This window comes from Jiella mangrovi, assembly GCF_017815135.1.
GTDB lineage: Bacteria > Pseudomonadota > Alphaproteobacteria > Rhizobiales > Rhizobiaceae > Jiella > Jiella mangrovi.
Genome location: NZ_JAGJCF010000010.1, coordinates 112,722 through 170,392 on the forward strand (window position 1 = coordinate 112,722; position 57,671 = coordinate 170,392).

The 57,671-nt window shown below is 64.8% G+C and carries 46 protein-coding genes, 2 tRNA genes and 1 pseudogene (1 of these 49 only partly in view); 23 read left to right on the forward strand and 26 right to left on the reverse strand.

The annotated features are described in order from the left end of the window. Window positions 1-245: 245 nt before the first annotated feature. Window positions 246-1,532, reverse strand: a complete 1,287-nt coding sequence (locus tag J6595_RS14405) for an NAD(P)/FAD-dependent oxidoreductase (protein ID WP_209595265.1) — start codon at window positions 1,530-1,532, stop codon at window positions 246-248. Between the two features lies 1 nt (window position 1,533). After that, window positions 1,534-2,964, reverse strand: coding sequence for a glutamine synthetase family protein (locus tag J6595_RS14410; RefSeq protein WP_209595323.1), 1,431 nt, complete (start codon window positions 2,962-2,964; stop codon window positions 1,534-1,536). Window positions 2,965-3,405: 441 nt separating this feature from the next. Between J6595_RS14410 and J6595_RS22555 the strand changes: the two genes are divergently transcribed. Continuing rightward, the gene (locus J6595_RS22555; RefSeq protein WP_342453207.1) at window positions 3,406-3,522 is read left to right on the forward strand and encodes a BrnT family toxin; all 117 of its coding nucleotides are present in this window, start codon (window positions 3,406-3,408) and stop codon (window positions 3,520-3,522) included. Between the two features lie 25 nt (window positions 3,523-3,547). Then, window positions 3,548-3,769 (forward strand): helix-turn-helix domain-containing protein, encoded by a 222-nt coding sequence (locus J6595_RS22560; RefSeq protein ID WP_342453208.1) that lies wholly within the window; start codon window positions 3,548-3,550, stop codon window positions 3,767-3,769. 25 nt (window positions 3,770-3,794) lie between these two features. On the opposite strand, the gene J6595_RS14425 is transcribed toward J6595_RS22560, so the two are convergent. Further along, the gene (locus J6595_RS14425; RefSeq protein WP_209595267.1) at window positions 3,795-4,844 is read right to left on the reverse strand and encodes a threonine aldolase family protein; all 1,050 of its coding nucleotides are present in this window, start codon (window positions 4,842-4,844) and stop codon (window positions 3,795-3,797) included. A gap of 259 nt (window positions 4,845-5,103) precedes the next feature. Between J6595_RS14425 and J6595_RS14430 the strand changes: the two genes are divergently transcribed. From J6595_RS14430 to fhuB, 7 genes are all read left to right on the forward strand, one after another. Continuing rightward, window positions 5,104-5,493, forward strand: a complete 390-nt coding sequence (locus tag J6595_RS14430) for a BA14K family protein (RefSeq protein ID WP_209595268.1) — start codon at window positions 5,104-5,106, stop codon at window positions 5,491-5,493. 676 nt (window positions 5,494-6,169) lie between these two features. Continuing rightward, complete coding sequence (gltB, locus tag J6595_RS14435) at window positions 6,170-10,882, forward strand: glutamate synthase large subunit (RefSeq protein WP_209595269.1); 4,713 nt, start codon at window positions 6,170-6,172, stop codon at window positions 10,880-10,882. A 363-nt stretch (window positions 10,883-11,245) separates the two neighbouring features. Then, a tRNA-Ser gene (locus tag J6595_RS14440) sits at window positions 11,246-11,335 on the forward strand. Window positions 11,336-11,770: 435 nt separating this feature from the next. After that, a complete protein-coding gene (locus J6595_RS14445) occupies window positions 11,771-13,981 on the forward strand; it encodes a TonB-dependent siderophore receptor (protein WP_209595270.1) in 2,211 nt (736 codons plus the stop codon). A 5-nt stretch (window positions 13,982-13,986) separates the two neighbouring features. Then, on the forward strand, window positions 13,987-14,802 hold the full coding sequence (locus J6595_RS14450; RefSeq protein ID WP_209595271.1) for an ABC transporter ATP-binding protein: 816 nt from the start codon (window positions 13,987-13,989) through the stop codon (window positions 14,800-14,802). Continuing rightward, window positions 14,799-15,698 (forward strand): ABC transporter substrate-binding protein, encoded by a 900-nt coding sequence (locus J6595_RS14455; protein ID WP_209595272.1) that lies wholly within the window; start codon window positions 14,799-14,801, stop codon window positions 15,696-15,698. The genes J6595_RS14450 and J6595_RS14455 overlap by 4 nt, the downstream gene beginning before the upstream one ends. After that, window positions 15,695-17,668 carry a Fe(3+)-hydroxamate ABC transporter permease FhuB gene (fhuB, locus tag J6595_RS14460; protein ID WP_209595273.1) on the forward strand — a complete coding sequence of 658 codons (1,974 nt, stop codon included), beginning with the start codon at window positions 15,695-15,697 and terminating at the stop codon, window positions 17,666-17,668. The genes J6595_RS14455 and fhuB overlap by 4 nt, the downstream gene beginning before the upstream one ends. 236 nt (window positions 17,669-17,904) lie before the next feature. Here fhuB and J6595_RS14465 read toward each other — a convergent pair whose 3' ends face one another. From J6595_RS14465 to J6595_RS14480, 4 genes are all read right to left on the reverse strand, one after another. Then, entirely contained in the window at window positions 17,905-19,179 is a 1,275-nt protein-coding gene (locus J6595_RS14465; RefSeq protein WP_209595274.1) for an NAD(P)/FAD-dependent oxidoreductase, read from the reverse strand. A gap of 116 nt (window positions 19,180-19,295) precedes the next feature. Further along, window positions 19,296-20,228: a 4-hydroxyproline epimerase gene (locus tag J6595_RS14470; protein ID WP_209595275.1), complete on the reverse strand. Its 933-nt coding sequence runs from the start codon at window positions 20,226-20,228 to the stop codon at window positions 19,296-19,298. A gap of 35 nt (window positions 20,229-20,263) precedes the next feature. Then, window positions 20,264-21,196: a dihydrodipicolinate synthase family protein gene (locus J6595_RS14475; protein ID WP_209595276.1), complete on the reverse strand. Its 933-nt coding sequence runs from the start codon at window positions 21,194-21,196 to the stop codon at window positions 20,264-20,266. Window positions 21,197-21,438: 242 nt separating this feature from the next. Continuing rightward, entirely contained in the window at window positions 21,439-22,161 is a 723-nt protein-coding gene (locus J6595_RS14480) for a GntR family transcriptional regulator (RefSeq protein ID WP_209595277.1), read from the reverse strand. Between the two features lie 218 nt (window positions 22,162-22,379). On the opposite strand from J6595_RS14480, the gene J6595_RS14485 reads away from it, so the two are divergent. The 9 genes from J6595_RS14485 to J6595_RS22850 all read left to right on the forward strand — a co-directional run bounded on the left by J6595_RS14485 (window position 22,380) and on the right by J6595_RS22850 (window position 33,556). Further along, complete coding sequence (locus J6595_RS14485; RefSeq protein ID WP_209595278.1) at window positions 22,380-23,612, forward strand: metal-dependent hydrolase family protein; 1,233 nt, start codon at window positions 22,380-22,382, stop codon at window positions 23,610-23,612. Beyond that, entirely contained in the window at window positions 23,609-24,169 is a 561-nt protein-coding gene (locus J6595_RS14490; protein WP_209595279.1) for a hypothetical protein, read from the forward strand. The genes J6595_RS14485 and J6595_RS14490 overlap by 4 nt, the downstream gene beginning before the upstream one ends. A gap of 32 nt (window positions 24,170-24,201) precedes the next feature. Then, window positions 24,202-25,188, forward strand: a complete 987-nt coding sequence (locus tag J6595_RS14495) for a sugar ABC transporter substrate-binding protein (RefSeq protein WP_209595280.1) — start codon at window positions 24,202-24,204, stop codon at window positions 25,186-25,188. A gap of 93 nt (window positions 25,189-25,281) precedes the next feature. Beyond that, on the forward strand, window positions 25,282-26,820 hold the full coding sequence (locus tag J6595_RS14500) for a sugar ABC transporter ATP-binding protein (protein ID WP_209595281.1): 1,539 nt from the start codon (window positions 25,282-25,284) through the stop codon (window positions 26,818-26,820). Then, window positions 26,817-27,794: an ABC transporter permease gene (locus J6595_RS14505; protein ID WP_209595282.1), complete on the forward strand. Its 978-nt coding sequence runs from the start codon at window positions 26,817-26,819 to the stop codon at window positions 27,792-27,794. The genes J6595_RS14500 and J6595_RS14505 overlap by 4 nt, the downstream gene beginning before the upstream one ends. Window positions 27,795-27,817: 23 nt before the next feature. Continuing rightward, the gene (locus J6595_RS14510; protein WP_209595283.1) at window positions 27,818-29,899 is read left to right on the forward strand and encodes a hydantoinase/oxoprolinase family protein; all 2,082 of its coding nucleotides are present in this window, start codon (window positions 27,818-27,820) and stop codon (window positions 29,897-29,899) included. Between the two features lie 3 nt (window positions 29,900-29,902). Further along, window positions 29,903-31,561 carry a hydantoinase B/oxoprolinase family protein gene (locus J6595_RS14515; protein ID WP_209595284.1) on the forward strand — a complete coding sequence of 553 codons (1,659 nt, stop codon included), beginning with the start codon at window positions 29,903-29,905 and terminating at the stop codon, window positions 31,559-31,561. Window positions 31,562-31,646: 85 nt separating this feature from the next. Beyond that, window positions 31,647-33,173, forward strand: a complete 1,527-nt coding sequence (locus tag J6595_RS14520) for an aldehyde dehydrogenase (NADP(+)) (protein WP_209595285.1) — start codon at window positions 31,647-31,649, stop codon at window positions 33,171-33,173. Next, entirely contained in the window at window positions 33,170-33,556 is a 387-nt protein-coding gene (locus tag J6595_RS22850; RefSeq protein ID WP_342453206.1) for a hypothetical protein, read from the forward strand. Before J6595_RS14520 ends, J6595_RS22850 begins: the two co-directional genes overlap by 4 nt. Window positions 33,557-33,675: 119 nt before the next feature. Here J6595_RS22850 and J6595_RS14530 read toward each other — a convergent pair whose 3' ends face one another. Next, window positions 33,676-33,894 (reverse strand): hypothetical protein, encoded by a 219-nt coding sequence (locus J6595_RS14530; protein ID WP_209595286.1) that lies wholly within the window; start codon window positions 33,892-33,894, stop codon window positions 33,676-33,678. Window positions 33,895-33,967: 73 nt separating this feature from the next. Here J6595_RS14530 and J6595_RS14535 point away from each other — a divergent pair. After that, window positions 33,968-34,078, forward strand: a pseudogene (locus J6595_RS14535) (IS3 family transposase); the annotation flags it as partial. Here the strand turns inward: J6595_RS14535 and J6595_RS14540 are convergent. The 9 genes from J6595_RS14540 to J6595_RS14580 all read right to left on the reverse strand — a co-directional run bounded on the left by J6595_RS14540 (window position 34,075) and on the right by J6595_RS14580 (window position 43,942). Beyond that, window positions 34,075-34,917: a response regulator gene (locus J6595_RS14540; protein ID WP_209595287.1), complete on the reverse strand. Its 843-nt coding sequence runs from the start codon at window positions 34,915-34,917 to the stop codon at window positions 34,075-34,077. The pseudogene J6595_RS14535 and the gene J6595_RS14540 overlap by 4 nt on opposite strands. Beyond that, entirely contained in the window at window positions 34,914-35,369 is a 456-nt protein-coding gene (locus J6595_RS14545; protein ID WP_209595288.1) for a response regulator, read from the reverse strand. Before J6595_RS14545 ends, J6595_RS14540 begins: the two co-directional genes overlap by 4 nt. After that, window positions 35,366-37,225, reverse strand: coding sequence for a sensor histidine kinase (locus J6595_RS14550; protein ID WP_209595289.1), 1,860 nt, complete (start codon window positions 37,223-37,225; stop codon window positions 35,366-35,368). Before J6595_RS14550 ends, J6595_RS14545 begins: the two co-directional genes overlap by 4 nt. Before the next feature lie 10 nt (window positions 37,226-37,235). Further along, window positions 37,236-38,168, reverse strand: coding sequence for a response regulator (locus J6595_RS14555; protein ID WP_209595290.1), 933 nt, complete (start codon window positions 38,166-38,168; stop codon window positions 37,236-37,238). 74 nt (window positions 38,169-38,242) lie between these two features. Further along, window positions 38,243-38,959 (reverse strand): histidine kinase, encoded by a 717-nt coding sequence (locus J6595_RS14560; protein ID WP_209595291.1) that lies wholly within the window; start codon window positions 38,957-38,959, stop codon window positions 38,243-38,245. Then, entirely contained in the window at window positions 38,956-39,363 is a 408-nt protein-coding gene (locus tag J6595_RS14565; RefSeq protein WP_209595292.1) for a response regulator, read from the reverse strand. The genes J6595_RS14560 and J6595_RS14565 overlap by 4 nt, the downstream gene beginning before the upstream one ends. A 64-nt stretch (window positions 39,364-39,427) precedes the next feature. Then, entirely contained in the window at window positions 39,428-41,086 is a 1,659-nt protein-coding gene (locus J6595_RS14570; protein WP_209595293.1) for an ATP-binding protein, read from the reverse strand. A 790-nt stretch (window positions 41,087-41,876) separates the two neighbouring features. After that, the gene (locus J6595_RS14575; protein WP_209595294.1) at window positions 41,877-42,581 is read right to left on the reverse strand and encodes a histidine utilization transcriptional repressor HutC; all 705 of its coding nucleotides are present in this window, start codon (window positions 42,579-42,581) and stop codon (window positions 41,877-41,879) included. Next, a complete protein-coding gene (locus J6595_RS14580) occupies window positions 42,578-43,942 on the reverse strand; it encodes a formimidoylglutamate deiminase (protein ID WP_209595295.1) in 1,365 nt (454 codons plus the stop codon). Before J6595_RS14580 ends, J6595_RS14575 begins: the two co-directional genes overlap by 4 nt. An 81-nt stretch (window positions 43,943-44,023) precedes the next feature. Here J6595_RS14580 and hutI point away from each other — a divergent pair, with 81 nt between their 5' ends. The 4 genes from hutI to J6595_RS14600 are packed head-to-tail and all read left to right on the forward strand — an operon-like array spanning window position 44,024 to window position 49,096. Next, entirely contained in the window at window positions 44,024-45,238 is a 1,215-nt protein-coding gene (hutI, locus tag J6595_RS14585; protein WP_209595296.1) for an imidazolonepropionase, read from the forward strand. Continuing rightward, the gene (gene hutH, locus J6595_RS14590; RefSeq protein ID WP_209595297.1) at window positions 45,235-46,764 is read left to right on the forward strand and encodes a histidine ammonia-lyase; all 1,530 of its coding nucleotides are present in this window, start codon (window positions 45,235-45,237) and stop codon (window positions 46,762-46,764) included. Before hutI ends, hutH begins: the two co-directional genes overlap by 4 nt. A 56-nt stretch (window positions 46,765-46,820) precedes the next feature. Beyond that, window positions 46,821-48,494: a urocanate hydratase gene (hutU, locus tag J6595_RS14595; RefSeq protein WP_209595298.1), complete on the forward strand. Its 1,674-nt coding sequence runs from the start codon at window positions 46,821-46,823 to the stop codon at window positions 48,492-48,494. Window positions 48,495-48,538: 44 nt separating this feature from the next. Beyond that, the gene (locus J6595_RS14600; RefSeq protein WP_425342156.1) at window positions 48,539-49,096 is read left to right on the forward strand and encodes a HutD/Ves family protein; all 558 of its coding nucleotides are present in this window, start codon (window positions 48,539-48,541) and stop codon (window positions 49,094-49,096) included. Window positions 49,097-49,436: 340 nt separating this feature from the next. Here J6595_RS14600 and J6595_RS14605 read toward each other — a convergent pair. The 9 genes from J6595_RS14605 to J6595_RS14645 all read right to left on the reverse strand — a co-directional run. After that, window positions 49,437-49,512: transfer RNA gene (locus tag J6595_RS14605), tRNA-Lys, on the reverse strand. Window positions 49,513-49,712: 200 nt separating this feature from the next. Further along, the gene (locus J6595_RS14610) at window positions 49,713-50,159 is read right to left on the reverse strand and encodes a PilZ domain-containing protein (RefSeq protein ID WP_280891062.1); all 447 of its coding nucleotides are present in this window, start codon (window positions 50,157-50,159) and stop codon (window positions 49,713-49,715) included. Between the two features lie 698 nt (window positions 50,160-50,857). Then, window positions 50,858-51,877, reverse strand: coding sequence for a ketol-acid reductoisomerase (gene ilvC, locus J6595_RS14615; RefSeq protein ID WP_245198427.1), 1,020 nt, complete (start codon window positions 51,875-51,877; stop codon window positions 50,858-50,860). Window positions 51,878-51,879: 2 nt separating this feature from the next. Then, window positions 51,880-52,581, reverse strand: a complete 702-nt coding sequence (locus tag J6595_RS14620; RefSeq protein ID WP_209595302.1) for a TetR/AcrR family transcriptional regulator C-terminal domain-containing protein — start codon at window positions 52,579-52,581, stop codon at window positions 51,880-51,882. Window positions 52,582-52,658: 77 nt separating this feature from the next. Next, on the reverse strand, window positions 52,659-53,375 hold the full coding sequence (locus J6595_RS14625; RefSeq protein WP_209595303.1) for a DNA helicase: 717 nt from the start codon (window positions 53,373-53,375) through the stop codon (window positions 52,659-52,661). A gap of 240 nt (window positions 53,376-53,615) precedes the next feature. After that, a complete protein-coding gene (locus tag J6595_RS14630; RefSeq protein WP_209595304.1) occupies window positions 53,616-53,792 on the reverse strand; it encodes a hypothetical protein in 177 nt (58 codons plus the stop codon). A gap of 31 nt (window positions 53,793-53,823) precedes the next feature. Further along, a complete protein-coding gene (locus J6595_RS14635) occupies window positions 53,824-55,194 on the reverse strand; it encodes an ammonium transporter (protein WP_209595305.1) in 1,371 nt (456 codons plus the stop codon). A gap of 678 nt (window positions 55,195-55,872) precedes the next feature. Next, window positions 55,873-57,180 carry a type III glutamate--ammonia ligase gene (gene glnT, locus J6595_RS14640; protein WP_209595306.1) on the reverse strand — a complete coding sequence of 436 codons (1,308 nt, stop codon included), beginning with the start codon at window positions 57,178-57,180 and terminating at the stop codon, window positions 55,873-55,875. Window positions 57,181-57,280: 100 nt separating this feature from the next. Continuing rightward, window positions 57,281-57,671, reverse strand: the 3' portion of a protein-coding gene (locus J6595_RS14645; protein WP_209595307.1) for an FMN-binding glutamate synthase family protein. It continues 938 nt past the right edge of the window; 391 of the gene's 1,329 nt are visible here — the last part of the coding sequence; its start codon lies beyond the right edge, outside the window; it ends in the stop codon at window positions 57,281-57,283.

Genomic DNA, 57,671 nt, shown 5'->3' on the forward strand with positions numbered 1-57,671 from the left:
ACCTTTGCGAGGGATCAATTTTATTTTTGGCCGTAGTCTCGACGAAGGTGTAGCACTGGCGCCGGAAAATTCCGAACGGCGACGATCAAAAGGTAGTCCGTAAACCGGATTCGGTAAGTCGTGTGAGCACAAAATCGGCGATCTCAAGCACAAATGATCCTTAGCCGGCAAATTTTGAGGGTTCATCGCGCCCTGTCCGGCCATCTTTAGCGTGTATCGTCAAAAATCTGAAACCATTACTGGCACTATAATCTATCCCGTAAAGAAAACCAGGTCATGGCTAGGAACAGAAGCGGCGCCCGCAGCCGTCGTCCGCCGGGAAAGGCGGGAATATCGAGCGCCTCGAATTCCGACAGCCGATCGCGATTGCCGGCGACGCGCTCGGCGTAGAGCCTGCCGGCAAAGTTCGCCAGCATCACGCCATGGCCGGAAAACCCGCCGATCGTCGTCACGCCCGGCGACAGCGTGCGCACGAAGGGCAGCCGTTGCATGGTGATGCCGACGGAGCCGCCCCAGGCATGGGTAATGCGAACGCTCTTGAGATGCGGGTAAACGTCGGCGATCTGCTTGCGGATGTGGCGGGTAATGTCTCCCGCCTCGGATGTGTAGGCTTCGCGGCCGCCGAAGAGGAGGCGGTTGTCGATGCTCTTGCGAAAGTAACGCACGACGAAGCGCGAATCGTCGCAAGCCTCGTTCCCCGGCAGGACGCCGTCGGCTTCCGACAGGGGCTCGGTCGCGCCGATGAAGGAGTTGATCGGCATGACATGGGCGTCGATCGTCCTGTCGAGCTTGGGACCATAGGCGTTGACGGCATAGAGCACGCGCTCGGCCGATATCTCGCCCGCTCCCGTCACCGCGACGATCCGCCCGTCGACGCGCCGGGTCGAGAGGATCCTGGTGTCTTCGAAAAGCGTCGCGCCGCTCGCCGCGGCCACCCTGGCCAGGCCGACGATGAGCTTCAGCGGATTGACATGGCCGGTGCCGGTGTCGCGGATGCCGCCGAAATAGCGCGTCGAGCCGAGCCGTTCGGCCGTCTCGTCGGCGTCCATGTAGCTGACGCTGTCATAGTCGTAGCGGCTTTTGAGGACGTCGACCTGACCGTGATAGTCCGGCAGATACTTGCGCTTGTGGGCGACGGAGAGCTGACCCATCCTGAGATCGGCGTCGATGTCGTTGGCGGCGATGAATTCGAAGAGATGGGCTTTCGCCTCCTCGGCGAGATCGAACAGCGCCTTGGAGCGCTCGAAGCCGTAGAGTGCCTCGACCTCGCCCGGCCAGATACGCTGGCCGGTGCCCATCTGGCCGCCATTCCTGCCCGAGGCACCGTCGCCGAAGCGGTGCGCCTCGACCAGCGTCACGTCGACGCCGCTGCGCGCCAGATGGATCGCCGCCGAAAGCCCGGTAAAGCCGCCGCCGACGACGAGGACGTCGGTCTTGATGGAGCCTTCGAGGCTCTGAAAGCGCGGTCTTTCGACCGTATCCTGATAGTAGGACCGGCCGGCTGCGATCGGCGAAAGGTAAGTGTCGCTCATGTCAGACCTGTAAGAGCAGGAATTCGCGCTCCCAGGGGCTGATCACCTGCATGAAGGTCTCGTGCTCGCCGCGCTTGACGCCGGCATAGGTGCCGACGAATTCGCGGCTGAAAACCTCCTTGAAATGCTCCTCCGCCTCGAAGGCGGCGACCGCCTCGAGAAGGCCCCGCGGCAGTTCGATCTCGCCGTCCTCGTTCACCGTGCGATCGGTCGGATCGTCGGGCGCGACATGGCCGACCATGCCGAGATAGCCGGCGGCGAGCGAGGCCGCAATGGCGAGATAGGGGTTGGCGTCGGAGGAGGGCAGGCGGTTCTCGACGCGCCGGCCGGCGGGATCGGAATTGGGCACGCGAAATGCCGTGGTGCGATTGTCGAAGCCCCAGGCGGTGTTGGTCGGCGCGCCCATGCCATAGGTCAGGCGGCGATAGGAATTGACGTAGGGCGCCATCATCAAAATGGCTTTCGGCACGTAGTTCTGCATGCCGCCGAGGAAGTGATAGAACTGTTCGGAGGCCGTGCCGTCCTCGTTGGAAAAGACGTTCCTGCCCGTTCTCGCATCGACCACCGATTGATGGATGTGCATGGCCGAGCCCGGCTGGCCCTGGATGGGCTTGGCCATGAAGGTCGCGTAGATGTCCTGGCCGAGCGCCGCCTCGCGGATCGTGCGCTTGAACATGAAGACCTGATCGGCGAGCTCCAGCGGATTGCCGTGGCGCAGGTTGATCTCGAGCTGGGCCGCGCCCTCCTCGTGGATCAGCGTGTCGATCTCCAGCCCCTGCGCGTCGGAAAAGTCGTAGATGTCGTCGATCAGCTCGTCGAACTCGTTGACCCCGCCGATCGAATAGGACTGGCCGGACTGGATCTGCCGGCCGGAGCGGCCGATCGGCGGCACCAGCGGATAGTCCGGATCGACGTTCTTGGAGACGAGATAGAACTCGATCTCCGGCGCGACGACCGGCTTCCAGCCCCTGTTCTCGTAAAGGTCGAGGACCCGCTTGAGGACGTTGCGCGGCGTGTAGCCGACGGCCGCGCCCGACTGATCGACGAGATCGCAGATCACCTGCGCCGTCGGATCGTTCTCCCAGGGGACCAGCGACAGGGTCGACAGGTCCGGCACGAGCTTCAGATCGCCGTCATTGGGCGAATAGCGGAAGTCGCCGCTCTCTTCCGGGTATTCGCCCGAGATGGTGTGCATGAAGAGGGCCGAGGGCAGCGCCAGCGAGGTGTTGCCGGTGAACTTCTTGGCCGGCATCATCTTGCCGCGGGCAACGCCCGCGAGATCGGGGGTGATGCATTCGAGGTCGTCGATGCCCCTCAGCTGCAGCCATTCGCGCGCTTCTTCCATTGAGCGCACGCCGCGCCTCGATTCCAGAAAGGCGCGGGTCTCTTCGGGCGATAGCTTCAGATGCGCGAGGTCTCGCTTGACCGGCATCGGCGCGCCCTTGATGGGGCTCGCCTCGTTGCCGCCGGATCGGCGCCGCGAATCGATACGCTCCGGCGTCTTCGGGCGCGAGGAGGTCGGATTTTTCGGTGTGGACATGAATGCCTGTCTGGAGAGCCTGTTGCGGGCTTGGCGCCAAGGATACAGGCTCGGCAGGGGCGAGGGAAGGGCGGGGCAGCGTACCTTCGTCGCATGACGCCTCAACGGGGACGCCAGCTCGTGAAACGCGCCGATTGATGTCAGTCGCAGCGACGAAAATTCGGTCTATACGTCTGCCATGACGGAGCGCTACGATCCGACGAAGGATGCCACCAACCGGTTGCGGCACGGCGTTCCTTTGTTGTTCGGCGATCGGGTTTTCGACGATGCCTTTCACCTTGTGATCCCTCCATTCGCCCGATCGATGGAGAAGAGCGCTTCAAGGCGATCGGGATTGTCGATGCAAAGTGCTATACGGCGGTCTTCACCTGGCGTGGCGAGACGAGGCGCTACATTTCAGTTCGAAGGAGCAACAAAGGTGAAGAAAGATCCTATCGCGCTGAAGCATGATCCGAGCGACGCGGAAGACTTCGACGTGTCGGCGGAGGGGCTCGAAAGGGCGCAGCGCTCCCGATTGATCAGGACGGCTCGCACGGCCCTTGGCATCTCTCAGGCGGAATTCGCCGAGAGGTTCCACGTTCCGCTGGGCACATTGCAAGATTGGGAGCATGCGAGGGTCACCGCTCCAGACTACGCAGTGGCTTACGTGAGGGTCATTATCCGGGATCCGGATTTCGTGGCCGCAACGGTCGCCTGAGAGAAAGGCTTGCGCCCCGCCCGCATCAGCGCAGGAAGCTGGCGAAACGCTCGACGTCGGCTTCTTCGGTCGACCAGCTGGTGACGAGGCGCACCAGCGTCTCGTCCTCGGACGTCAGGTCCGGCATCGAATGGGGCGGGTTCCACTCGTAGAACACCGCGCCCTCAGCCCGCAGCCGGGTATCGAGATCCCTCGGCAGGATGGCGAAAACCTCGTTGCTGTGGGTCGGCCAGGCCTCCCGCGCTGAATTCGAGGCGGCGAGCGCCTCGCGCAGCCGGTTTGCCATGCGGTTGGAATGGCCGGCCATGTCGAGCCACAGCCCGCCCTCGAAATAGGCCATGAACTGGGCGGCGACGAAGCGCGTCTTGGAGAAGAGCTGGGCGCCGCGCTTGCGGATATAGGGGAACTGCGAGGCCTTGTCCGGGTCGAAGACGACGATCGCCTCGGCGCACCAGCAGCCGTTCTTGGTGGCGCCGAAGGAGAGGATGTCGACGCCGCGCTTCCAGGTCATTTCGGCCGGCGAAAGCCCGCTCGCCATCAGGCCGTTGGCGAAGCGCGCGCCGTCCATGTGCAGCGTCAGGCCGCGGTCATGGGCGATCGTCGCGATCGTCTCGATCTCGTCGGCGGTATAGAGCGTGCCGGCCTCGCCCGGCTGCGAGATCGAGACCGCCATGGGCTGGCCGGCATGGACGAAGTCCGGCTTGAAGCGCGCGATCTCGCGCTTCAGGTTCGCCGCGTCGATCAGCCCGTTCGGCCCGTCGACGGGCGCCATGCGCGCGCCATGGGTGAAGAATTCCGGCGCGCCGCATTCGTCCTCGACGATATGCGCCTCGCGGTGGCAAAGGACGACGCCGCCCGGCCGGTTGACCGAGGCAAGCGCGAGGGAATTCGCCGCCGTGCCGGTGCCGACGAAGAAGACGGCGACCTCGCGCTCGAAGATCTCGTCGAAGCGCTTCTCGACCGCCTTGTCGAGATCGCTGGAACCATAGGCGCTCGCCATGCCCTCGCTGTGGCGGGCAAGGGCGGCGTTGACGGCGGGATGGGCGCCGGACCAGTTGTCGGAAGCAAAGATCATGGGCGGTTGCCTATACCGCAGTGCGGCTGGAGGCAAGCCGGCCGTTCGGTGCGGCCGACGCGCCCGCGCCTGTCCATGCGACGACACTTGCGGCGAAGGCGCGCTTTCCCGTGGCAGGGCAGGGCTCGGCACGGCTGAATGTGGACGCGAATTAATTCTGCCGACAGCAACCGGCCGATCGGGATGCTCGTTTTCTTGAAACGACTTGCAGACGTATTGGCATGGTCCGGTGTCGCAGTCGTGTCGATAGGAGGTTCGCATGAAAAAGTTGCTTATCGCAGTGTCTGCCGCGGCGATTGCTTTCGGCGCGGCGGGTATCGGAACAGCGGAAGCGGCGCCGATGCCGATCTGGCACCATCACGGGGACCGGCATCCCCACGGCCCGCCACCTCCCCATGGCTGGCACCACCATCATGGAGGCTACGCCATAGGCGCAGGGGTGGCGGGGCTAGCAGCCGGTGCCATCATCGGCTCGGAACTGGCCAGCGCTCCGCGATACTATCCCGCGCCCGTCTATCCGGCTCCCGTCTACCCAGTGGCCTATGACTGGCACAGGCATGTCGCCTATTGCGAGGCCCATCATCGCTACTACGACCCGCGATCCAACACCTATATCGGCGTCGATGGCCGGACATATGTGTGCCGGTGATCGCAGCCAAAGATGCTCTCGCGACGAAGGCAGCCGGCAGGCACCCGGCCGCCTCTGATTCAAGGCCCGATGCAGGCTTGAGTTACAGAACGGCCGTCGATCCTCAGACAAGTGGTCGGCGGCCACGCTCGCACCGTCCTGCGCGATCATTCCAGCCTTGCCGTCCTTCATCGTCCCGTGATCCATCGGCGCGGGCCGTCGTCTGTTCGTCGGCTTGGCGCGCAGCCATGACGTGTACGTGAAGACGCTGCGAGGCAGCCGAATAAGATGACGTCTGCGCTCGGCGGTTCGTCTCCCCTCGCTGCTGCGAGCGACAGGCAACGCAGACGAATTGGCGCGGCTGCGATCGCGTCGCGGCACTTCGCGTACCGAAAGACCATCTGTCACCGGTGACAAGGCCCGCCTTGTCGCGGCCGCCGACTTCTGCCATATTGCCTCGGATAGGACAGGGGTGCTGCCATAAATGCGGCCCTGCACGTAAGAAAGCTCGAGGCTCAGCGCGCTCCGGCGCGACGTGGTTCTATCCTGACAGAGCCGGGCATGGCAAAAGGCCAACCCGTAGACAATTTTGATCCGGCATTTCCGGCTCGCGGCGAAATCGCCAAGAGGCGGGGATCGCGGCGGGTCCATTTCGCGCGGCCGCATCAAGGCCCCGCACCGATGGGGAGACGAAACGATGACGCATGCGAAGCTTCAGCTGACGCCATCTGACGCCAAAGCCGTGGCCGAAACCGCCACGCCTCACCGGATCGGCCTGCCGAAAAAGATCGGGCTCTATGATCCGCGCAACGAGCACGATGCCTGCGGCGTCGGCTTCATCGCGCATATGAAGAACGTCAAGTCCCACTCGATCGTCGAGAAGGGCATCGAGATCGTCCAGAACCTCACCCATCGCGGCGCCGTCGGCGCCGATCCGCTGATGGGCGACGGCGCGGGCATGCTCGTCCAGATTCCGCACCGGTTCTTTGCCGAGGAGATGGAAGCGCAGGGTGTGACCCTGCCAGAGCCCGGCCATTACGGCGTCGGCCACATCTTCATGCCGCAGGATGCCGGCCAGCGCGCCGAGATCGAGGCCGTGTTCGAAGAGGTGGTGCGTCAGGAGGGGCAGACCGTTCTGGGCTGGCGCGACGTGCCGGTGTCGAATGAATCGCTCTCCAAGGCTCCTGAGATCGTCGCGACCGAGCCTGTTCACCGGCAGATCTTCATCGGCCGTTCGCCCTCGATCGCCAGCGACGACGACTTCGAGCGCCGGCTCTATATCCTGCGCAAGGTGGTCTCGAATCGCATTCAGGGCCAGACCGGCGGCGACGATGTCGGCTTTTACGTCGTGTCGCTGTCCTCGCGTACCATCGTCTACAAGGGCATGTTCCTGTCCTACCAGCTCGGCGCCTATTACAAGGATCTGGCCGACGAGCGGTTCGAATCGGCGCTCGCCCTCGTCCATCAGCGGTTTTCGACCAACACCTTCCCGTCCTGGAAGCTCGCCCATCCCTACCGGATGGTCGCCCATAACGGCGAAATCAACACGCTGAGAGGCAACGTCAACTGGATGGCGGCCCGTCAGGCCTCGGTCGATTCCGAGCTCTTGGGCAACGACATCTCCAAGCTCTGGCCGATCTCCTACGAAGGCCAGTCGGACACCGCCTGCTTCGACAATGCGCTCGAATTCCTCGTCGAGGGCGGCTATTCGCTGACCCATGCGATGATGATGCTGATCCCTGAGGCCTGGGCCGGCAACAAGCAGATGGGCCGAGAGACCCAGGCCTTCTACGAATATCACGCCGCGCTGATGGAGCCCTGGGACGGGCCGGCCGCCGTCGCCTTCACCGATGGCCGCCAGATCGGCGCGACGCTCGATCGCAACGGCCTTCGCCCGGCCCGCTACGTGGTCACCGACGACGATCTCGTCATCATGGCGTCGGAGGCGGGAACGCTGGCCATCGACGAGGCAAAGATCGTCAAGAAGTGGCGGCTGCAGCCCGGCCGCATGCTCCTGATCGACCTCGAAAAGGGCCGCATCATCGACGACGAGGAGATCAAGCACGAGATCGCCGGGGCCAATCCCTATCGCGACTGGCTGAAGAACACCCAGATCATCCTGGAAGATTTGAAGCCCGTGGCACCCAGAGCCTCGCGCTCGGACGTCTCCTTGCTCGATCGCCAGCAGGCCTTCGGCTACACGATCGAGGACACCCGCACGCTGATGGCGCCGATGGCGACCACCGGCCAGGAAGCCATCGGCTCGATGGGCACCGACACGCCGATCTCGGCGATGTCGATGCAGTCGAAGCTGCTCTACACCTATTTCAAGCAGAACTTCGCCCAGGTCACCAACCCGCCCATCGACCCGATCCGCGAGGAGCTGGTGATGAGCCTCGTCTCCTTCATCGGACCGCGCCCGAACATCTTCGATCTCGAGGGCTCGTCGCGCAAGAAGCGGCTCGAGGTGCGCCAGCCGATCCTGACCAATGGCGATCTCGAAAAGATCCGCAATATCGGCCACACCGAGGATCGCTTCGACACCAAGACCATCGACATGACCTATCCGGCCGAGCAGGGCGCGGAGGGCATGTCGGGTGCGCTCGACCGACTGTGCGAGCGGGCGGAAGCGGCCGTCGTCGGCGGCTACAACATCATCATTCTCTCCGACCGGCAGGTGGGCGCCGACCGCCTGCCGATCCCGGCGCTTCTCGCCTGCGCCGCCGTCCACCACCATCTGATCCGCAAGGGGCTGAGGACGGCGGCCGGTCTCGTGATCGAGAGCGGCGAGCCGCGCGAGGTGCATCACTTCGCCTGTCTCGCCGGCTACGGCGCCGAGGCGATCAATCCCTATCTCGCCTTCGACACGCTTCTTGAGATGCACCGCAAGGGCGAGTTCCCGCCGGAGGTCGATCCGACCGAGGTGGTGACGCGCTACATCAAGTCGATCGGCAAGGGCATCCTGAAGGTCATGTCCAAGATGGGCATCTCGACCTACCAGTCCTATTGCGGGGCCCAGATCTTCGACATCGTCGGTCTGAAGAGCGAATTCGTGAACCGCTTCTTCACCGGCACGGCGACGACGATCGAGGGCGTGGGTCTTGAGGAAATCGCCCGTGAAAGCGCCGAGCGCCATCTCCTCGCCTTTTCCGAGGACCCGGTGCTGAAGCGCTCGCTCGCCGTCGGCGGCGAGTATGTCTACCGCATGCGCGGCGAGAGCCACATGTGGTCGCCGGATGCCGTCGCGACGCTGCAGCATGCCGTGCGCACCGGCTCCTTCGACAAGTATGAGGACTACGCCCGCCAGGTGAACGAGGCGGCGGTCGAGACCTCGACCATTCGCGGCCTGTTCCGCATCAAGTCGGCCGAAGAGGCGGGCCGCAAGCCCGTCCCGCTGGACGAGGTCGAGCCGGCCAAGGAGATCGTCAAGCGCTTCTGCACCGGTGCGATGAGCTTCGGCTCGATCTCCCGCGAGGCACACACGACGCTCGCCAAGGCGATGAACCAGATCGGCGGCAAGTCGAACACCGGCGAGGGCGGGGAGGAGTCGGATCGCTTCCTGCCGCTGCGCGACGGCTCGGCCAATCCCGAGCGCTCGGCGATCAAGCAGATCGCGTCGGGCCGCTTCGGCGTGACGACGGAATATCTCGTCAATGCCGACATGCTGCAGATCAAGGTGGCGCAGGGCGCAAAGCCCGGCGAGGGCGGCCAGCTGCCCGGCCACAAGGTGGATGCGACCATCGCCAAGACGCGACATTCGACGCCGGGCGTCGGACTGATCTCGCCGCCGCCGCACCACGACATCTATTCGATCGAGGATCTGGCGCAGCTGATCTACGATCTGAAGAACGTCAATTCGGCGGCCGATATCTCGGTCAAGCTCGTCTCCGAGGTCGGTGTTGGCACGGTCGCGGCGGGCGTCGCCAAGGCGCGCGCCGACCACATCATCGTCGCCGGCTATGACGGCGGCACCGGCGCCTCGCCGCTGACCTCGATCAAGCACGCCGGCTCCCCCTGGGAAATGGGCCTTGCCGAGACCCAGCAGACGCTGGTGCTCAACGGCCTGAGATCGCGCGTTTGCCTGCAGGTCGACGGGGGGCTGAAAACCGGCCGCGACGTCATCATCGGCGCGCTGCTCGGGGCCGACGAGTTCGGCTTCTCGACCGCGCCCTTGATCGCGGCCGGCTGCATCATGATGAGGAAGTGCCATCTCAACACCTGTCCGGTCGGCGTCGCCACCCAGGATCCGGTGCTGCGCAAGCGCTTCAAGGGCACGCCCGAGCACGTCATCAACTTCTTCTTCTACGTCGCTGAGGAAGTGCGCCAGATCATGGCGACCCTCGGCGTGAGGCATCTCTCCGAGCTGATCGGCGAGACGCAGCTTCTCGACAAGAAGGATCTGATCGAGCACTGGAAGGCCAAGGGGCTCGACTTCTCGGGCATCTTCTTCAAGCCCGACGGCGTGCCCGAGACGCTGCGCTGGACCGAGCGCCAGAAGCACCCGATCGACGACATCCTCGATCGCAAGCTGATCGCCGAGGCCGAGGCGGCGCTGACCGCCCGCCAGAAGGTCGAGATCGAGACGAAGATCATCAATGTCGACCGCTCGACCGGGGCGATGCTGTCGGGCGAAGTCGCCAAGCGCTTCGGCCTGAAGGGCCTTCGCGACGACACGATCACCGTGAAACTCGAAGGCACCGCCGGCCAGAGCTTCGGCGCGTTCCTTGCCCGCGGCATTACCTTCGAGCTCACCGGCGAGGCCAACGACTATGTCGGCAAGGGGCTGTCCGGCGGCAAGCTGATCGTCAGGCCGAAGCCCGAATCGCGCATCGTGCCGGAAGAATCGATCATCGTCGGCAACACCGTCCTTTACGGCGCGATCTCCGGCGAGTGCTATTTCCGCGGCGTTGCCGGCGAGCGCTTCGCGGTCCGCAACTCCGGTGCCGTCGCCGTCGTCGAGGGCGCCGGCGATCATGGCTGCGAATACATGACCGGCGGTGTCGTGGTCATTCTCGGCAAGACCGGCCGCAACTTCGCCGCCGGCATGTCGGGCGGCGTCGCCTATGTCTATGACGAACTCGGCGATTTTGCCGAGCGCTGCAACATGGCGATGGTCGATCTGGAACCCGTCCCGGAAGAGGACGATCTTCTGGAAAAGCTTCACCACCATGGCGGCGATCTCCAGCACAAGGGGCGGGTGGACGTCTCCTCCGACATGACCCGCCACGACGACGAGCGGCTGTTCCAGTTGATCTCCAACCATTTCCACTACACCGGCTCGGGCCGGGCGAAGGCGATGCTCGACGATTGGGAGAGTTTTCGCCCGCGTTTCGTCAAGGTGATGCCGGTCGAATATCGCCGGGCGCTGCGCGAGATGGAAAAGATGCGCATGGGCGTCGCGGCCGAGTGATGGAGAACCGGCGCTCGGGCCGGTTCCTTCCCGAGGCCAAAGGGCCCAAGAGCCAACGGGCCTCGAGTGGCCGGTGACGGGCGGGCGGGCCGACCGCCCGGCCCGTCAGGCTCTTGCGCGATCCGTTGCGGTCATCCCCCGCAAATGGTCCGGCCTTCACGAAAAGCGCCCGGCGAGGATAAAACCACCGCCCGGCTCCGCTTTTGGCTTGTCACGGGAAAGGTCCCTTTGATAAGAGACCGCTGCGTCGGCAACACGACCGCGTTCCGGCGCAGTGGTTCGTATGGCTTTTTCAGCCTTGCGGACGGCTCTCTCGACGACGCGTCCGCCCGGCTTCGGCGGCGCCCCCGTCGTGCCCCTTCAGGAGAGGTGGCAGAGTGGTCGAATGCACCGCACTCGAAATGCGGCATACGTGCAAGCGTATCGGGGGTTCGAATCCCCCCCTCTCCGCCATCTGCCTTTAACAACCGGTTTTGAGCACATCATCGCGTCTGTGCCCGTAAATTAGTTTAAATGGTTTTGGTGCATGTCCAATATTGTGGCGGACCTTTTTGACGCATTATCGCCGGGTTGGCGCGTCCGATGGCACGCCATTGCGCTTGCGTCTCGACCTTCGTCGAAAAGACGGACAACCAGCCGGGCGAGATCCGTGCGGCTGGGTGCGAGGCGATGGTCCGGCGGCGGAAGGATTTGAGCGTCGCCGGCTAGTGGACCCTCGATGGTCGGAATGATCCCGCCGCGCAAATGCGCTGCCGCCGCCGAGGGCCAGGGTCGCACGCATGCAACAGTCATCCGATACGCTGCATGTCGCGGTAAAATATGACTCGTCTTATCATGATTAAATCGCTAGCAGATGGCCGTCATGTGTCTTTGCGTTGCAGGTCTTCGATGAACCCCTTTTCCGCCGCACCTTGCCCGTTTCGCTTCCGCCGACGTCTGGCTCTCACGAGCGCATTCGTCACCGCCGGGCTGCTCGGCCTCTTGCCTGCACAGCCGGCACGCGCGCAGAGCGTCGTGACGCTCGACGAGGTGGTGATCGGCAATGCGGCGGATACCGGCGTCCGGCAGGACGGATCTCCCGGCAGCGCAAGCGGTCTTCAGCCGGTCGATGGCTACGTCGCGAGCGAAGCGACGGCGGGCGCGAAGCTCGCAACGCCGCTTGCAGAAATTCCGCAGTCGGTTTCGGTGGTGTCACGCAAGGAGCTCGACGACCGCGGCGTCCAGAAGGTTGACGAGGCGCTGCGTTACACGCCTGGTGTCTATTCCCAGCCCTTCGGTGCCGATTCCGATACGGACTGGATCTACATTCGCGGCTTTGACGCCACCCAGTCCGGTATGTTCCTCGACGGCCTGCAGCTTTATTCCTACGCCTTTGCCGGCATTACCGTCGATCCCTTCCTGCTCGAGCGGATCGAGGTGCTCCGCGGCCCCGCTTCCGTCCTTTACGGCGGCTCGAATGCAGGCGGCATCGTCAACGAGGTTTCCAAACACGCCGACGGCGCCCATCACGGCACCGTCGAAGCCGGCATCACCGACGATCCCAACGGCTATGTGGGTTTCGATGTTGGCGACCCGTTCGGCGAGGCAAGCCCCTGGAGCTACCGGGTCGTCGGTCGCATCAAGGGTGGCGACACCCAGACCGACTATGCCGACAATTTTCGCGGCGCGATCGCGCCGAGCCTTCTCTTCGAACCCGATGCCGACACGCGGCTGAAGGTCTATGCCAGCTACCAGTATGACGAACAGCGCCATGGCGGCGGGTTCTGGCCCTATGTCGGCACGGTCACCGAAGCGCCTTACGGCACGATTCCGCGCGATCTGTTCTACAGCGAGCCCGACCTCGATTCGTTCAGGTCCAAGCAGGCGAGCGTCGGCGCCGACCTGACCCAGGCGTTGACCGACCAGATCACGCTGCGCTCGAACACCCGGCTGTTCCATGTGGAGCGCAGCGAATACGGTCCGTACCCCTACGACTTCGATACCACCGACGACACATTGTACCGGCTGAACTTCGCCCACGACACGAAGGCCGACATCTTCGAAAGCGATAACCAGCTCATCTTCGAGGAGCAGATCGGCGCGGTTCACCATCAGCTTCTCGCTGGCGTGGACTACAAGTACTACCGTATCGACCAGTGGCAGGCGACCGGCCCCGCAGCCGAGCTCGACCCGATCGACCCGAACTATACCAACGATCTCGGATCGCTCTACGACCCCTATACCGACGAAATCGTCGATATGAACCAACTCGGCTTCTACGTTCAGGAGCAGGCGAAGTTCGGCGACGGCTGGATCCTCACCCTGAACGGGCGTTACGACAATGTGTGGATCGATCGCGACGATCGCACTGCGGCAGACAACGACTACGACCGCGAGGACGGTGCCGCCAGCGGCCGGGCTGGCCTCGCCTATGAGTTCCAGAACGGGCTGACGCCCTATGTCAGCATCTCGCGCTTCTTCCAGCCACAGATCGGCACCGATACCGCAGGTCAGCCCGTCGGACCGCAGACCGGCGAGCAATACGAGGTCGGCCTGAAATACGCCCCGACCTTCCTCGATGCGAGCTTCACCGCCTCGCTGTTCGATCTGACCCGGCGCAACACGCTCCAGAACCGGACGGTCAACGGCGCCTACATCACCGAGGCGCTCGGCGAGGTCCGCTCGCGGGGCGTGGAACTGGAAGCCAGCGTCAATCTGGACGACGCCTGGAACATCACCGGTGCCTTCACCGCCTATGATCTGGAAATCACCGAGGACGCGGACGCGGCGATCGTCGGCAAGCGGCCCTGGCTGGTGCCGGAGGTCCTGGCTTCGGCCTGGGTGAACTACACCGTCCCGTCCGGTCAGTTGCGGGGTCTGTCGGCGGGCGCCGGCGTGCGCTATCAGGGCGACAGCTACGCAGACAACGAAAACACGCTCAAGGTGCCCGATGCGACGGTCTTCGACGCCAGAATTGGCTATGAGCGAGACAATTGGGGTGTTTCGCTCAACGTCAACAACGTCTTCGACAAGAAATATGTCTCCGGCTGCCAGAGCGCGGCGAGCTGTGGCTATGGCGAAGGCCGCTCGGCTCTCTTGAAGACCCATTTCAACTTCTGATGACGATGCCCGACAAACCGGGGGGCTTTGAGAGCGGCGCCGGCGAGGCGCCGCTCTTTCGGGTGGAGGGGGCCGGCTTCGCGCTCGCCGGGCGCGTGATCCTCGAGCCTATGGACCTCAGCCTTGAGGCCGGCTGTGTGCATGGGCTGATCGGCCCGAACGGCTCCGGCAAGTCGACGCTGGTGAAGCTTCTCGCCCGACAGGCAAGCCCCCATTGCGGGCGGATCGCCTTCGCCGGCAAGCCCATCGCTGACTATGGCGATCGCGATTTTGCCCGGCGCCTGGGCTATCTGCCGCAGACGCCGCCGCCGACCGACGGGATGACCGCGCGCGAGCTCATCACGCTCGGCCGCTATCCCCATCACGGAGCGCTCGGTCGGCTGTCCCGGAACGACCGGTCATCGATCGCGCAAGCCATGGCGAAGACCGCGACCGAAGCCTTCGCGGATCGGCCGGTGGATGCGATGTCGGGCGGCGAACGTCAGCGGGTCTGGCTCGCCATGATGCTGGCTCAGGGCGCCGACTGCCTCGTTCTCGACGAGCCGACCTCGGCCCTCGATGTCGCCCATCAAGCCGAGATGCTGAAGATCCTGCGCAAGCTGTGCGACGATCACCGCCATTCCGTCGTCGTCGTCCTCCACGACATCAACATGGCAGCGCGGATCTGCGACAGGCTGATTGCGCTGAAAGGCGGGCGCATCGTCGCCGATGGCGCTCCGGCCGCGATCATGCGGGCGGAAACGCTGCGGGAGATCTATGACGTGGCCATGGGCGTCTTCGCAAGGCCGGGCGACGGCGCTCCCGTCAGCTATGTGGCATGAACGCCCCTCGTGCTGCCCTCACACGCCGGCGATTTCTTGCCGGGCTCGCAGCCGGCGGGTTCTTTCTCACGTCGGCACGGGCGTCAGCGGCGCGGCGCTTTGCAGTCGTCGACTGGGCCCTCCTGGAAACGACGCTCTTCCTCGGCCTCGTCCCCGTGGCGGCGCCGGAGCTGATCCTGTTTCGCCGTCTTGCGGTCGAACCGGACGTGCCGCGGAGCGTCGCCGATCTTGGCCTTCGCGGTGCGCTGAGCTTCGAACGGCTGGCAATGCTGAAACCCGACATCGTCTATGGCAGCAACTACAGCGCCTGGACCGCTCCGCAGGTCGAGACGGTCGCGCCCCTGAAGATCTTCGATCTCTTTCAGCCCGGCGAACCGCCGCTTGCCAAAATAGAAGCGATGACGCTGGCCTTGGCCGAAGATCTCGGCATCGCGCAAGAGGCCCGCACCGTCATCGCCAGGGCCCGCGCCGAACTGTCCGCCCACCGAGGGCGCTTGAGCGCCACGAAGCAGCGCGGCGTTCTTCTCGTCGATGTCGGAGATGCCAATCACGTCCGTGTCTATGGCCGCGATTCCCTCTTCGGCGACACGATGACGCGGCTTGGCCTTGAAAACGTCTGGCGCGATGGCACACGCTACAGCGCCAGCGCACCCGTCGGCATGGAGGCGCTGGCCGCTTACCCGGACGCATTCCTGATCATCGTCGGGCCCGTGCCGCCCGATGCAAGAGCCGCGATCTTGCATGGAGCTCTCTGGCAGGCGCTGCCTTCGATCGCCGCTGGACGCTTTGCGATCATCGAGCCTTGCAACGCCTTCGGCGGCCTGCCGGCCTCGCTCCGCTTCGCCCGGTTCGTCACCGCCGCCTTGCTGGCGGAAAAAGACGGCGCTCCGACATGACGGACCTCCAGCCGTCGCTCGCCTTCAGCTTGACCGTCAAGTCTCGCCCGTTTGTCGGCTGGTTCCTCCTCTTTGCCGTGGCGATGACGCTCTTCACTGAGGCGTCACGCCTGGCGCTCGACGGACTGGCACCGGGCTTTGCCGCCCGATACCTCATCGATGGTCTGGCGCCCCGCGGGGTTTTCGCGCTCCTTGGCGGGGCGGGGCTCGGGCTTGCCGGCGCGCTTCTCCAGCGCGCGCTTCGCAACCCGGCGGCCGACCCCTCGACGCTTGGCATCGGCGCGGGCGCGCAGCTTGCGCTCAGCGCCGCAACGCTCTTTGCTCCCGCACTCATCACCGAGGCGCGCAGCCTCGTGGCCTTTGCCGGAGGCGCCGTTGCTCTGACGGTGGTGCTGCTTCTGTCGCGCGCCCGGCAGTACGATCCGGTGACGATGATCCTGTGCGGCATCGTCGTCTCGCTCGTCTGCGGGGCACTGTCGGCGTCGCTGATCCTCGCCGGCGGCGACTACATGCTGTCCCTCTATCTTTGGGGCGGCGGCGCGCTGGCGCAAGACGGCTGGCGCGACGCCATCGTCCTTGGCGCTCTCGTCTCGGGCGCCATCATCGCCGCATTCCTGCTTCGCCGACCACTCGCCCTTCTCGGACTTTCCGATGAAACGGCCCGCGGTCTCGGCGTTTCGAGCGGCGCAATCCGGCTTTCCGCCATCATTGTCGCGACGCTCCTGGCAACCACCATCACTGCCTTTGTCGGCATCATCGGCTTTGTCGGGCTGATGGCCGCCACCCTTGCAAGACTGTCCGGTGCGCGCACGGCTAAAGCCCAATTCCTGGCGGCTCCGGTGATCGGGGCCATCCTGTTGTTTGCCACCGACTCGCTGGTTCTCCTGATCGACGCCGTGTTCGAGACCAGCACGGCAACCGGGGCCGTCACGGCGCTGGTCGGCGGGCCGCTGCTTTTATGGCTGCTGCCAGGCCTGCCCCAGCGCCCGGCTGCTGCAGTCGCGGTCGCATTTCGGCGCCTTGCACGACCGCTCGCGTGCCTTGCCGGGCTTGTCGCGCTGATCGTCCTTGCCGCCGTCATCGCCCTGCTTCTTGAACCGGATGGAGCCGGCTTTCTTCTTGATATCCAGGCGGTAGCGGCACTGTTTCCGCTGCGTTGGCCGCGTCTTCTTGCCGGGCTTTGCGCCGGCGCGATGCTCGCCGTCTCCGGCGTCATCCTGCAACGCTTCACGGCCAACCCGATCGCCAGCCCCGAAGTCTTGGGAATCAGCTCCGGCGCGGGCCTCGGACTTGCCGCGCTGCTGGTCGTGTCGCCCTATGCCGGCACCGGCGCGGAACTCGCAGCAACGGTTGCGGGCGCCCTGACAGCGCTCGCCGCCATCCTCGCCTTCGCTCGCGCGGCACGGCTTTCACCCGACCGGCTGCTTCTCGGTGGCATCGCGGTCGCTTCGCTGGCAGGAGCGGGCGTCACACTCGTCATGGCACGCGGCGGGCCGGAATCCACGCGTCTCCTCGACTGGATGAGCGGCTCGACGCTGCGGGTTTCGGCAGGCCTCGCTCTCGGCGAGGCAGCGCTTGCCATCACTCTCGTGCCGCTGGCCCTTGTCGCCCATCGCTGGCTCGCCATTCTCGCACTGGGGCCAACCGCGACGCGTGGTCTCGGTCTCTCGCCGCGAAAGGCCGGGACGCTGATGGTGACGCTTGCCGCCGTCCTGACGGCCGCCGCGACACTTGCCGTCGGGCCTCTGTCCTTCGTCGGGCTGATGGCACCACATCTGGCGCGCACGATCGGCTTTGCCCGTCCGCGAAGTCAGATCGCCGGCGCAGCGCTCATCGGTGCCCTGCTGATGGCGGTGACGGATACGGCCGCGCGCAGCCTCGCCTTTCCCTACCAGCTTCCGACAGGCCTCTTCGCGGCGCTCGTCGGCGGGCCTTATCTCGTCGTCATGGTGCTGCGAAAACCGCGCTAAGCGTCCCGAAGCATAGGCCCGAAAATCGGGATCGATTTTCGCAGGCCCTGTCGCAAGCGCAGGGGGATGCCTGAAATCCGATGCCTCATCGATCCTGTCCAAGAGATGGCAGCAGCTCATCTCAGACATCACCCGATTTGCGCGTCAGAGCCTGTCGTGACGACCAGGTGAGACTGTCCTGCGGTCCTCAGCTGATTTGCAAGATGGGGCCGTTCAGTCCGAGTTGTCACTGCCGGTCAGGGCCGGCCACCGAAACGGAGGGGGGCGTAGGGCGCGAGATCAAGTGCGGGAGACCGTCGCGCGACGATATCGGCCACGAGCTCGGCGGTGCCGGCAGACTGGGTCAGGCCCAAATGACCGTGACCGAAGGCATAGATCACCCGATCAGCGCGGGGCGATCGGCCGATGGCAGGCAGGCTGTCGGGCATGGAGGGGCGGAAGCCCATCCACTGGGTTCCGCCGGTTCCGTCGAAGCCCGGCAGGAATTGCACGGCCTTCTGCACGAGAACCTCGGAGCGCCTGTAGCTCGGAGGCAGCTCTAGCCCGCCGAGCTCGACCGCGCCACCGACACGCAGCCCGTCGCCGATCTTGGACACGACGAAGCCGTGGCTGTTGAAGGTGACATGGGTGCGCAGATCGAAGCTGCGGGTCGGGAAGGTGGTGTTGTACCCACGCTCAGTTTCCAGAGGGATACGATCTCCCAGAGTTCGGGCGAGACGGTGCGACCAGGCGCCGGCGGCCACCACGACCTGATCTGCCTGGAGAACGCCGGCGGGGGTTTGAAGGACGACCGCATCGCTCTGCTGCGCCATCGACACGACGTCGCTGGTGTCGATCACGCCGCCAGCGGCGCGGAAACAGGCCGCGAGGTGCTCGGTCCATAGCTTCGGGTCGACGGTGTTCATCCAGTCGGGGGTGAAGCCCGCATGGGTGAAGCGCGGCGCGAGGCCGGGCTGGATTTCGGCGATGGCCCCGGGGCTTTCGATGAGGTCGAAGGCAATGCCATGCTGACGGCGCAGCTCCCAGGCCGGCAGGCTGGCGCGATACTCCGTAGCGCCTTCATAAACCTGAAGCTGTCCCTCGCGGCGCATCAGCGGCTCCCCGTCGACACGGGCGATCAGCCGTTCGAGCGCGGCGCGCGACAGCTTCATCAGCTGTGCTTGGGCCGAGATCGAGGCCTTGTAGCGGCGCGGCCTGCTGGCCGCGTAGAAATGCCGGGCCCAGGGCAGCATCTTCAGAGCATAGGCAGGACGCAGCGACAGCGGCCCGAGCGGGTCGAGCAGCCACTTCGGCGCCTTGAAAAGGATGCCCGGAGAGGCCAGCGGCTCGACATCCGTAAAGGCGAAGGCCCCGGCATTGCCGCGAGAGGTCTCGTTTGCCACGCCGCGCCGGTCGAGCAGGGTCACCGCGTGCCCCTGCTGCTGCAGCGCAAGCGCGGCGCTGACACCGATGACGCCCGCGCCGATGACGATGACGGAGCTGCCTCCAGCCTGGTTGGAACTCTCGGACATGTCGGCCCCTCTTCTGCGCTCGTCATTCTGACGGTTGGCCGTGCCTTTGCTGACGAGTTCTCGCCGTCTTTAAAAATGCCGGACGGACCGGGTGGCCCGCCCGGCAGTGGGGGAGTTCAGGGGGCGATGCCGTTCCGGAAGGGATCGTCGGGATCGAAGATCAGCGTGCTCTCGGCCATGACATGGGCCTTGCCGGTGATCGAGGGGATCACCCCGCCCGTGGGGCCTGCCTCCCAGGAGAGGCGATAGGCAGAGCCGATGATCGAGTGCTGGATGATCTCCTCGCCCTCGGCCAGCCTTCCGGAGGCGGCAAGACAGGCCAGCCGCGCCGAGCTGCCGGTGCCGCAGGGCGAGCGGTCGTAGGCGTCATCGGGGCAGAGCACGAAATTGCGGCTGTGCACCGCCGGGTCGCCCGAGGGCCCGTAGAAGATGATGTGGTCGATCACGCCGCCGTTCTCTCCGGCGATGCCGGCAGCATGCAGCGCCTCGCGGGTGGCGACGGCGACATCGGTGAGCGCGCGGATATTGTCGGGCTCCACGGGCAGTGGGCTGGGATCGACAAGGAAGAACCAGTTGCCGCCATAGGCGACATCGCCGGTGACGGCGCCGAGGCCCGGCACCTCGACGGTGACGTCGGTCATGGTGCGGCGGCTCTCGATATTGGTGACGGTGACGGTGTGGGCATCGGTGACCAGCACCGTGACGACGCCTGCGGGCGTCTCGATGCGGTGGCTGCCGGTGCCGATGCGTCCCAAGTGGAAGAGCGTGATGGCCAGGCCGATGGTGCCATGGCCGCACATGCCGAGCACCGCCTCGACATCGAAGTAGATCACCCCGGTGACGCAGCTGGGGTCGTTGGGCGGCACGAGCAGGGCGCCCACCATGGCTACTTGGCCACGCGGTTCGAGCACCACGGCGCGGTAGGCATCGCGGAACTCGGTGGCGAGGCGGGCGGCACGCTGTGGCAGCGGGCCGTCGCCGAGGTCGGGGAAACCGTCGAGGATGACCCGGGTGGGTTCGCCGCCGGTGTGGCTGTCGATCACATGCATGTCGGTCCCCTTGGTTCCCCGTCTCAGATGGGCCTTCAGGCGGCCCAGTCTGCGTACCAGGCCTTGAACTGGGCGTACTGGGTTTCGACGAAGGCCTGCTGTGCAGAGGTCAGCGCATCGGTTTCGTTGAAGTGCAGCGTGTATTCCGCGTCGCCATTCAGGACCATGAGGTACTTGTAGAAGAGTACGAGGTCGACGCCCTCGTCGAACTTCGACAGCACCATCAGCGCCTCTTCCAGCTCACGTGCCTTGACGCGGGCGGCGGCATCGCCGGTGGCAGCCTTCTCACAGAGCTCGACGAGGTGCAGGACCTCCTTGGGCAGGGCATTGCCGATGCCGGTGATGGCGCCGGTCGCACCGCATTTGACGAAGCCGTGGAAGACCTGGGTGTCGACACCGACCATCAGGGTCAGGTCGTCATCGCCGGAGGTGATGGTCTCGGCCGCGTAGGACATGTCGGCGGCGCCGCCGAATTCCTTGAAGCCGATCAGGTTGGAGTAGCTGGCGCGCAGGTCGAAGAAGAGATCGGCGCGGGTGGCGAAGCCGTAATAGGGGCTGTTGTAGATCACCGCCGGCAGGCCGCTGGCGGCCTCGAGGATGGCGGTGAAATGGGCCTTCTGCGCCGCAACCGAGGTGCCGCGGGACAGGACGCGCGGGATGATCATCAGGCCAGCGGCGCCGACGCGGGCGGCATGGGCGGTGATTGCCACGGCCGATTTCGTGTTGATGGCCCCGGTGCCGACGATCACCGGCACGCCAGCATTCACGAGCGCCTCGACGCCGACCATGCGCTCTTCGTCGCTGAGCAGCGGCCAGTCCCCCATGGAGCCGCAGTAGACCACGGCCGACATGCCCGCTGCGATCAGCTCCTTGCCCTTGCGCGCGAGGGCGTTGAAGTCGGGGGTGCGGTCCTCCTTGCAGGGGGTCATGAGGGCCGGAATGCAGCCTGTGAAGATACTGTCGCTCATGTGGGGGGCATCCTTTCGAAATTAGGGCCAGTCAGGGTAAGACGATGCCTGCCGGGAAGGGGTGTCGTGCCGAAGCGGGCCCCGATCCGGGGCCGGGCAGTCGGAGGGCGCCCATTGCTGAGACAGCAGCTAGCATGAAGTAGACTTCATGTCGACAAACAAAATGCAACAATGCGAAGGCTGAATTAGCTTCGCAGCCGGGGGGCCACGAGGAGCTGTGCGACAGGGCGCCTTGCCCTGTTTCAGAGGGTCAGCGACGAGGCGCTGCGTGAATCGGCCGAGATGTAGGAGCGGATCTGGCGCACGATCTGATCGGCATGGGCCACCGCAAGGCGGTCCGATTCCTCGACATCGCGGGCGATGAGCGCGGCGATCATGTCCTCGTGCTCGACCACGTACTGGCGCGGCAGGTTATCGTCGTAGGAGTGGTAGTAGAGGCGAAGGATGCGGCGCCCCTCGTCCAGCAGGCGACGGAACAGGTCGGTGTAGTACTTGTTGCGGCCAGCGACGGCGACGGCGATGTGGAAGTCGCGATTGGTCGCGATCATTGCGAGCACGTCGCGTTCATCAACGGCGCGGGAAAAATTGGCTTGGTGCGCGCGGATCGCAGCCACGTCGGCTTCAGAGTGGTTCCCTGCCGCAAGGCGCGCGGTCACCCGGTACATCAGCGTCAGTGCATCAAAAAATGAGCCGAGCTGCAGGAAGTCGATGTTGGACACGATGGTCGTGCGGTTGGTCAGGGTGGAGATCAGTCCCTCGGCGGCAAGGCGCACCAGCGCCTCGCGGATCGGCGTACGCGACATCGAGAAGCGCTGCGACAGGTCTGTTTCGTCGATAGGGCTGCCAGGGGCGAGTTTCAGCTCGATGATCTCGTTGCGCAGGATCTCGTAGACGTAGGCTACGCCTTCCCCGCGTTTGACCTGGGGCGGATTGCCCTCAACCGCTGTAACCGAAGCCTCTGACATTCTCTTGATGACTCCTGAGTTTTCCGCAGTCTGCACAATCCGGTGGATTTACACCACTCACCTTTTAATATTTTTATTGTCGACAAGGACGCGATTTCGCAGCTAGTGTCCTCTCTGACCGCGCCGGCGCAAGACTGCCACGCCCCACCCGGGTGCAGGCCATCCAGCGGCGTCGCTGCCCTCACGGTAGCTAGGACTGAACAGAACCGGGACTGATCATGACGACTTCCGCCTACACCAATGCCTGCCTGTTGGACTTGCATGCGGAGCGTCTGTCCCGCCCCACCACCGTTGTCGTGGAAGGCGACCGCATCGCGTCGATCGGCGGCGAAGCCCCGGCGGGTGCAGAGGTGATCGACCTCGGCGGCCGGACCTTGATGCCCGGCCTGATCGACAGCCACTTCCACGTCGTAGCCCATTCGCTCGACCTGTGGGCCAATGCCGTCGCCACGGATTCGCTGGCCGCGCTTCGCGCCGCAAAGATCATGGAAGAGCTGCTCGACTGCGGCTTCACGACCGTACGTGACCTCGGCGGCGCAGACCTCGGCCTGGTGCAGGCGGTAGACGACGGACTGATCGACGGCCCCGACCTGGTGATCTGCGGCAAGGGCCTGTCGACCACCGGCGGACACACCGACCTACGTGCGCGCACCGACATCCGCCCCGATGCCCTGTCTTGGCGCCTGGGCAACATGGGTGTGCTGGTCGATGGCGTGGACAACGTGCGCTACACCTGCCGCAAGATGCTGAAGGAAGGCGCCAAGTTCATCAAGGTCATGGCCAATGGCGGCGTCTCCTCTCCCAATGATCCGATCGACTCGATCCAGTATTCTCGCGACGAGATCCTGGCGATGGTGGAAGAGGCGGAGAATGCCAACACCTACGTCTCGGCCCACGTCTATCATGACAAAGCGATCCGCCGCTGTGTGGAGTTGGGCGTAAAATCGCTCGAACACTGCAATCTGATCAGTGCCGAGACCGCAAAGCTGGCTGCCGAGAAAGGCTGCTTCGCGGTGCCAACGCTGGTGGCCTATGAGGGGCTCAAACTGGAAGGTGCGGCGCTGGGTCTGGGGCGGGCAGAGCAAGCCAAGATCGACATCGTGCGCGACAAGGGCTTGGAATCGCTTGCGATCATGCGCGACGCCGGGTTGCCCATGGCCTTTGGCACCGACCTTTTGGGCCAGTTGCGCAAATATGGCGGGATGGAGTTCGACCTGCTGGCCAAAGTGCTGAGCCCCACGGAAATCCTGCGCTCCGTGACCGAGATCGGCGCGATGGCCTGCCGCAAATCGGGCGAGATCGGCGTGATTGCCGAAGGCGCGCGGGCCGATTTCATCGTGCTCGACGGCAACCCGTTTGACGATGTCACCCTGCTTGGCCGCCCCAAGGACCATCTGCGCCTGGTCGTTAAAGCAGGCCGCGTCGCGCGCGATTTCGGGCTGCCCGCATGAGCTGCGACCCCGCCCATCTATCCGCCCTCGTCGCCGGCCCCGAGGCCGCTGCCCGCGTCTTTGCCTATGCGCAGGCGGGGGTGAATGCGGCGGTCGGGCGCGGTCTGATGACGGCCTCGATCTTTGACATCGAGAAGATGCGCTCGCGCCGGGTGTTTTCCGAAGACCCAGGCGCCTACCCGATCGGAAACTTCAAACGTGTCGATCCCAATGGCTGGTACGACCGCGTGATCCGTGGGCGGGCCCATTTCGCGGCCACCACGATCGAAGAGATCGCTTCCGCCTTTTTCGATTGGGAGAAAATCCGCGATCTGGGTTTTGGCTCAAGCATGAACCTACCGGCCATCGCCGATGACCGGGTGATCGGTACGATGAACCTTCTCGGGCCCAGGGGCATGTTCGATGCGACCAATGTGGCGCGCGTCTTGGCGTGGCAGCCGGTGGTGACCACGGCCTTTTTGCTTTTGAACCTGCGCGATCGTGAAACAGCCACGTTGCATGAAGGGCTGTCTGTCGCGAACCCCCTGGGGGGTGAGGGCCTCCCACCGCCTACCTGACACAACCGGACCAACATGGAGACTTCCCCAAGATGCGTACCCTAGCTCTTGCCTCGGTGATTGGCGCGGCGCTTATGGCCACCGCTGCCCATGCCAAAGACTACAATATCGCCTTTCTCGCGGCCTCCTCGCAAAACGGCTTCAACCAAGCGATCTATAGCGGTATCAAAGAGGCTGCCGCGAAATACCCCAATGTGAAGACCCAGATCTTCGACGGCGAATTTTCCGCAGACACCCAGTTCAACCAAGTGGAAGACATTGTAGCGGGTGGCAAGTTCGATGCGATCATCATCACGCCTAATGACACGGTGGGCGTGGCAGCAGCTTTGGAAGATGCGGTAAAAGCGGGGATCAAGGTGGGCACCACGCTGTTCCCGGTGGGCCCCAACCTGTCGGATATGCAGCCGCAAGTGCCCGGCTTGACGGTGACCGTGGCCTCGGACCCGGTGGTGGGCGCGACCGCACAAGCCAATGCGGTGGTCAATTACTGCAAAGACATCGACCCGTGCAAAGTGGCCGTTCTGATCGGTCAGTTGGTCTTCCCTTTCGATAACCTGCGCAACGACACCTATAAAAAGGTCTTGGGCGAGCACAGGAACATCAAGATCGTCGCCACTGGCGAGGGCAATTACTCGCCCCAAACCTCGATGGTGGCGATGCAGGACATCTTGCAGTCCCACCCCGACATAAATGTCGTGCTCTCGAATGCCGACCAGCATCTGATGGGGGCCGAAGTCGCGATCGAGGATGCGGGCCTTGATATGTCCAAGATCTTCACAATCGGCGGCGGGCTGAACCAGATCGCGGTCGACTCGATCCGATCGGGACAATGGAGCGCGACCCTCGCCCAATTCCCCGAATCTGAGGGCAAAGCGGCGCTCAATACGATGGTCGGCGCGCTCGATGGCAAGAAAGAGCCGACTTGGATCGACGAATATTCGCTGCGCGACACGCCCAAGATCATCACCAAAGAGTGGCTCGATGCGCATCCTGCCTTCCAGGCGGAATGGAAAGGCTGACCGCCCGCGACCTCGCTTTGGGGCGCGCGGCCTATCTCCCCACGCCGCCGCGCGCCCAGCTTCGCCCCCGACAGAGCTACCCAAGGAAAGAGCATGGAGCACAAAGAAATCGCCGTGCGCCTGCGCGCGATGGCCAAAAGCTTTGGTGGCACCAAAATTCTTGACGATATCAGCATCGATTTCTTGCAAAGCTCGGTGCACGCGCTGGTCGGTGAAAACGGGGCTGGCAAGTCAAGCGTCGGCAAGGTCGTCGGTGGCTATTACACCCCCGACGAGGGCACGCTTGAGGTGTTTGGCCAAAAGGTCGAGCGGTTTTCGCCGCGTGATGCACTGGGCCTTGGCATCGCGATGATCCATCAGGAATTGCAGCTCGTGCCCGAAATGACGGTCGTCCAAAACGTCTTTCTAGGCCAGGAGGCAAACCGCGCAGGCTTTTTGCGCAAGGGCGATCTGGCGCGCTTTCATGAGTTGGAAAAGACCTGCGATTTCGGGCTCGATCCACATGCGCGCATCGCCGATATGCGCATCGCCGAGCGGCAGAAAGTCGAAATCATGCGCGCCATCGCCCGTGATGCGCGGGTGATCATCATGGATGAGCCAACCTCTTCATTGACCGAGGATGAGGCCGAACGCCTGCATCAGCTGATTGCCCGTCTCAAGGCGCGCAATGTCACTGTGATCTATGTCAGCCATTTCCTTGACCACATTCTCGCCCATTGCGACCGGGTCACGATCATGCGCGATGGCCATGTGATCCGTACCGATGACATGGCTGGTGAAACCAAGCAAAGCCTCGTCGAGTCCATGCTGGGGGCGGCGTCTGAGATCAGCTGGCCCGCGCTGCCCCCAGCCCCGGACCGCGCCCATACTGCCATTGTCGAGATGCGCGAGGTGGCCACCGATACGGGCCTGTCTGACATCTCGCTCGAGATTGCACCGGGGGAAATCGTCGGCCTCATCGGGTTGGTGGGCGCAGGTCGATCCGAGGTCGGGCGCGCGCTTTTTGGGGCCGATCCAATCACCGCAGGCAGCTATTCGATTGCGGGCGTGATGCAGTCCAAACGCTTCAACATCCCCAAGGCGATCGCCCAAGGTATCGCCTTTGTCCCCGAAGACCGGCGCAAACAGGGGCTCGTGCTGACCCAGACGACACGGCCTAATATCTCGCTCGCCTCTCTGGGGGCGATTTCGAGCAGGGGTTTCATCAGCACCCGCAAGGAAACCGCCCGCGTCCGTGCCATGATCGAACATTTCGGCATTGTACCAGCCGCCACCAATGGCGAAGTCGCCTATTATTCGGGCGGGAACCAGCAAAAGGTGCTGCTCTCCAAATGGGCCATCGAGCGCCCCAAACTGCTGATTCTCGATGAGCCCAGCCGCGGTGTCGATATCGGCGCGCGCAGGCGCATCCATGACTTCATCATCGAAATGGCCAAGGCTGGCGTGGCTGTATTGCTGATCTCGTCCGAATTGGAAGAGGTGATCAACCTATCTCATCGCGGCTACCTGATGAGCGAGGGCCGCATTTTTGCCGAGGCTGACTGCCGCAGCTTGAGCGTGGAAGACGCCCTGCGCCGCATTTTCAAAGAACAAGACGCCGCCCCCAGCAGCAAGGAGGCTCAAGCAAGATGAGCGACACTCAACTTTCCGCGCAAGCCCCTCGGCCCAGTTTCAAGATTTCGCCCGGCGATTTTGCCCGCGAATATGGCGTGCTGACGATCATCGTCGTGCTGATGATCGCTCTTGCCCTGATCTCGGACAGCTTTTTGACCGCGCGCAATCTGCTGAACATCATCAATCAATCTGCCCCGCTGGCCATCATCGCCTGCGCCCTGACACTCGTGATCATTGGCGGGGGGTTCGATCTGTCGACCGGAGCGATCTTTGGTGTGGCCTCGGTCTCGGCCGGGTGGGTCGCGGTACAGATCGACCCGTATATGGCCATTCTTGTGGGCCCGCTGGTCGGCCTTGTTCTGGGCGCGATCAATGGCTGCATTATCACCGGCTTTGGTGTGCATTCCTTCCTTGTGACGTTGGCCACGAGCCTTGTCTATCGCGGCATTGCGATCTTGATCACCGGTGGCGCGCTGATCCCGGTGCGGATCGAGCAATTCTCATGGCTGGGCCGGGGGCGGATCGGGATGGTCCATGTCGCGGTCTTCGTGCTTTTGATCGTGATGATCATCTTCATGGTGCTGTTGAACCGCACCACCTTTGGCCGCCGGGTCTTTGCGGTGGGGGGCAATGAAGAGGCGGCGATCTTGTCGGGCATCCGCACCAATCTGATCAAGATCATGACCTTCACGCTTTCGGGTATGGCGGCAGGGCTTGCCGGTGTGATTGCCGTCAGCCGCATCTCGATGGCCTCGCCGCAGGCGGGCACCGGTATGGAATTCGAAGCGATTGCTGCCGTCATCTTGGGGGGCACCTCGATTATGGGCGGCGCGGGCGCGATCTGGCGCTCTATCGCGGGCGTCTTGTTGATGGCGCTGATCGGAAACGGCTTCAACATTCTCAACATCAACCCGTTTTTCAAAGACCTGACCACCGGTGTGATCATCGTGGTGGCAGTGGCCCTGGCGGCATCGGGTCGCAAACGGCGTTAACGCCGTCGAATTGGACAAACATGATGACTGACAAGATTACCCGCGTCTCGACCGATGTCGGCGGCACCTTCACCGATTTGGTGTATTTCGAGACAGATCTGGCGACGGGCGCGCAACGCGTGCTGACCGAGAAATCCGACACTACGCCGCCAAACTTCGAGCAGGGCGTGCTGAACGTGCTGGACAAGGGTGGGGTCGACATCTCGACGGTGGACTTCTTCGCCCATGGCACCACTGTGGTGATCAACGCCCTGACCGAGCGCAAGGGCGCCAAGGTCGGGCTGCTCACCACAAAGGGCTTCCGTGACGCGATCGAGATCGGCCGCGGCAACCGCCCCGACTTCTTCAACCTGCTGTACAAGAAGCCCGCCCCCTTCGTGGAACGCTACCTGCGCCGCGAGATCACCGGGCGGATGGACTATCAGGGCCATGAAGTCACCCCGCTGGATCTGGCGGGCCTCGACGAGACGCTGGACCTGTTCCGCGCCGAGGGAATCGAGGCCATCGCGGTGAGCTTCCTGCATGCCTACGCCAACCCGGCGCACGAACAGCAGATCAAGGCCGAGATCGAGACGCGCTGGCCCGAGGTGACGGTGGTCACCTCTCACCAGATCACCCGCGAATGGCGCGAGTACGAACGTACCAACACCGCGATCCTGTCGGCCTACGTACAACCCAAGGCACAGCGCTACCTCGAGAAGCTGGAAACCGGCCTGACCGACAACGGTTACAAGGGCCAGCTCTTCATCATGCAGTCGAACTGCGGCGTGGATTCGGTGGATGCCGTCAAGGCGGTTCCGATCACCATGGTCGAAAGCGGCCCGGCCTCGGGCTTCTGGGGCGCGGCCGAACTGGGCAGGATCATCGGCGAGCCGAACATCTTGGCGCTCGACATCGGCGGCACCACGGCGAAATGCTCGCTGATCGAGAACAACCAGGTCACCATCAAGACCGACTACTGGATCGAACGCGACCGCAAGTCGGCCGGGTATCCGATCATGGTCCCGGTGGTGGACCTCGTGGAGATCGGCAACGGCGGCGGATCGATCGCCTGGGTCGACGATTTCGACAAGCTGCACGTGGGTCCGCAATCGGCCGGCTCCACCCCCGGACCGGCGGCCTATGGCCGGGGCGGTGAAAACGCTACGACGACCGACGCCAACCTGGCGCTTGGCCGGATCAACGAGGACTACTTCTGTGGCGGCTCCGTCGAGGCGGACATGCCGGCGGTGGAAAGCGCGCTGGAGAAGCTGGCCGGCAAGCTGGGCAACAGCACCCGGGACGTCGCCCGCGGCATCGTGCGGATCGCCAACTCCAACATGGTCAACGCGCTGAAGCTGGTCTCGGTCAACCGCGGCTATGACCCGCGCGACTTCACCCTCGTCGTCTTCGGCGGTGGCGGCCCGATGCATGGCGTGGCGCTCGGACAGGAGCTGGGCGTGAAGAAGGTGGTGGTGCCGCGTGGCGCGCCAGTGTTCTCCGCCTGGGGCATGATGATGTCGGACCTGCGGCGCGACTACTTCGTCACTCGCCTGATGGACGGCAACGACCGCGACGGGCTCGACGAGCTGCTGTCGAACACGATGGAGCTGGCGCGCGAGGAATACGCCCGCGAGGGCGTGGCCGGCGACAAGGTGAGCTTCAGGCCGCTCGTGCGCTGCCGCTACCAGAACCAGGAATTCGCCGTCGAGGTGCCGGTGCCCGCGGGCCCGGTGACCGACGAGGTGATCGCCCGGATGCTGAGCGAATTCCACGAGATCTACGAGCGCGAGTACACCTATCGCCTGTCGGCCGGTGTGGAGATCATCGGCATCCACCTGATCGCGGCCTCCGAGGTCGGAAAGCTGGAGCTGGTGCCGCTGCCGAAGACCGGGGCGAAGCTGGAAGATGCCGTGAAGGGCCACCGTATGGTCGACTATGCGACCGAGGGCGAACACGAGGCGACGATCTACGACAGCACCAAGTTCGAGCCGGGGATGTCCTTTGCAGGGCCGGCGGTGATCGAGGATCCCGGCACCACGATCGTCGTGCATCCCAGCAACCGCGTTTCCATCGACGATTACGGCAACACGCATATCGAGACGCGTACAGAGGAAAAGGGCTGAGCCATGACGGACAAGACTTTTGATCCCGTCACCTTCGACATCATCCAGAACGCCCTGGAAGCCATCGCGGACGAGATGTTCTATGCTCAGGTGAAGACCTCGATGAGCGCGATCATCTACGAGGTGCTGGACCTGTCGACCTCGGTTCTGAGCCCCCAGGGCGAGATCGCGGCCTCGGGTGCGGGGATCCCGGCCTTCATCGGCGTGCTCGACAAGGCGATCTTGGGCATCCTGAAGAAGTTCCCGCTGGACCAGATCCGCGAGGGTGACGTCTTTGCCTCGAACGATCCCTACTTCGGCGGCGTGACCCACCTGAACGACATGGTGCTGGCGCAGCCGGTGTTCCACGAGGGCAAGATGGTTGCCTGGGTCGCCAACATCGCCCACTGGAACGACGTGGGCGGCAACGTGCCGGGCTCCATGTCCTCGGAAGCCACGGAAATCTTCCAGGAAGGCGTGCGGATCCCTGCGGTGAAGCTCTTCATGGAAGGCCAGCAAAACGAGGCGGTCTTCGACATCCTGAAGATCAACTCGCGCCTGCCCGACTTCCTGCATGGCGACCTCTGGGCCGGCATCGCGGGGCTGCGCATCGGCGAACGCCGGGTGCTGGAGCTGGTGAACAAGTACGGCGCCGATACCTTCGAGACGGCGGTCAGCGACTACATGGACCTGGGCGAACGCCGGGCCCGCGCAGCGCTGGAGAAGATCCCGCACGGCACCTATGCCTTCTCGGAAGAGCAGGATTCCGGCGTGGTGCATAACGTCGAGCTGACGATCACCGCGGATGAATTCATCGTCGACCTGACGAACAACCCGGCGCAATCGGGCTCGCTCAACTGCTCGCGCGAGGGTACCGAGATCGCCGTACAGCTGGCCTTCAAGGATTTCACCGATCCCGACGCCCCCGGCAACGGCGGCTTCTTCAAGCCGCTGAAGGTGGTGACGAAACCCGGCACGATCTACCACGTCGAGGCCCCCGGGGCGCTTGGCTATTACTCCGAGGTCGAGATCCGGCTGTTCGACATGATTCTGCGTGCCCTGGCAGAGCATTTCCCCGGCGTTGTGCCGGCGGGCAACTTCGCTTCCATCTGCGGCACCAACGTGGGCGGTCCGCACCCCGAAACCGGTCGCCATTATACCATCGTTGAACCGCAGGTCGGCGGTTGGGGCGCCTGGGAAGGCTGCGATGGTGTGTCTGGGCAGTTCTCCGGGTTCCACGGCGAGACCTTCAACTGCCCGGCGGAAGTGGCCGAAGCGCGCTATGGCCTGGGCGTCGACCAGGTGGCGCTGAACACCGAGCCCGGCGGCGAGGGGCAGTGGCGCGGCGGCAAGGGCATCGAGACGCATTACCGCGTGCGCGCCGACAACAACTTTCTGTCGGTGGGCTATACTCGCAGCCGGATCGCGCCCTGGGGCGCCTCGGGCGGGCTCGACGGCTCGGTCAACTACGTCGAGGTTCTGCGCCGCGACGGTGGCAAGGAACGCCACGCCTTCTGCACTAACCTGAAGGTCAACGAGGGCGACGTGATCCGCGTGGTCACCGGCAACGGCGGCGGCTATGGCGACCCCAAGCTGCGCAGCCGCGACGCGATCAAGCGCGACCTGCGCAATGACTACCTGACGCCGGAACGCGCCAAGGAAATCTACGGCTACGAGGCCTGAGCGCCTGACTGCCGCACAGCGACAGCCGCCCTCATGGGGGCGGTTTTTTCATGACATGCAAGACCATACCTGCAAGGAGGCCGACATGACCTTTACCCCTCACGGCAAACACCTGATTGCCGGCGCATGGATCGCCAGTGAAGCGACCTTCTCCTCCGAGCCCGCCCATGGGCCCGCGTACGACTTCTCGCTCGGCACCCCCGAGCTCGTGGCGCAGGCCTGCGAGGCCGCAGAGGAGGCCTTCTGGAGCTACGGTTATTCGACCCGTGCCGAGCGCGCGGCCTTTCTGAATGCCATCGCCGACGAGATCGAGGCCCGCGCCGAGGCGATCACCGAGATCGGCAGCCAGGAAAGCGGCTTGCCCGAAGCGCGACTAAAGGGTGAACGCGGCCGCACGACCGGCCAGCTGCGCATGTTCGCCGATCACATCCAGAAGGGCGATTACCTGGACAGGCGGCACGACGCAGCCCTTCCCGACCGCGCCCCTGCGCCCCGACCCGAGCTGTTCACGATGCAGCGCCCGATCGGCCCGGTGGCCGTCTTCGGCGCCTCGAACTTCCCGCTCGCCTTCTCGACCGCCGGTGGCGATACCGCCGCCGCGCTGGCCGCGGGCTGCCCCGTGGTGGTGAAGGGCCATGGCGCACACCCCGGCACCGGCGAGATCATCGCCGAGGCGATCCACGCCGCCGTGGAGAAGACCGGCATGCCGAAAGGCGTCTTCTCGCTTGTGCAGGGCGGTGACCGATCGGTGGGACAGGCCCTCGTGCAGCACCCGCTGATCAAGGCCGTGGGCTTTACCGGCTCTCTCGGCGGCGGTCGCGCGCTCTTCGACCTTTGCGCCCAACGCCCTGAACCGATCCCCTTCTTCGGCGAGCTGGGCTCGGTCAACCCGATGTTCCTGCTGCCGGAAGCGGTATCCGCACGCGGTGAGGCCCTGGGCCAAGGCTGGGCCGGATCGCTCGCCATGGGCGCGGGCCAGTTCTGCACCAACCCCGGCATCGCCGTGATGCTGGAAGGGGCCGAGGGCGAGGCCCTGGTGGAAGCCGCTCGCGCGGCGCTGTCGGAAACCGGCGCCCAGGTCATGCTGACCGACGGCATCGCCAAGGCCTATGCCTCGGGCGCCGAGAAGGTGGCACGCGAGCCGGGTGTGCAGGAGCTGCTGAGCTCGGTCTGTGACGTGCGCGAGGCCAAGCCCTTCCTGTTCCGGATCTCGGCCGACGACTGGCTGGGCAACCACGCGCTGACCGAGGAGGTCTTTGGCCCGCTCGGCCTGGTCGTTGTGGCAAAGGACGTGGACCAGATGGTCGAGGTGGCCCGCAGCTTTGCCGGGCAGCTTACCGCGACGATCCACATGGGTGACGGCGACGCGCCGCTGGGCCGCCGCCTGATGCCGGTGCTGGAACGCAAGGCCGGCAGGGTTCTGGTGAACGGCTTCCCCACCGGCGTTGAGGTCTGCGACACGATGGTGCATGGCGGCCCCTATCCCGCCTCGACCAACTTCGGTGCAACCTCGGTGGGCACGCTGTCGATCCGCCGCTTCCTGCGCCCGGTCTGCTATCAGAACCTGCCGGCGGCCCTGCTGCCCGAGGATCTGGCCGAGATTGCGCAATGAATGCGCAGGATCTCTCTGACCTTTCGGCCCGCCTCGATCAGGTGATCGGGGCGGGCGCCGCCGAACAGACCGCCTGGTTGCCGCGGCTGGCCTCCTTCGACAGCACCCGCGGCAAGGAAGGCCCCTGCCAGGCCTGGCTGGCCGGTGAATTCGAGCAGCGCGGCTGGAGCGTGGACAGTTTCGCCATTTCCGAGGTGGAGATCGCCGGCAAGCCCGGCGCCTCGGCGGTGGTTGACGTGGACTACGACAAGGCGATCCAGGTGGTGGCCAAAGCCGGCACCGAGGGCGGCAAGGGCCGCAGCCTGATCCTGCAGGGCATATCGACGTGGTACCCACCGGCGCGCCCGAACTCTGGGACCGCGATCCCTTTACTCCCGAGGTGAAGGACGGGCGCATGTAGGGGTCTGTTCCGGTAGGGGGCCAAATCGTACGCTAAGGGTGAGCGCTTCGGTTTAGAGTGCGAGAGACGGTCGGGCGTAAGACCGAGAACAACTCGGCGAGATCACTGGCGCTGTAGTCGCCGGTATCGTACATGCGGCGGAGTTCCCGCTGCTGCCTGTCTGGGACCCTGATCGACGTCTCGCGCTTCGAGGCGCTGACCGCACCCTTTCTCGACCGCCTCCTCGACGGCATAGCCGCAGGTCTTGAGTTCGATCAGCAAGGAAAGCTCGCCGAGGCAGAGATCGATCGCGTCTATCAGGTCGCTTTCATTGCGAAGCACCGGACCATCTGGCCGGTGGCATGGCTGTGCAGTGCGCTGTCTCCCGCTCGGGCTTTCATGCCTGGCTCAACCGCAGGCCGATGTGTTCGACTATATCGAGCGCTTCTATAACCCACGGCGAAGGCACTCGACACTGGGCTATATGAGCCCCGCCGAGTTCGAGGAGAAAGCTATGTTAGCTTAACCTGGTGTCCGAAAAACCGGGAGCAGGCCAGCTTTCAGCCGGGCCTCCGCACGCTCCGCACGCAGATAGGTCTCGACGATCAGCGTCTCGTCGCTCGCCACGCCGCGATAGCCGAGAAAAGCGCCGCCGCGATTGAAGACCGGCGCGCCGGTCATCACCAGATGGAACTCGCCGCCTGCCGGTGCGCGAAAGGCGAAGCGGAAGTGCCGGAAGGGCTCGCGTGCATCGAGCACGCGTTTGTGGCCACGCCAATGTGGATCACGCTCGATGTCGATGCCGCAGGCCTCCCAGAGAGTCCGTCCGACGCTTCGAAGGGGGTCCGACCATTCGGCCTGTTCGCCGGATTCGGCGGTAAAGGCGATCCGGTGCTCGGCGTCTGTCTCCCATATCCAGTCGGAGGTCGCCTCGACGATCTGCCGGTAGCGCTCTTCGGAGGCTCGGCGCGCATGGTTTTGCTCGGCCGCCGCGAGTTCGCGCACGACGGCCGGAACGAGCCGCGAGAGATTGTGCTTGAGGACGAGATCGCTCGCACCCTCGCGCAAGAGCGAGACGGCGATTTCCTCGCCGACGGCGCCGGAGACGACCACGATCGGCATGTCGCGGTCGGCGGCCTTCACGGCACTGGCGATGTCGCTGAAATGGGTGTTCGGCAGATTGTAGTCCGAAAGGACGACGTCCCAGCTCTCGTCCCTCAGCAGGCAACGCGCGACATGAAGACTCGGCGCGACCTTCGTCTCCACCTTGAACTCATGGCGCCGGAACTCCCGCACGAGAAGTTCGGCATCGTCGGCGTTGTCCTCGATGAGGAGGACCCGTGTGCCCCCGCCCGTTGCACTCATGACGGCATCCTCGCATCGTTTCCTCGGGGGCATTCGTTGAGATTGAGCCAGTATTCGCAAAGCCGGCGAGCGGCTTCGACGAAGGCGTCGAAGGCGATCGGCTTGCGCACGTAGCTGTTGCAGCCCAGCTCATATCCGCACAGAAGATCGCGTTCTTCCCGCGAGGAGGTCAGGACCACGATCGGCAGCTTGCGGCCATCCGCATCGGCGCGCACGCGCCGCAGCACCTCAAGGCCGTCGATGCGCGGCAGGTTGAGATCGAGGAGGATGAGCTGCGGCGTCAGACGCCCGGCGCAGGCACGGGGGCCGGTGCCGAACAGATAGTCGAGGGCCTCGACGCCGTCGCGCGCGACGATGATCTCGTTGGAGATCTTGTTCCTGCGAAGGGCCCGGATCGTCAGGGCCTCGTCGTCGGGATTGTCTTCGATCAGAAGGATCGGTCTTGCCGTCATGGTCCCGGCTTTCCCAATGTGAAGAAGAATGTTGCGCCGAGGTCGGGCGAGGCCTCGGCCCAGATCCGCCCGCCATGGCGGCTGACGATCCGCTGGGCCGTCGCAAGGCCAATGCCGGTGCCCGGATAGGTGTCGGCATGCAGGCGCTGAAAGGCTCCGAACAAGCGGCCGGCATGTTCCATGTCGAAGCCCGCCCCGTTGTCGGCGACGAAGAAGACCGTGTCCGCCCCGCGGCCACGACGTCCGACCGATATCTCGGCGTGGTCGGCCTTTGCCGTGAACTTCACGGCGTTGCCGAGGAGGTTTTCGAGGAGGATCTGCAACAGGCCTGCATCCGCAACCGCCGGCATCCCCGGCTCGATAGTCCAGCGGACGGGGTGAGGGGATTCCACCGCATCCACCACGGTGCGGGCAAGCTGCGTGACGTCGATAGGAGTCGGTCTGATGTCTGTTGTGGTCACGCGGGCGAGCCCGAGGAGATCGTCGATGAGATGGCCCATGCGCTGGGCCGCAAGACGGATGCGTTCGAGATAGCGCCGCCCCTCGGGATCGAGCGTATCGCCGTAATCCTCGTAAAGCGCGAGGCTGAAACCATCGATCGAGCGCAGCGGCGTGCGCAGATCGTGGGACACCGAATAGGAGAATGCCTCGAGCTCGCGATTGACCGAGGCAAGCGCCATGTTGTCCGTCTCGAGCTGATGCGCCAGATCGCGCACCTTGGCTTCGGAAACGCTCCGGCGCTGCCATTGCGAGCCGATTGCAAGCGATGCGGCGGCAAACAGAACGAGCGTGCCGGCCCAGACCACGGTCTCTGCGAGGAGAGGGCTATTTGCGTTCGATTTTGCGCGCTCGGGCGAGAGAAAGGCCACGGCGTACCAGCGCGGCCGGGTCGCGCGACCGGGATTACCGGCGGCGAGGGTCCGATCGACGGCAGCGAAGGCAAACTCGCCCGTGGCCGTCGAGGCGGCGCCGACAAGCTCCTTTGCGTTGCGCATTGCTTCCCAGGCAGCGCCATGGGCAGCCGCGAAGCTCAGGGACTGGCGATCGTGATACATGAACGCCCATTCGACGGTGGGGTCCGGCCCGAGCAACCAGTAGCCGGCCTCATCGATCAGCCAGACCTCTCCGCCGCGCCCGATAGCCTTGCGGCGCAGATCTTCGAGGAGATCCCTGGCGTTGTAGTTCAGGACCAGGACCCCGCGTCGTTCTCCTGAGGGATGGAAGACCGGCGCCGCAAAACGCAGGGTCGGTCGGATCGGCACCTCGATCACTCCGCGTTCGACGTTGAGATCCAGTCGCGAGATATAAAAGTTGCCATCAGGCAGACCGATCGTCTCCTCGAAGTAATAACGGCTGGCCTTGTCCTGCAGAAGGTGCTGCGCCAGCGCAACGGGTTGCCCCGCGGCGTTCACGTCGACCCGCAGCACTTCCTGGCCGGCGATGTCGAGCAAGCGGGCGGAGTTGTATTGCGGTTTATGGCCGAGAAACTCGACCAATTGCTCTTCAAGCCTTTGACGGTTGGCAACCCCGCCAGTCTCCAGCCACTGCCGCAATGTGCGATCGTCGGCGAGAAAGCCGGCATCCGTCACGCCGTTGCGAAGATGCGCGTTGACGTCGATCACCGCGATGTCGACGATCTGTTCGAGGGTTTTGCCGTGGAGCTGCTCGATGGCTTCCGCCTCGACCCAGACGACCAAAGCGAAGGCCGCTGTCGCCAGAAAAGCCGCCGGCACGAAGACGAAAGCGGCCTTGGCGTAGAGGCCGCGCGCCACGAAGCGGCGGGACGGCATTGCCGCACGCGACCACCATCGCTGCGGTGATCGCGCTTTGTCCGGCGGTATGGCGAAGTCCGTCATCGCCGATCCGTCAGGCCCGCAGAATGGGGCAGTGGGTCCTCAGGGCCGAGGCGATTTCCTCGAACAGAAACGGCTTGCGAAACACGCCGGTCGCAGCTCTCGGCCCGAGCAGGTCTTCCACCCTTGGCGTGGGACGTTCTGCGGTCTCGAGCTCGCCCGTGATGACGAAGATCGGCAGTGTCGCTGTGTCCTTGTTCTCACGCAGCCGCCAGATCAGATAATGGCCCCCGCCATTGGGCATCAGATAGTCGGTGATGACGGCGTGGGGCTCTTCGCGCACGGCCGTCCGGTAGGCGTCGATCCCGTTGTCGGCGACGAAGATCGTGGCCTTCATCTTCTCCAGCCGCGATCTGAGGGCGGTGATTACACCGAGATCGTCGTCGACCAGGAGGACGCGGGCGCCGGGAGCCGGCAAAGTTCCTGAACGGGTCGCAGTCCCGGTGGGCAAAAACGACCGAGACTGCGAAGGGTCGGTCTCAAGCGTCTCCAGTTGCAAGAGATCGGCGAGGATCGAGCGAATGTTGCTCCAAGCCTCTGTGGTCTTGGGAACGTAATAGGCGCCGATCGCCTCGCATCGCTCGCTCGTCTCGTTGTCCCGGCATCCCGTCAGGACGATGACGTTCATCCCCGGCATCTTCGAATTGAGCAGCAGTTCACAGACCTGAAAGCCGCCGACCTCAGGCATGTCGATGTCGACGATCATGACGTCGGGAAAGTTGTTGCGGCTCTTCAGGACCGCCTGCAGCCCGCCTTCTGCCGTCGTGACATCGAGACCGAGCCGCCGGCAGCGCGTCGCAAGGACGCGGACGACGCCCGGATCGTCATCGACGATCAGTATCTTCGGCGAGACTGTATCCAAATCGCGGTTGAACGCATCGGGAGGGGTCGTTCCCACGGCAGCAAGGGACCGGCTTTGCTGGATCTCATTCATTTTGGGGTTCATCGGCGCTCTCCTTCACGACCTGTCAGTAGTCTCTTCAAGCCGAAGCTGAGTTTCATGGCATCGATCCTTGCCCATCATGGACAAGGCAGTTGCACAACGAATGCCGGGTTTCCCTCCTTCGTCCTGAGGATCAGATCGCCGCCGATCCGGGCGAGCATGATCGCGGCGAATTGCTGGCGGAACGTTCGCACTGCCGCACGCCCGTCATCTTCCTCGCCGAACACATCGTCCGCCATCCATTCATCGCCGCGCCACATGGCGAGCCGGAATAGCCTGGCTTGTGCGGTGGGCGGCACCTCGATGCGAATGGTCTGGCGTTTTGTGGCAGAGCGGCAGAGATCATTCAGTAGCGCCAGAACGATTTCGGAGAATGGCGAGGGACCGCCTTCGATCCGAGGCGTGCCCGGCGCGATCTGCAGTTCGAGCGCCTGGTTCCAGCGGAGCGCGGCCTGTTCGAGTTTCTCGCTCATGGCCGCGAGAAGCTCCTCGGCCGAGACCGGCTCGGGTCGGTCGTCCGCGACGACGCTCGCGGTGTCGCGGAGAAACTCCAGATCACATAACAGCGCCTCGATATCGAAGACGCGGCCGTGGACGAGGGTGAGGAGTTCGATGTCCTGCTGCGCTTCAGCTGGGTCCAGATCCTCCCTGACGATGTCGGCAAATTCCGAGATGACCGCCAGGGGGGTGCGGCAGTCGTGACAAAAGGCCCGTAACAGGGCAGGCGAAAGAACCGGCGCGCTTGTGTTGGCGGCTATACCCGGCGGTGCCTGCCCATCGATGACGGCGCTCATCGGCTATCTCCCGCACCAGACGCGCCGACCAGTTCTGCGACAGCCGCGATGGCGCCGGGCCGGAACGGCTTGGTCATCGGTGGTAGCATGCGCAATCCGCAATCCTCACCTGCCAAAGCGAGTTCGGCGAGGTCCACCTGGCTCATGCCGCTGATCAGCTGAACCCAGGCATTGCAGTGGGCTCTAGACAGGGTTTCGAAAGGATCCGCGACCTCGGTATCCGGCAGGCCCGCATCGAGAAAGACGAGGCTCGGCTTCACCTTGCTGATGGCCGCCTCCAGCTCGGCCAGCGAACCGCAGTCGATCGCGGTAAAGCCCCGACGTTTCAGGGGATGAAAGATGATGCGGCGAATGTCCGGATCATCGTCGACGATGATGCAGACGGCTTCAGGGGTTTCGGTCATGGCGTGTCTTTCGAATATGACGGGCACGCGGCCGCCGCGCTTCGGATGTGAGCCGGATGCGGGTTCATGCAGCCTCCAGCACGGCCCGCAGCGTCGTTGCGAGTTCCTCGCGGCGATATGGCTTGCGCAGGATGCGGGCGGGGGCGTCTTCCGCCAGTCTTTCGTATTCCTCGGTGTAGCCGGTCGTCAGAAGCACCCGCAGTCCCGGGCGCATTCGCCGGGCCTCTTCAACCAGGCCGAGGCCGTTCATCCCGCCGGGCAGGATGAGATCCGAGAAAAGAAGATCGATCGAGTCGCCGTTGCGCAGAACCGCCAAGGCCGACGGCGCGTTGTCCGCTTCGATGACCGAGTAGCCGAGCCGCCCGAGAACGCGCGACACGAAGCGGCGGACCTCCAATTCGTCCTCGACGAGAAGGATGCGCTCACAGCCGGTGGAAACCTCCGTGGACATCTTCCGGGACAGCTTCGGGGCCGCTTGCGGTCTCGTGGCCGCCATGGGGAGATCGAGATGGACGGTCGTCCCCCGCCCGGTTTCGCTTTCGATGAAGACGTGACCGCCTGATTGCTTGACGAAACCATAGACCATCGCCAGGCCGAGCCCCGACCCGCGACCGATAGTTTTCGTCGTGAAGAACGGTTCGAAGGCCTTGCCGCGCACTTCTTCCGACATGCCCGTTCCGGTGTCGGCGACACTGACGCGCAGAAAGCCGGGATCTACACTTTTGGACGGTGAGGCGTGGTCAAGGGTCTCTGCACGACGTGCCGAGATCGTCAAAGTGCCGCCTTCGGGCATGGCGTCGCGAGCATTGATCGCCAGATTGATCAGGGCCGATTCGAAGAGCGGCCGATCTACCAGCGCCGTCGCATCCGGACATGTGTCGCAGGTGACGACATCGATCTGCTCGCCCAGCGTTCGCTTCAGCATGTCGGTGAGCGACGAGATCGACTGCGCCAGGTTTACAGGCTCGGGCTGGAGAGCCTGCCGGCGACCGAAAGCCAGAAGCCTCTCCGTCAAAAGCGCACCACGCTCGGCAGCTTTGATCGCCAACTCTGCGACCTGACGCAATTGCGGATCCGAAATGTCGTCGAGAATGATCTCGCAATTGCCGAGGATCACGGCGAGGATATTGTTGAAATCATGGGCGATCCCGCCCGTCAGATGGCCGATCGCCTCCATTTTCTGAGCTTGGCGGAACTGGGCCTCCAGTCGAAGCCGCTCCGTCGCGTCGGACATGACACCGACATGGTGGCTGATCCGGCCCTCGGCGTCGAAGATCGGCGAGACATCGAGATCATTCCAGAAAGGGTTCTTGTCGCGCCGATAATTTACCAGTGTCGCACGGAAGGAGTGGCCGGTCCGAAGGGCAATGCCGAGCGCCTGGACCGTCGTCGGATCGGTCTCCTCGCCATGCAGGAAGGCTGGGTTCCTGCCGAGCGCTTCCGCAGCCGGATAGCCGGTCAACGCCTCGAAAGCCGGGTTGACGTAGATGAGGGGTTCGCCGATGCGCTGGGCGTCGGTGATCATGACGCCCTGGTCCAGGGCCTCGAGCGCCCGGTTCCTGAGTGCCAGCACGGCATCGCTGCGTCGCTTGTCCCAGGCTGACGCCAGAACATAGGCGACGGTGCCGAGAAAGCTGGATTCGCTCTCCTCGCAAGGCTCGAAGGGCTCCGGCCGCAGCACGGCGATGACGCCGCCCCGTTTCAGCCTCGGTCCGATCGGCATTGCGATACCGTGTCCTTCCGGCGCGTCCGCTCCCAAGGCGGTCTCGATTTCCCCTGGGCCGAAACGGACGAGATCGTCCCCGCAGAGGGCTTCGTAGAGCGCACGACAAGCCCCGACCGGCACCGGCTTGCCGCCTCGTTCCGGGCACGGCAAGCCGGCCCCTCCGACGAGCCTCATGGCTCGCCGATCGGCCGAGAGTTCAAAGACCGCGACGCCATCGGCCGCGAAGACATCGGCGAGAAGCTCGGCGGATCGCGTGATGAGATGCGATGGATCTCCACCTTCGAGGGCGCCCTGCATGATTGTGGTCAAAGCCTGCCACCGGAGCTCGCTCGAGTGCGGCCTTTCCGTGGAAACCGACGCTGCGGTGTCTGTCGCCTCGATCGCCCCAGGCTTCAGGAAGCGGCAGCCTTCTGTTTCGGCCCAAGCCCCTTTCCGTCCTTCCACTGGCCCCGATCTCAACGACGACATGGCTGCCCTAACCAATATTTCGACCCGTCTGGATTTCAGCCGCGTGCTACCGCAAAATACTATATTAGTTTTACTTTGATTTTTGACATACGTTACCTTTTATTGCCGTCGTTAGCAACTTTAATTATTTAATTCATCGAATGAATAATACAATATAATGGTTTTATATTAGGTGTAGCGATCGAGGGTCGGCTTGAACAGGCAATGACGCAGATGTTGTGTTCGGGATGTTCTGCCGGCGCCTTTGCTGGTGTGACACGCGTTGACGTGCATCCAGATCCTTGTGCGCTTCGACGACGATAGGATGAAGCTGGTATCTTCAAAGCGTGCTTGTCATGCGGTGGGATTGCGGATGGACCATGCGCACGAAGGTGATGGGGCGGGCGAGGAGCCAGGTGCGGCGCTCGCCGACGAAGACCGGCGCGTCAGTCTTGATTTTCAGGCAGTCGGCCTCTTCGGAGCTTGGCCGGTCGGCGAGGAAGCTGAACTCGCCGCGTGAGAAGGGGGCGGATGCGACCAGCCACTCGTTCGGTCCGATCGCTTGGAAGGGCTCGTCGAGGGCGAGGGGAGCTGCGGCCGCGTTGATCAGCCGATCCTCGAACTGGTAGGGCTCGCCATCGGCCAGATGCAGACATTTTACGTGCAGGATGACCGATCCGGGCTCGACCTCCAGCCGAAGCGTGTCGGCCCGGCTCGCCCGGCGCTCGGCGCGGGATAACAAGCGATAGGCGTAGGTCATGCCCGACGCTTCGATCTCCTGCGAGACGAGCGGAATGATGAAGCGCGCCTCGCGGACGGGATTGAGCGAGACGCGGGTGCCGACCTTGCGTTTGCGCTCGATCAGTCCGGCTCGCGCCAGCTCCTGCAAGGCCCGGTTGACCGTCGCCCGGGCCGCGCCGAATTCGACGGTGAGGGCCTCTTCGCCGGGGATCAGGCTTCCCGGCTTCCAGACCTGATCGCCGATGCGCCGGGCGATTTCGTCGCGGATATCGCGGTAGGACGTGCGCTGGGACCGCGTCGTCATAAGCGCGACAGCACGCTTCGATAGACGGACTGGTAGGCCCCGGCGATCTCATCGCGGCGAACGTGGCGCCCGCTTTCGACCACATGCCGGCCCGCCGACCAGACATGCTCGACCCCGATGCCGTTGGCGGCGAAAATCCAGGCGTCGAGGAGGCCGTCGCCGCGAGGAAGATCGCTGAAGTCGTCGGCCTCGAGCGCGACGAGGTCGGCCACGCGCCCCGCCTTGATCCCGCCGCTCGCCCGGCCGAGCGCCGCCGCTCCGCCGGCAAGGGCGTGGTCGTAGAGAAAGCGCCCGACCGAACCGTCAGGCCTTGCGAGGACCGAGCGGGCCTTATGGTGCAGTCGCTGGGAATATTCGAGCTGACGCAGTTCCTCGGCGAGGGAGATGCAGACGTTGGAGTCCGTCCCGACGCCGAAGCGCCCGCCTGCTTGGAGGAAAGCGCTCGCCGGAAACGTCCCGTCGCCGAGATTGGCTTCGGTGACGGGGCACAGCCCGGCTATCGCGCCCGACCGGGCCATCGCATCGGTCTCGCCGGCGGTCATCTGCGTCGCGTGAATGAGGCACCAGCGCCGGTCGACGTCGAAATTGTCGAGAAGCCATTCGACCGGACGCCGTCCCGTCGCCGCTTCGACCTCGGCGACCTCCGCCTCCTGCTCGGCGATGTGCAGATGGATCGGCGCCTCCGGCATCAGAGCTGCGAGCCGGACGATGTCCTCGCCGCTCGCGGCGCGCAGGGAGTGCGGCGCAAGGCCGAGGCGGGCGTCGGCGCCGAGCGAGGCGAGATGCGCGCGCGCGCCGTCGAGAAGCCGCTCGAAACCGTCGAGATCGTTGCCGAAGCGAAGCTGGCCGCCGGCGAGCGCCCGGCCGTCGAGGCCGCCGCGCTGGTAGTAGACCGGCAGCAGCGTCAGCCCGATCCCGCTATCGCCTGCCGCAGCCACGATCCGGCCGGAAAGCTCGGCGCGGTCATCATAGGCGGCCCCGCCGGGCGCGTGGTGGAGATAATGAAACTCGGCGACCGCCGCATAGCCCGCCTCCAGCATCTCCATGAAGGCAAAGCGCGCGATCGCCTCGATCTCGTCCGGCGAAAGGATGTCGAGGAAGCGGTACATCAGCTCCCGCCACGTCCAGAAGCTGTCGCCCTGGCCCTCGGGGCTGCGCCTTTCCGTCAGCCCCGCCATCGCCCGCTGGAAGGTGTGGCTGTGGAGGTTCGAGACGGCCGGAAGCAGGGCTTCGACGCGTGTGTCGGCGCCGTCACCCGGACCGTTCGCAACCGAGGAAATGAGCCCCTCTTCGTCGATCGAGACCAGGACGTCGGATGCCCAACCGTCGGGCAGAAGAGCTGCTTGGGCATGGATGCGCATGGCGGTTTCCGGTTCTTGACAATCAATTTGTATATACATAACCATGAAGCATTCCGATGAAAAGGGCAGAGGACGGCTCACATGACACGGACCCTCTGGAGCGAACTCACCCTCGCGACCATGCGGCCGGGCGATGATCGTCGGCTGATCGAAAATGCCGCGATTGCGATCGAAGGCGAGCGCATCGCCTTTGCCGGCCCGGCTTCAGAGCTGCCGCCAGATTGGCAGGGCGTCACGGCAGAGTCCCTTGACGGGCGCCTCGTCACCCCGGCGATGATCGATTGCCACACCCATCTCGTCTATGGCGGCGACCGCGCCCGCGAATTCGAGATGCGGCTCGAAGGCGCGAGCTACGAGGAGATCGCCCGCGCCGGCGGCGGCATCGTCTCCTCGGTCAAGGCGACCCGCGAAGCGGGGGTGGACGGGCTCGTCGCCGCCGCGCTGCCCCGCCTCGACGCGCTCCTCGGCGAAGGTGTCTCGACGGTCGAGATCAAGTCGGGCTACGGCCTTGCGATCGAGGCGGAGCTCGACATGCTGCGCGCGGCCAGAGCGCTCTCGCGCGAGCGGCCGGTGCGGGTAATGACGAGCTGGCTCGCCGCCCATGCGACCCCCGCCGAATACAAGGGCCGCAACGCCGACTATATCCGCGACATCGTCCTGCCGGGCATGGAGCAGGGCGCGGAAGAAGGCCTGATCGACGCGGTGGACGGGTTCTGCGAGGGCATCGCCTTCTCGCCGGACGAGATCGCCACCGTCTTCGATAAGGCGAAGTCCTTGCAGCTGCCGGTCAAGCTCCATGCCGAGCAGCTCTCCAATCTCGGCGGGGCGAAGCTTGCGGCCTCCTACGGTGCGCTTTCGGCCGATCATCTGGAATATCTCGATCAGGCGGGCGTCGAGGCCATGGCAAAGGCCGGCACCGTCGCGGTCCTTTTGCCCGGCGCCTTCTACGCCATCCGCGAGAAGCAGGCGCCGCCCATGGCGGCGCTCCGCGAGGCAGGCGTTGCGATGGCGGTCGCCACCGATTCCAATCCCGGCACCTCGCCTATGACGTCGCTGCTGCTGGCCATGAACATGGCGGCGACGTTCTTCGGCATGACGGTCGCCGAATGCATGGCCGGCACCACCCGGGAGGCGGCCCGCGCCCTCGGGCTTCTGGGCGAGACCGGTACGATCGAAGCCGGCAAATCCGCCGATCTGGCGGTCTGGAACGTCGCGACCCCGGCGGAACTCGTCTACCGCTTCGGCTTCAATCCCCTGCATATGCGGGTCTTCAAGGGCAGAAAGAACGTATCATGACGTTGGTCCTTCATCCGGGCTCGGTCTCGCTCGAAGACCTCGAACGGCTCTACTGGTCGGGCGAGCCCGCCCGGCTCGACCCCGGCTTCGACGCCGCGATCGTGAAGGGCGCCGAAAGGGTGGCGGCAGTCGCGCGGGGCAATGCGCCGGTCTATGGCATCAATACCGGCTTCGGAAAGCTCGCCTCCATCAAGATCGACGCGGCCGACGTCGCGAAACTCCAGCGCAACCTCATCCTCTCCCATTGCTGTGGCCTCGGCGCGGCGCTGCCGGAAAACGTCGTACGCCTCGTCATGGCGCTGAAGCTGATCTCGCTCGGCCGCGGCGCGTCGGGCGTACGGCTCGATCTGGTCCGGCTGATCGAGGCCATGCTGGAGCGCGGCGTGGTGCCGCTGATCCCGGAGAAGGGCTCGGTCGGCGCCTCGGGCGATCTCGCGCCGCTGGCCCACATGACCGCCGCGATGATGGGCGAGGGCGAAGCGTTCTTCGAAGGCGAGCGGCTCCAGGGCGCCGAGGCACTGAAGCGGGCCGGGCTCGAACCCATCGAACTGACCGCCAAGGAAGGCCTCGCCCTCATCAACGGCACCCAGACCTCGACGGCGCTGGCGCTGGCGGGGCTTTTCCGCGCTGCCCGCGCGCTTCGGGCCGCGACCGTCACCGGCGCGCTCGCGACAGACGCCGCCATGGGCTCCTCGGCGCCGTTCCACCCAGACATTCATACTTTGCGCGGCCATCGCGGCCAGATCGATATCGGCGCCGCCCTGCGTTCGCTGCTCGACGGCTCGCCGATCCGCGAAAGCCATGTCGAGGGGGACGAGCGGGTGCAGGATCCTTACTGCATCCGCTGCCAGCCGCAGGTCGTCGGCGCCTGTCTCGATCTCCTGCGCCAGGCGGCACGGACGCTGGAGATCGAGGCCAACGCCGTCACCGACAATCCGCTGGTCCTCTCCGACGACACGATCGTTTCCGGCGGCAATTTCCACGCCGAGCCGGTCGCCTTTGCCGCCGACCAGATCGCGCTTGCGGTCTGCGAGATCGGTGCGATCACCCAGCGGCGGATCGCGCTGCTGGTGGACCCGGCCTTGTCGCACGGCCTGCCGGCCTTTCTCGCCAAAAAGCCCGGGCTCAACTCCGGCCTGATGATCGCCGAAGTCACCTCCGCGGCCCTGATGAGCGAGAACAAGCAGATGTCGCATCCCGCCTCGGTCGATTCGACGCCCACCTCCGCCAACCAGGAAGACCACGTCTCCATGGCCTGCCATGGCGCGAGGCGGCTCGCGCAGATGACCGAGAACCTCTTCGGCATCGTCGGCATCGAGGCGGTGACGGCGGCGCAGGGCGTCGAGATGCGTGGGCCGCTGGAGACGAGCCCGTCCTTGCAGCGGGCGCTCGCCACGGTGCGCGCGGCCGTCCCGAGCCTCGAAGAGGACCGCTATCTCGCGAACGATCTCGCAGCGGCGTCAGCCCTCGTCGCAAACGGCGCGATCGAGGCCAGCATCGACGCCGGCCTGCTGCCGCAACTTTGAGCCCGACAATCTGACCGGAGCGCTGCCTCCGATCCCCTTCTTTCAAAGGCCAGCCGATGACCAATCCCCGCCACAACATCCGCGACGTCAGGAGCCCGCGCGGGACCGAGATCTCCGCCAGGAGCTGGCTGACGGAAGCGCCGCTCCGGATGCTGATGAACAATCTCGACGCCGAAGTCGCCGAGAACCCCCATGAGCTCGTCGTCTATGGCGGCATCGGCCGCGCCGCCCGCACCTGGGACGACTTCGACCGCATCGCCGCCACCCTTCGGACGCTGGAAGAAGACGAGACGCTGCTCGTCCAGTCCGGCAAGCCGGTCGGCGTCTTCAGGACCCACAAGGACGCGCCGCGCGTCATCATCGCCAATTCCAACCTCGTGCCGCACTGGGCCACCTGGGACCACTTCAACGAGCTCGATAAGAAGGGCCTGGCCATGTACGGCCAGATGACCGCCGGCTCGTGGATCTATATCGGCACGCAAGGCATCGTGCAGGGCACCTACGAGACCTTCGTCGAGGCCGGTCGCCAGCACTATGACGGCAACCTCAAGGGCAGATGGGTGCTGACCGGCGGGCTCGGCGGCATGGGCGGCGCCCAGCCGCTCGCCGCGGTCATGGCCGGCGCCTCCTGCCTTGCCATCGAATGCAATCCCGATTCCATCGAGTTCCGCCTGCGCACCCGCTATCTCGACGAGAAGGCCGAGACGCTGGACGAGGCGATGGCGATGATCGAGGCCTGGACGAAGGCGGGCGAAGCCAAGTCCGTCGGTCTTCTCGGCAATGCCGCCGAGATCCTGCCCGAGATGGTCAAGCGCGGCATCAGGCCCGATATCGTCACCGACCAGACCTCGGCCCATGACCCGATCAACGGCTATCTGCCCATCGGCTGGAGCATGGGTGAGTGGCGGGCCAAACGCGAGAGCGACCCCAAGGCGGTGGAAAAGGCGGCGCGCGCCTCCATGCGCACCCATGTCGAGGCGATGCTCGCCTTCCATCATGCGGGCGTGCCGACCCTCGATTACGGCAACAACATCCGCCAGGTGGCGAAGGACGAGGGGCTGGAAAACGCCTTCGACTTTCCGGGCTTCGTGCCGGCCTATATCCGGCCGCTGTTCTGCCGCGGCGTCGGCCCGTTCCGCTGGGCGGCGCTCTCGGGCGACCCGGAGGACATCTACAAGACCGACGCCAAGGTGAAAGAGCTCCTGCCGGACAACCACCACCTCCACCGCTGGCTCGACATGGCGAAGGAGCGCATCGCCTTCCAGGGGCTGCCGGCACGCATCTGCTGGGTCGGCCTCGGCGACCGCCACAAGCTCGGCCTCGCCTTCAACGAAATGGTCGCCTCGGGCGAATTGAAGGCGCCTGTGGTCATCGGCCGCGATCATCTCGATTCGGGCTCGGTCGCCTCGCCGAACCGCGAGACCGAGGCGATGAAGGACGGCTCGGACGCCGTGTCCGACTGGCCGCTCCTCAACGCCCTCCTCAACACCGCCTCGGGCGCGACCTGGGTGTCGCTCCATCACGGCGGCGGCGTCGGCATGGGCTTCTCGCAGCATTCGGGCATGGTGATCTGCTGCGACGGCAGCGACGATGCCGCGCGCCGGCTGGGGCGCGTCCTGTGGAACGATCCCGCCACCGGCGTCATGCGCCATGCCGACGCAGGCTACGACGAGGCGCTGGACTGCGCCCGCGAAAAGGGGCTGCGCCTGCCCGGCATTCTCGGCAACTGAGAGGGCCGGTCATGCACATCCTGCGGGCCGACCGACACAGGCGCATGGCCTGGAAGAACGGCGGCGGCGAAACGATCGAGGTCGCCGTCCATCCGGACGGCGCGGATCTCGACGCCTTCGACTGGCGCGTCTCCATGGCGCGCGTCGAGGCGGACGGGCCGTTCTCCGCCTTTCCCGGCATCGACCGCACGCTCGCGATCCTCGAAGGCGAGGGGATGGAGCTCGATGTCGACGGCATGGGCTTGCAGCGCCTGACGCGCGGCTCTGCTCCCTTCGCCTTTCCCGCCGATGCTGCGACTAAAGCCACGCTTATCGACGGCCCCATCACCGACCTCAACGTCATGTCGCGGCGCGGGACGGCTCGTCACCGCGTCACGCGCATCGCGGTCGCAGAACGGATGCCGATCGCGCCGGCGGCACAATGGACCATCGTGGTGCCGCTCGGGCCCATTCAGGCCGAGACGAGCTGCGGGCCGCTCGAGCCGCTCGGCTCTGGCGACGCGCTCGTCCTTCTGCCCGGCGATCCAGCCGTCACCCTCTCCGCCGCCTCGCCGCAAACCGCTTTCCTCGTCGAGATCGACACGCCTTCACACTTCCCCTGAGCACTTGCCGCCTTGAGCATCTGACCCGGCCGTCGATCACGACGCGCCGATCTTCCTGCTTTTGATCATCTACGGTGCAAAGGAGGCCGTGTTGCGGACGGGCCTCGAAACGCTCTTCGACGCGGTGGCGGAGCGTTATCGATTTTCTTCAAAGCACGATGCGTCGATTCAGACCCTTGGGGGGCCTTTCCGCGTCCAACAGGACGCCGGGCGCTCCAGATCCGATGGTGCCGATTGACCCATATGCGCATCCTCCCGCGCTCAGGGAACCAGACCATTGCTCCGTACAAAAGCATGCAATTCATGCTTCTTGCCGAACACTCTCAGTCGGTGGAAAGAATGGTGGGTGATGTAGGGATCGAACCTACGACCCGCTGATTAAGAGTCAGCTGCTCTACCAACTGAGCTAATCACCCGCCGCCGCGTCTTGCGGATGGCGGCTGTATAAAGAGTGGTTTTCCGCCTGTCCACCCTCGTTTTCGCTGTTTTGGACAATCGGCGGAAAGTTCGTTTCAAACCTCGCATCGGAGGGCGGGTTCTGAAGCCGGATCTGCCACGTCGCCGGGCCGCTGCGGGCTTTCCTGCGGCGTGCGCTTCGGCCGCCGCGAATGTCCCGTCAATTGCTCCTGTGCCAGGAAAAGCGGGATCTTACGGCGTCCGGCAGGATCTCCGGCTCGATCCGGTGAATGGCGCCCGAGCGTTCTGCCGCAGGCTTCGAGGCGCTGGCGTCGGCATGGTTTTCCGCGTGAGGGTGGGCGTGCGGATTGGCGCGCGAGCCATTGTCGGTGATGTCGAGAAAACGGATGCCGGCGAACATCGAGCGGCGATAGATCAGTTCGGCGGGCCGGTTGGCCTGTTCTTCACCGATTCGGATCCGAAATTCCTTCGGCAGATGGACGCTGTCGTCGATGGTCAGCAGCGCGCCGGTCGCCGAGACGTTGCGCACGATGCAGTCGAAAGTGGAAAAGCCGTTATTGAAGACGATCTTGGCGCGCTTCAGCACGCGCATGCGTGTCGCCCCGCGGCGTTCGGCCCCTTCAAAGTCTGACGCTATCGCAGTCATTTTATGCCTCCGGGACTATCAACTGGGCAACACGGTCTCATGTTGCAGTTTCCAATCGGTGAAGTCGCCGGGAAAAAATCGATGCAATTGTAGGAGCGAATCACAAAACAGCCGCCGGGCAAGGCGCCGGCGCCTGTTCTGCGGTGACGATCAGTCTGTCGTTCCCTCGTAAGGTCGCAAGGACTGGCTATCGTCTGAAATGCAAAGCCCTTCGTCGCGCTCGTTCTGGATGAGGGGGCCTCGATCCGCCGCCCGCCCGCAGCGTCGCAGCCGCGAGGACGGGCAGGCAGAGGAGGCCGTGGATCGTCGGAGCGCGCGGTGTCCGAGGTTTAGTTGCGCTCTTTGTCGACCAGGGCGTTGGTCTTGATCCCCCCGCCCGCCCGCAGCGTCGCAGACGCGAGGACGGGCAGGCAAAGAAGGCCGTGGATCGGCGGCGGGCGCCGCGCCAGTTCTTAGTTGCGCTCTTTGTCGACCAGGGCGTTGGCCTTGATCCCCCCGCCCGCCCGCAGCGTCGCAGACGCGAGGACGGGCAGGCAAAGAAGGCCGTGGATCGGCGGCGGGCGCCGCGCCAGTTCTTAGTTGCGCTCTTTGTCGACCAGGGCGTTGGCCTTGATCCCCCCGCCCGCCCGCAGCGTCGCAGACGCGAGGACGGGCAGGCAAAGAAGGCCGTGGATCGGCGGCGGGCGCCGCGCCAGTTCTTAGTTGCGCTCTTTGTCGACCAGGGCGTTGGCCTTGATCCACGGCATCATGCCGCGCAGCTTCTCGCCGACTTCCTCGATCTGGTGCTTGTCGTTGCGCCGGCGGATGCCCTTGAAGCGCGCGGCGCCCGAATGCCATTCCTGCATCCACTCGGAGGTGAACTTGCCGGTCTGGATGTCGGTGAGCACCCGCTTCATCTCGGCCTTGGTCTCTTCCGTGATGATGCGCGGGCCGGTGGCGTATTCGCCCCATTCGGCGGTGTTGGAGATCGAGTAGTTCATGTTGGCGATGCCGCCCTCATAGATGAGGTCGACGATGAGCTTCACCTCGTGCAGGCACTCGAAATAGGCCATCTCAGGCGCATAGCCGCCCTCGACGAGGGTTTCGAAGCCGGCGCGGATCAATTCGACGAGGCCGCCGCACAGCACCACCTGCTCGCCGAAGAGATCGGTCTCGCATTCTTCCTGGAAGGTCGTCTCGATGATGCCCGAGCGGCCGCCGCCGACGCCCGACGCATAGGAGAGGCCGAGGTCGAGCGCGTTGCCGGAGGCGTCCTGATGGACGGCGACGAGGCAGGGCACGCCGCCGCCGCGCTGATATTCCGAGCGCACCGTGTGGCCCGGGCCCTTCGGCGCGACCATGAGAACGTCGACGGTCTTCTTCGGCTCGATCAGGCCGAAATGGACGTTGAGGCCGTGGGCGAAGGCGATCGCCGCGCCGTCGCGGATGTTGGGGGCGATGTCCTTGTTGTAGATGCCGGCCTGAAGCTCGTCGGGCGTCGCCATCATCATCAGATCGGCCCAAGCGGCGGCTTCGGCGACGGACATGACCTTGAAGCCGTCGGCCTCGGCCTTCTTGGCGGTGGCCGAGCCTTCGCGCAGGGCGATGGCAATCTCCGGCACGCCCGAGTCCTTCAGGTTCAGCGCATGGGCGCGGCCCTGGGAGCCGTAGCCGATGATGGCGACCTTCTTGCCCTTGATGAGACCGAGATCGGCATCGCGATCGTAATAGACGCGCATGGTCATTCCTTCCCTTGTTTGCTTTCGCGTTGTGGCCCGTCTGGCCGTTGGTCGGCCCCGTAAAGGGCCATGAAATGCCGCGCCGCACGGCTTGCCGCGGCGCGGATGTCGGCGGGCGACAGGTCGATCCTGTCGCCGAGAAGCAGCCTGATCTGGACGTCGCGCACGACCAGGCCGAAGAAATCGCGAAACGCTTCGCCCCCATCCTCGAAGGCGAGAAGGCCCGCCTCGCGGCCCGTCTGGAGCAGCGGCGCGAGGCGCCGGCCCATGGCGACGGGGCCGTTCTGAAGAACGATCCGGCCGAGATTGCGTCCGCCGCCGCTGGCTGCCTCACCGACGGCAAGCCGGTTCAGCGCGACCGACGTCTCGCTGGCGAGCACCGTCAGCCAGTCGGCGGCGAAGGCCTCGAGGCCGCCGAGAAGCCGCTTGCGGTCGAGGTCGCTCCGCCCGACCGGCAGGCCGCGCACCTTGGCCGCCTGCCACTGCACCATCGCGGTCAGGAGGCCGTCGCGATCGCCGAACCACTTATAGAGCGATTCCTTCGAACAGGAGGCGGCTCTGGCAAGGCTCGACATGGTCAGCGTCGCCTTGGGATCGACGATGAGGGCCAGCGCGGCGTCGAGCACGTCGACCTGCCGGGCGGTCGGGCCATCGCCCGCGCCGCCCTTGCCGGTCTCGTTCTCGAATGCCGTCGCCAGATCCATCAGCCGTACCGTACGTTACGGTACGGGCGTTTAACGGCACGGCGAAGGGATTGCAAGAGGCGATATCGCGCGAGAAATCAGGCGGCGGCGTTCATCGCCCCGAACCGGACTTCGCCGTCGTGAAGGAAGCAGGCCGTTGAAAACAGGCCAAGATCGAGGGGATTGGGCTGGCGAATGTCGGATGGTTCCGGCATCTTGCGGCCCCGGTCCTCGAAGGCCCGGTCGATCTGCGAAATCGCGACGACCGTCGCGCCGGTAGCGGCGGCGAAATCATGCAGCTGGCGGACCTGAACCGAAAGCTGCGGTTTGCGGCGCTGCTGGTCGAGAAGCTGCAGATAGTCGATCACCGCGAGGGCCGGGCGCGGTGCGGCGCCCATGCGATCGATCATGAAGCCGGCGGCGATGTCGTCGGACGTGTCGACGACGAGCCGAGCGGCCTCGCTCCCAAGACCGAGGGACCTCAGCCGCTGCGAAATTCCGGCTTCCGTTTCCTCGAGGGTGAAGAAGAAGGCGCTTCGCCCGGCGCGCACCGCCGCGACCGCGAGTTCAAGGCCGAGCAGGGTCTTGCCATGGCCCGGCCGCGCAGCGAGGAGGGCGAGATCACCCGGCGCGAACCGGGGGAGGAGCCGTTCGCCCGGCCGCAAGCGTGACGCCTCGGCCGCGAGAAGGCTCCAGCTTCGAAAGCCTTCGCGCCGGGCCAGCCGGTCGAGCGCCTCGTGAAGCGGTATCGCGGCCTCGCGGGACAACAATCGCGCCTGCCGTTTCAGTCTGAAGATCGGGAGAGACAGTTTCATCGAGAACCTCCGCGTTGCGAGCAAGGTCCGCAATCCCTCCTCATGCGCGCTCGAACGGGGTCGGTCCAAAGAGCCGATCTTCCTGCATGGCGAATGCTTTCCCGAATGGAGGGGGGAGGCCCGGGTGAGGCCAACGCAGGAATCCTACGACAGCGGCTCGAAAATCGGAAATGATTTTCGAGCCGCTGTGCGGATTTCAGGGCCGCGAGGAAATCTTCCGTCTCGCGTGCCTTCAAAGGGCTACGGCTTCTTCGTGAACTTCGCGAAGTCGCGACTTTCGTGATGAGTGCCGTACCAGATCGCTCCGGCCACGAGGGCGACAGAGACGATGAGGGTCAGCACCGTTCCGAAGCCGCTGTGGGCGAGGGTGAAATAGGCCTCGACGCCCTCCCATTGGGTGATCGGCGATGTGTTCATGGTCGGCTTGCCTTTCGATGGTGGTCGGCGGTCATTCGGCGGGGACGGCGGCCGGTCCGCCGGTCTCGATGCCGGGCGTCATGATCGGCGCGGCGGGGCGGGTCATGCCTTCGGGATAGGCTTCGATCGGCACCTCGACGAGATCGAGGCCCATCACCTCCACGTCGTGGGGAACGCGCAGATAGCCGGCCGATTTCATCACGGCCGAGATCGCATAGCCCGGAATGAAGCCGAGAGCGGCCATGACGATGAGGCTGACGAGCTGGCCAAACAGCGACACCGGCGGCATGCCGTCGATGTTCGGATAGCCGGCGGCGAAGAGGCCGACGGCAAGGACGCCCATCGCGCCACCGGCACCGTGGACGGCGACGGCGCCGACCGCATCGTCGATGCCGGCCTTTTCGATTGCGTTTGCGACCATCGGTGCGACGAAGCCGGCGACGACGGCGATGATGAAGGCCATCGGCGGATACCACACGTCGAGGCCGGAGGCTGCCGAGATGATGCCGACGAGGCCGCAGGACATCATCCAGAACGGATCGCGGGTCTTCACCCAGCCGCCGATGATGCCGCCGGCAAAGGCCATGACGGTGTTGAAGGCGAAGGCCGAGAGAGTCGCCGGCTGGCCGAAGATGTTGGTCCACTGGGCGCCGGAATTGTAGATGATGCAGCCGCCGAGGAAGCCGAAGAAGCCGACGATGATCAGCATCAGCCCGACGACGGTCAGCGGCACGCTGTGGGCCTTGATGGCATTCGGCGTGCCGTCGGCATTGTACTTGCCGATGCGCGGGCCGAGATTGATCAGGACGCCGAGGGTGAAGGCGCCGGCGACGAGATGGACGCAGCCTGCCGCGCCGACGTCGTGGAAGCCGAATTCGGTGGTCAGCCAGCCGGTCGGATGCCATCCCCAGGCGGCGGCGAGAATCCAGACAACCGAGCCGAGGATGATCGCCAGAACGAGGAAGGCGGTCAGCCGGATGCGCTCGATCACCGCGCCCGACATGATCGAGGCGGTCGTCGCGGCGAAGAGGGCGAAGGCCGCCCAGAACACGCCGGTGGCGTTGTCGGCAAGGTTCGGCCCCATGGCGCTCGCCCAGGGCAGGGCGGACTCGGAGCCTTCCGCGATGGTGAAGCCGCCGGGAAAGGCGTTGTAGATCCACCAGCCGAAGAAGAAGAAGGTCGGCACCACGAAGGCGAAGGCGAGAAGATTCTTGGTGCCGGCGGCGAGCACGTTCTTGGCGCGAGAGGCGCCCATCTCATAGGCGAGGAAGCCGGCGTGGATGGTGATCATCAGGGCGGTGCACCACCAGTAGAAGATCTCCATGTTGACCGTGTTCGACATCGCCGAACTGGCCTCGAGGGCAGCGACTTTCTGCCCGAGTTCCAACAGTTGCTGATCCATCCGCTTCTCCTTTGATCGTCCCGCCAGGGGAACCCGGTTCACCGCGTCGTGCCTGATCCCCTCGACCGCAACGCAATCAGGAGGAAATATTGTTTCCCCATGCGAGAAACGTGCCAGATGCGGCCGGCTCGGCTCTTCGCTTTCGGATTGTGGTTGGGGAGGGGTTTTCCGGCGCCGCAAGGAAACCGTCTCGCTGTCTGTTTGCGCTTCTGCTCAAATTAGAAGCAGATCCATGCCCTGCTCATGCGCTGATCTGGCGCTTTCGAAGGCCGCTTATCGTCTCGGTTTTGCCGCTGGTGCCGCGGGTGCTTGTGCAGGCGCCGCCGGTCAAAGAAGGGCGGGCGCGCGGTCGCCGCGCCCGGCTCGATGGCGAGCAGAGACGAGGGTGGGAGAGCTCCAGCCGCCCCCGACACTTCGTCATTTTCGGGACGGGGCCCGGCAATCCACAATGCGACGTTCAAGAAGGATGTTTTCTTCAACCAACTCAGTCGGTTGAAGCGCTGCTCTGGATTCTCGGGACGGGGCCCGAGAATGACGAAGCGGTGAGGAAGGCGCCTCTCCTGTCGCGTGCGAGCGGGAGGTTTCACTCCGCATATGCGCAGATTGCTCAAGCGCTTCGCGACCTGCCGCTATGTGACGGGCCGATCGCTGAGCGCTCGCCGTGCAGTGTGCCGCTTCTCACACGTCGAGCGTCGTCGCGCGTTCCCAGTCGGTGAAATGCCCGCAATAGCTGTCCCACTCTTTGCGCTTCAGCTTCAGATAGGCCCTGGAGAACTCGGCCCCGAGCGCCGACGTCAGCCCCTCGTCCTTTTCGAATTCGCGCAGCGCGTCGAGGAGGTTGAGCGGCAGTTTCGGGGCGTCGGTGACGGTGGGGCCCTCGGCATACATGTCGATGTCGCGATGCGGGCCGGGATCGGCCCTGGAGCGGATGCCGTCGAGGCCGGCGGCGATGATCACCGCCTGGAGGAGATAGGGATTGGCGGCGCCGTCGGGCAGGCGCAGCTCGAAGCGGCCGGGGCCGGGCACGCGCACCATGTGGGTGCGGTTGTTGCCGGTCCAGGTGATCGAGTTCGGCGCCCAGGTGGCGCCCGAGACCGTGCGCGGCGCGTTGATCCGCTTGTAGGAATTGACCGTCGGATTGGTCAGCGCGGCGAGCGCCGGTCCGTGTTTCATGATGCCGCCGAGAAACGTCTTGCCCTCGGCCGACAGGCCGAACGGGGCGTCCTCGTCGGCAAAGGCGTTGACCGCGCCATCATTGTCCCACACCGAGACGTGGCAGTGGCAGCCATTGCCGGTCAGGCCCTTGAAGGGCTTGGGCATGAAGGTCGCGCGCAGCCCGTGCTTTTCGGCGACGGATTTCACCATGAACTTGAAGAAGGAGTGCCTGTCGGCGGTTTTCAGCGCGTCGTCGAAGGCCCAGTTCATCTCGAACTGGCCGTTCGCATCCTCGTGGTCGTTCTGGTAGGGCTCCCAGCCGAGGCCCAGCATGTGGTCGCAGATCTCGGCGATGACGTCGTAACGGCGCATGACCGCCTGCTGGTCGTAGCAGGGCTTTTCGGCGGTGTCGTATTCGTCCGAGATCGCCTTGCCGTCGGGGGTGATGAGGAAGAATTCCGCCTCGACGCCGGTCCTGACCCTGAGCCCCGCTTCGGCCGCCTCGGCGATCAGACGCTTCAGCACCACCCGCGGCGCCTGGGCGACGGGCTCGCCCTCCATCTTGAGGTCGGCCGCGACCCATGCGACCTCCGGCTTCCAGGGAAGCTGGATGACGGAGCCGGGATCGGGCATCGCGAACAGATCGGGATGGGCGGGCGTCATGTCGAGCCAGGTGGCAAAGCCGGCAAAGCCGGCGCCGTCCGCCTGCATCTCGGCGATCGCCTGGGCCGGAACCAGCTTGGCGCGCTGGCCGCCGAACAGGTCGGTGAAGCTGATCATGAAGTATCTGATGCCGTTTTCGGCGGCAAAGGCCGACAGATCGCTGGTCATGGTTTCCCCTGCGGTTCGTTCGACGTTGGGGCGCCTCCCGGCATTGTCTTTTTCTTCGCGCCGGGGGCTTCTACGGCCCCCTTTATGCGTTCGCTCGTCGTCAGAGCCCCGTCTGACCGGGGATCCAGCCGGTGCCGGCGAGCGGCACCCTTGCCATCGCCGCCGCCTCGATGGTGAGGGCGACGAGGTCCTCCGGCTCCAGATTGTGCAGGTGGTTGTGGCCGCAGGCGCGGGCGATGGTCTGGGCTTCCAGCGTCATCACCTTCAGATAGTTGGCAAGCCGCCGGCCGGCGGCGATGGGATCGAGGCGCGCCGCAAGCTCGGGGTCCTGGGTTGTGATGCCGGCCGGATCCTTGCCCTCGTGCCAGTCGTCATAGGCGCCGGCCGTGGTTCCGAGCGCGTTGTACTCGGCTTCCCATTTCGCGTCGTTGTCGCCGAGCGCGACGAGCGCCGCCGTGCCGATCGAGACGGCGTCGGCGCCGAGCGCCAGG

Bases quoted from the DNA above. Each gene is read 5' to 3' on its own strand.
- J6595_RS14405 (WP_209595265.1), bottom strand. From the start codon at position 1,532: ATGAGCGACACTTACCTTTCGCCGATCGCAGCCGGCCGGTCCTACTAT.
- J6595_RS14410 (WP_209595323.1), bottom strand. From the start codon at position 2,964: ATGCCGGTCAAGCGAGACCTCGCGCATCTGAAGCTATCGCCCGAAGAG.
- J6595_RS14425 (WP_209595267.1), bottom strand. From the start codon at position 4,844: ATGATCTTTGCTTCCGACAACTGGTCCGGCGCCCATCCCGCCGTCAAC.
- J6595_RS14430 (WP_209595268.1), top strand. From the start codon at position 5,104: ATGAAAAAGTTGCTTATCGCAGTGTCTGCCGCGGCGATTGCTTTCGGC.
- gltB (WP_209595269.1), top strand. From the start codon at position 6,170: ATGACGCATGCGAAGCTTCAGCTGACGCCATCTGACGCCAAAGCCGTG.
- J6595_RS14445 (WP_209595270.1), top strand. From the start codon at position 11,771: ATGAACCCCTTTTCCGCCGCACCTTGCCCGTTTCGCTTCCGCCGACGT.
- J6595_RS14450 (WP_209595271.1), top strand. From the start codon at position 13,987: ATGCCCGACAAACCGGGGGGCTTTGAGAGCGGCGCCGGCGAGGCGCCG.
- J6595_RS14455 (WP_209595272.1), top strand. From the start codon at position 14,799: ATGAACGCCCCTCGTGCTGCCCTCACACGCCGGCGATTTCTTGCCGGG.
- fhuB (WP_209595273.1), top strand. From the start codon at position 15,695: ATGACGGACCTCCAGCCGTCGCTCGCCTTCAGCTTGACCGTCAAGTCT.
- J6595_RS14465 (WP_209595274.1), bottom strand. From the start codon at position 19,179: ATGTCCGAGAGTTCCAACCAGGCTGGAGGCAGCTCCGTCATCGTCATC.
- J6595_RS14470 (WP_209595275.1), bottom strand. From the start codon at position 20,228: ATGCATGTGATCGACAGCCACACCGGCGGCGAACCCACCCGGGTCATC.
- J6595_RS14475 (WP_209595276.1), bottom strand. From the start codon at position 21,196: ATGAGCGACAGTATCTTCACAGGCTGCATTCCGGCCCTCATGACCCCC.
- J6595_RS14480 (WP_209595277.1), bottom strand. From the start codon at position 22,161: ATGTCAGAGGCTTCGGTTACAGCGGTTGAGGGCAATCCGCCCCAGGTC.
- J6595_RS14485 (WP_209595278.1), top strand. From the start codon at position 22,380: ATGACGACTTCCGCCTACACCAATGCCTGCCTGTTGGACTTGCATGCG.
- J6595_RS14490 (WP_209595279.1), top strand. From the start codon at position 23,609: ATGAGCTGCGACCCCGCCCATCTATCCGCCCTCGTCGCCGGCCCCGAG.
- J6595_RS14495 (WP_209595280.1), top strand. From the start codon at position 24,202: ATGCGTACCCTAGCTCTTGCCTCGGTGATTGGCGCGGCGCTTATGGCC.
- J6595_RS14500 (WP_209595281.1), top strand. From the start codon at position 25,282: ATGGAGCACAAAGAAATCGCCGTGCGCCTGCGCGCGATGGCCAAAAGC.
- J6595_RS14505 (WP_209595282.1), top strand. From the start codon at position 26,817: ATGAGCGACACTCAACTTTCCGCGCAAGCCCCTCGGCCCAGTTTCAAG.
- J6595_RS14510 (WP_209595283.1), top strand. From the start codon at position 27,818: ATGACTGACAAGATTACCCGCGTCTCGACCGATGTCGGCGGCACCTTC.
- J6595_RS14515 (WP_209595284.1), top strand. From the start codon at position 29,903: ATGACGGACAAGACTTTTGATCCCGTCACCTTCGACATCATCCAGAAC.
- J6595_RS14520 (WP_209595285.1), top strand. From the start codon at position 31,647: ATGACCTTTACCCCTCACGGCAAACACCTGATTGCCGGCGCATGGATC.
- J6595_RS22850 (WP_342453206.1), top strand. From the start codon at position 33,170: ATGAATGCGCAGGATCTCTCTGACCTTTCGGCCCGCCTCGATCAGGTG.
- J6595_RS14540 (WP_209595287.1), bottom strand. From the start codon at position 34,917: ATGAGTGCAACGGGCGGGGGCACACGGGTCCTCCTCATCGAGGACAAC.
- J6595_RS14545 (WP_209595288.1), bottom strand. From the start codon at position 35,369: ATGACGGCAAGACCGATCCTTCTGATCGAAGACAATCCCGACGACGAG.
- J6595_RS14550 (WP_209595289.1), bottom strand. From the start codon at position 37,225: ATGACGGACTTCGCCATACCGCCGGACAAAGCGCGATCACCGCAGCGA.
- J6595_RS14555 (WP_209595290.1), bottom strand. From the start codon at position 38,168: ATGAACCCCAAAATGAATGAGATCCAGCAAAGCCGGTCCCTTGCTGCC.
- J6595_RS14560 (WP_209595291.1), bottom strand. From the start codon at position 38,959: ATGAGCGCCGTCATCGATGGGCAGGCACCGCCGGGTATAGCCGCCAAC.
- J6595_RS14565 (WP_209595292.1), bottom strand. From the start codon at position 39,363: ATGACCGAAACCCCTGAAGCCGTCTGCATCATCGTCGACGATGATCCG.
- J6595_RS14570 (WP_209595293.1), bottom strand. From the start codon at position 41,086: ATGCCGATCGGACCGAGGCTGAAACGGGGCGGCGTCATCGCCGTGCTG.
- J6595_RS14575 (WP_209595294.1), bottom strand. From the start codon at position 42,581: ATGACGACGCGGTCCCAGCGCACGTCCTACCGCGATATCCGCGACGAA.
- J6595_RS14580 (WP_209595295.1), bottom strand. From the start codon at position 43,942: ATGCGCATCCATGCCCAAGCAGCTCTTCTGCCCGACGGTTGGGCATCC.
- hutI (WP_209595296.1), top strand. From the start codon at position 44,024: ATGACACGGACCCTCTGGAGCGAACTCACCCTCGCGACCATGCGGCCG.
- hutH (WP_209595297.1), top strand. From the start codon at position 45,235: ATGACGTTGGTCCTTCATCCGGGCTCGGTCTCGCTCGAAGACCTCGAA.
- hutU (WP_209595298.1), top strand. From the start codon at position 46,821: ATGACCAATCCCCGCCACAACATCCGCGACGTCAGGAGCCCGCGCGGG.
- J6595_RS14600 (WP_425342156.1), top strand. From the start codon at position 48,539: ATGGCCTGGAAGAACGGCGGCGGCGAAACGATCGAGGTCGCCGTCCAT.
- J6595_RS14610 (WP_280891062.1), bottom strand. From the start codon at position 50,159: ATGACTGCGATAGCGTCAGACTTTGAAGGGGCCGAACGCCGCGGGGCG.
- ilvC (WP_245198427.1), bottom strand. From the start codon at position 51,877: ATGCGCGTCTATTACGATCGCGATGCCGATCTCGGTCTCATCAAGGGC.
- J6595_RS14620 (WP_209595302.1), bottom strand. From the start codon at position 52,581: ATGGATCTGGCGACGGCATTCGAGAACGAGACCGGCAAGGGCGGCGCG.
- J6595_RS14625 (WP_209595303.1), bottom strand. From the start codon at position 53,375: ATGAAACTGTCTCTCCCGATCTTCAGACTGAAACGGCAGGCGCGATTG.
- J6595_RS14630 (WP_209595304.1), bottom strand. From the start codon at position 53,792: ATGAACACATCGCCGATCACCCAATGGGAGGGCGTCGAGGCCTATTTC.
- J6595_RS14635 (WP_209595305.1), bottom strand. From the start codon at position 55,194: ATGGATCAGCAACTGTTGGAACTCGGGCAGAAAGTCGCTGCCCTCGAG.
- glnT (WP_209595306.1), bottom strand. From the start codon at position 57,180: ATGACCAGCGATCTGTCGGCCTTTGCCGCCGAAAACGGCATCAGATAC.